At 39.3% G+C, this 56,790-nt stretch carries 61 protein-coding genes and 8 pseudogenes (1 of these 69 cut by a window edge); 50 read left to right on the forward strand and 19 right to left on the reverse strand.

Annotation, left to right across the window (positions count from 1 at the left end):
- Window positions 1-555 precede the first annotated feature (555 nt).
- From V7728_RS11885 to V7728_RS11935, 11 genes and pseudogenes are all read left to right on the forward strand, one after another.
- On the forward strand, window positions 556-1,080 hold the full coding sequence (locus tag V7728_RS11885; RefSeq protein WP_038457036.1) for an NAD(P)H-dependent oxidoreductase: 525 nt from the start codon (window positions 556-558) through the stop codon (window positions 1,078-1,080).
- Between the two features lie 445 nt (window positions 1,081-1,525).
- A pseudogene (locus tag V7728_RS11890) lies at window positions 1,526-1,681 on the forward strand (tetratricopeptide repeat protein); the annotation flags it as partial.
- A pseudogene (locus V7728_RS11895) lies at window positions 1,659-1,724 on the forward strand (phosphatase RapI inhibitor PhrI); the annotation flags it as partial. The pseudogenes V7728_RS11890 and V7728_RS11895, both read left to right, overlap by 23 nt.
- Window positions 1,721-1,861: pseudogene (locus V7728_RS11900) on the forward strand (IS1595 family transposase); the annotation flags it as partial. The pseudogenes V7728_RS11895 and V7728_RS11900, both read left to right, overlap by 4 nt.
- 115 nt (window positions 1,862-1,976) lie before the next feature.
- Window positions 1,977-2,780, forward strand: a complete 804-nt coding sequence (locus tag V7728_RS11905) for an alpha/beta fold hydrolase (protein ID WP_099566423.1) — start codon at window positions 1,977-1,979, stop codon at window positions 2,778-2,780.
- A 97-nt stretch (window positions 2,781-2,877) separates the two neighbouring features.
- Window positions 2,878-3,090 (forward strand): annotated as a pseudogene (locus tag V7728_RS11910) (cupin domain-containing protein); the annotation flags it as partial.
- 618 nt (window positions 3,091-3,708) lie between these two features.
- Window positions 3,709-4,075, forward strand: a pseudogene (locus V7728_RS11915) (BCCT family transporter); the annotation flags it as partial.
- A 38-nt stretch (window positions 4,076-4,113) separates the two neighbouring features.
- A complete protein-coding gene (locus V7728_RS11920) occupies window positions 4,114-5,517 on the forward strand; it encodes an MFS transporter (protein ID WP_059368300.1) in 1,404 nt (467 codons plus the stop codon).
- 338 nt (window positions 5,518-5,855) lie between these two features.
- Window positions 5,856-6,170, forward strand: coding sequence for a MarR family winged helix-turn-helix transcriptional regulator (locus tag V7728_RS11925; protein ID WP_025284285.1), 315 nt, complete (start codon window positions 5,856-5,858; stop codon window positions 6,168-6,170).
- 161 nt (window positions 6,171-6,331) lie between these two features.
- A pseudogene (locus V7728_RS11930) lies at window positions 6,332-6,685 on the forward strand (cystatin-like fold lipoprotein); the annotation flags it as partial.
- A 125-nt stretch (window positions 6,686-6,810) separates the two neighbouring features.
- Window positions 6,811-7,236, forward strand: a complete 426-nt coding sequence (locus tag V7728_RS11935) for a MaoC family dehydratase (protein WP_007609622.1) — start codon at window positions 6,811-6,813, stop codon at window positions 7,234-7,236.
- A gap of 263 nt (window positions 7,237-7,499) precedes the next feature.
- On the opposite strand, the gene V7728_RS11940 is transcribed toward V7728_RS11935, so the two are convergent.
- The 3 genes from V7728_RS11940 to V7728_RS11945 form a co-directional block, all read right to left on the reverse strand.
- Window positions 7,500-7,841, reverse strand: coding sequence for an MmcQ/YjbR family DNA-binding protein (locus V7728_RS11940; protein WP_015239219.1), 342 nt, complete (start codon window positions 7,839-7,841; stop codon window positions 7,500-7,502).
- A gap of 148 nt (window positions 7,842-7,989) precedes the next feature.
- Complete coding sequence (locus tag V7728_RS20510) at window positions 7,990-8,091, reverse strand: hypothetical protein (RefSeq protein ID WP_223252771.1); 102 nt, start codon at window positions 8,089-8,091, stop codon at window positions 7,990-7,992.
- A 93-nt stretch (window positions 8,092-8,184) separates the two neighbouring features.
- Window positions 8,185-8,628: an Rrf2 family transcriptional regulator gene (locus V7728_RS11945; protein WP_015239220.1), complete on the reverse strand. Its 444-nt coding sequence runs from the start codon at window positions 8,626-8,628 to the stop codon at window positions 8,185-8,187.
- Between the two features lie 197 nt (window positions 8,629-8,825).
- On the opposite strand from V7728_RS11945, the gene V7728_RS11950 reads away from it, so the two are divergent.
- The 4 genes from V7728_RS11950 to V7728_RS11965 all read left to right on the forward strand — a co-directional run bounded on the left by V7728_RS11950 (window position 8,826) and on the right by V7728_RS11965 (window position 12,909).
- Entirely contained in the window at window positions 8,826-9,464 is a 639-nt protein-coding gene (locus V7728_RS11950) for an NAD(P)-dependent oxidoreductase (RefSeq protein ID WP_099566424.1), read from the forward strand.
- 724 nt (window positions 9,465-10,188) lie between these two features.
- Entirely contained in the window at window positions 10,189-10,764 is a 576-nt protein-coding gene (locus V7728_RS11955; protein WP_012116884.1) for a TetR/AcrR family transcriptional regulator, read from the forward strand.
- Window positions 10,765-10,821: 57 nt separating this feature from the next.
- The gene (locus tag V7728_RS11960; protein WP_012116885.1) at window positions 10,822-11,571 is read left to right on the forward strand and encodes an SDR family NAD(P)-dependent oxidoreductase; all 750 of its coding nucleotides are present in this window, start codon (window positions 10,822-10,824) and stop codon (window positions 11,569-11,571) included.
- 324 nt (window positions 11,572-11,895) lie between these two features.
- Entirely contained in the window at window positions 11,896-12,909 is a 1,014-nt protein-coding gene (locus tag V7728_RS11965; RefSeq protein ID WP_099566425.1) for an NADP-dependent oxidoreductase, read from the forward strand.
- A gap of 867 nt (window positions 12,910-13,776) precedes the next feature.
- Here the strand turns inward: V7728_RS11965 and V7728_RS11970 are convergent.
- Window positions 13,777-14,751, reverse strand: a complete 975-nt coding sequence (locus tag V7728_RS11970) for an NAD(P)-dependent alcohol dehydrogenase (protein WP_099566426.1) — start codon at window positions 14,749-14,751, stop codon at window positions 13,777-13,779.
- 177 nt (window positions 14,752-14,928) lie between these two features.
- On the opposite strand from V7728_RS11970, the gene V7728_RS11975 reads away from it, so the two are divergent.
- On the forward strand, window positions 14,929-15,264 hold the full coding sequence (locus V7728_RS11975) for a winged helix-turn-helix transcriptional regulator (protein WP_099566427.1): 336 nt from the start codon (window positions 14,929-14,931) through the stop codon (window positions 15,262-15,264).
- Between the two features lie 541 nt (window positions 15,265-15,805).
- Here the strand turns inward: V7728_RS11975 and V7728_RS11980 are convergent.
- Window positions 15,806-16,834, reverse strand: coding sequence for a fatty acid desaturase (locus V7728_RS11980; protein WP_099566428.1), 1,029 nt, complete (start codon window positions 16,832-16,834; stop codon window positions 15,806-15,808).
- A gap of 146 nt (window positions 16,835-16,980) precedes the next feature.
- Between V7728_RS11980 and V7728_RS20515 the strand changes: the two genes are divergently transcribed.
- Window positions 16,981-17,109 (forward strand): molecular chaperone TorD family protein, encoded by a 129-nt coding sequence (locus V7728_RS20515; protein ID WP_223252796.1) that lies wholly within the window; start codon window positions 16,981-16,983, stop codon window positions 17,107-17,109.
- Between the two features lie 446 nt (window positions 17,110-17,555).
- Window positions 17,556-17,759 (forward strand): cold shock protein CspC, encoded by a 204-nt coding sequence (cspC, locus tag V7728_RS11985; RefSeq protein ID WP_003156143.1) that lies wholly within the window; start codon window positions 17,556-17,558, stop codon window positions 17,757-17,759.
- Between the two features lie 663 nt (window positions 17,760-18,422).
- Here the strand turns inward: cspC and V7728_RS11990 are convergent.
- A complete protein-coding gene (locus V7728_RS11990) occupies window positions 18,423-18,884 on the reverse strand; it encodes a CarD family transcriptional regulator (RefSeq protein WP_059368304.1) in 462 nt (153 codons plus the stop codon).
- Window positions 18,885-19,486: 602 nt separating this feature from the next.
- Between V7728_RS11990 and V7728_RS11995 the strand changes: the two genes are divergently transcribed.
- The 8 genes and pseudogenes from V7728_RS11995 to V7728_RS12030 all read left to right on the forward strand — a co-directional run bounded on the left by V7728_RS11995 (window position 19,487) and on the right by V7728_RS12030 (window position 25,026).
- The gene (locus V7728_RS11995; protein ID WP_003156141.1) at window positions 19,487-19,747 is read left to right on the forward strand and encodes a metal-sensitive transcriptional regulator; all 261 of its coding nucleotides are present in this window, start codon (window positions 19,487-19,489) and stop codon (window positions 19,745-19,747) included.
- A gap of 160 nt (window positions 19,748-19,907) precedes the next feature.
- The gene (locus V7728_RS12000; protein ID WP_012116892.1) at window positions 19,908-20,390 is read left to right on the forward strand and encodes a DsrE/DsrF/DrsH-like family protein; all 483 of its coding nucleotides are present in this window, start codon (window positions 19,908-19,910) and stop codon (window positions 20,388-20,390) included.
- A gap of 33 nt (window positions 20,391-20,423) precedes the next feature.
- Window positions 20,424-20,792 carry a rhodanese-like domain-containing protein gene (locus V7728_RS12005; RefSeq protein WP_012116893.1) on the forward strand — a complete coding sequence of 123 codons (369 nt, stop codon included), beginning with the start codon at window positions 20,424-20,426 and terminating at the stop codon, window positions 20,790-20,792.
- Window positions 20,793-20,848: 56 nt separating this feature from the next.
- The gene (locus tag V7728_RS12010; RefSeq protein WP_099566429.1) at window positions 20,849-21,418 is read left to right on the forward strand and encodes a sulfurtransferase TusA family protein; all 570 of its coding nucleotides are present in this window, start codon (window positions 20,849-20,851) and stop codon (window positions 21,416-21,418) included.
- Window positions 21,384-22,548 (forward strand): annotated as a pseudogene (locus V7728_RS12015) (MBL fold metallo-hydrolase). Before V7728_RS12010 ends, V7728_RS12015 begins: the two are co-directional and overlap by 35 nt.
- A 33-nt stretch (window positions 22,549-22,581) precedes the next feature.
- Window positions 22,582-22,809, forward strand: a complete 228-nt coding sequence (locus V7728_RS12020; protein ID WP_012116896.1) for a sulfurtransferase TusA family protein — start codon at window positions 22,582-22,584, stop codon at window positions 22,807-22,809.
- Window positions 22,810-22,868: 59 nt separating this feature from the next.
- Window positions 22,869-23,645 carry a sulfite exporter TauE/SafE family protein gene (locus V7728_RS12025; RefSeq protein WP_099566430.1) on the forward strand — a complete coding sequence of 259 codons (777 nt, stop codon included), beginning with the start codon at window positions 22,869-22,871 and terminating at the stop codon, window positions 23,643-23,645.
- 700 nt (window positions 23,646-24,345) lie between these two features.
- A complete protein-coding gene (locus V7728_RS12030) occupies window positions 24,346-25,026 on the forward strand; it encodes an aspartate/glutamate racemase family protein (RefSeq protein WP_099566431.1) in 681 nt (226 codons plus the stop codon).
- A 106-nt stretch (window positions 25,027-25,132) separates the two neighbouring features.
- On the opposite strand, the gene V7728_RS12035 is transcribed toward V7728_RS12030, so the two are convergent.
- The gene (locus V7728_RS12035) at window positions 25,133-25,702 is read right to left on the reverse strand and encodes a DUF2812 domain-containing protein (RefSeq protein WP_060563141.1); all 570 of its coding nucleotides are present in this window, start codon (window positions 25,700-25,702) and stop codon (window positions 25,133-25,135) included.
- Window positions 25,689-26,006, reverse strand: coding sequence for a PadR family transcriptional regulator (locus V7728_RS12040; protein ID WP_012116900.1), 318 nt, complete (start codon window positions 26,004-26,006; stop codon window positions 25,689-25,691). The genes V7728_RS12035 and V7728_RS12040 overlap by 14 nt, the downstream gene beginning before the upstream one ends.
- Before the next feature lie 354 nt (window positions 26,007-26,360).
- On the opposite strand from V7728_RS12040, the gene V7728_RS12045 reads away from it, so the two are divergent.
- The gene (locus V7728_RS12045; RefSeq protein WP_038455997.1) at window positions 26,361-27,266 is read left to right on the forward strand and encodes a bifunctional helix-turn-helix transcriptional regulator/GNAT family N-acetyltransferase; all 906 of its coding nucleotides are present in this window, start codon (window positions 26,361-26,363) and stop codon (window positions 27,264-27,266) included.
- Between the two features lie 21 nt (window positions 27,267-27,287).
- Window positions 27,288-28,580: an MFS transporter gene (locus tag V7728_RS12050; RefSeq protein WP_099566432.1), complete on the forward strand. Its 1,293-nt coding sequence runs from the start codon at window positions 27,288-27,290 to the stop codon at window positions 28,578-28,580.
- A gap of 94 nt (window positions 28,581-28,674) precedes the next feature.
- On the opposite strand, the gene V7728_RS12055 is transcribed toward V7728_RS12050, so the two are convergent.
- Window positions 28,675-29,640, reverse strand: coding sequence for a patatin-like phospholipase family protein (locus V7728_RS12055; RefSeq protein WP_025284299.1), 966 nt, complete (start codon window positions 29,638-29,640; stop codon window positions 28,675-28,677).
- Window positions 29,641-29,856: 216 nt separating this feature from the next.
- On the opposite strand from V7728_RS12055, the gene V7728_RS12060 reads away from it, so the two are divergent.
- From V7728_RS12060 to V7728_RS12080, 5 genes are all read left to right on the forward strand, one after another.
- Window positions 29,857-30,333 carry a DinB family protein gene (locus V7728_RS12060; RefSeq protein WP_099566433.1) on the forward strand — a complete coding sequence of 159 codons (477 nt, stop codon included), beginning with the start codon at window positions 29,857-29,859 and terminating at the stop codon, window positions 30,331-30,333.
- Window positions 30,334-30,368: 35 nt separating this feature from the next.
- Complete coding sequence (locus V7728_RS12065; protein ID WP_099566434.1) at window positions 30,369-30,734, forward strand: cupin domain-containing protein; 366 nt, start codon at window positions 30,369-30,371, stop codon at window positions 30,732-30,734.
- Between the two features lie 163 nt (window positions 30,735-30,897).
- Window positions 30,898-31,083, forward strand: coding sequence for a hypothetical protein (locus tag V7728_RS12070; RefSeq protein ID WP_099566435.1), 186 nt, complete (start codon window positions 30,898-30,900; stop codon window positions 31,081-31,083).
- A 285-nt stretch (window positions 31,084-31,368) separates the two neighbouring features.
- Window positions 31,369-31,689 carry a hypothetical protein gene (locus V7728_RS12075; protein ID WP_015239237.1) on the forward strand — a complete coding sequence of 107 codons (321 nt, stop codon included), beginning with the start codon at window positions 31,369-31,371 and terminating at the stop codon, window positions 31,687-31,689.
- Window positions 31,690-32,090: 401 nt separating this feature from the next.
- Window positions 32,091-33,437: an FAD-binding oxidoreductase gene (locus V7728_RS12080; RefSeq protein ID WP_007609656.1), complete on the forward strand. Its 1,347-nt coding sequence runs from the start codon at window positions 32,091-32,093 to the stop codon at window positions 33,435-33,437.
- Between the two features lie 73 nt (window positions 33,438-33,510).
- On the opposite strand, the pseudogene V7728_RS12085 reads toward V7728_RS12080, so the two are convergent.
- Window positions 33,511-33,933: pseudogene (locus V7728_RS12085) on the reverse strand (VOC family protein).
- 192 nt (window positions 33,934-34,125) lie between these two features.
- Between V7728_RS12085 and V7728_RS12090 the strand changes: the two are divergent.
- Both V7728_RS12090 and V7728_RS12095 read left to right on the forward strand, forming a co-directional pair.
- Entirely contained in the window at window positions 34,126-35,067 is a 942-nt protein-coding gene (locus V7728_RS12090) for a cation diffusion facilitator family transporter (RefSeq protein WP_032870376.1), read from the forward strand.
- Between the two features lie 63 nt (window positions 35,068-35,130).
- Window positions 35,131-36,168 carry a flavin-containing monooxygenase gene (locus V7728_RS12095; protein ID WP_099566436.1) on the forward strand — a complete coding sequence of 346 codons (1,038 nt, stop codon included), beginning with the start codon at window positions 35,131-35,133 and terminating at the stop codon, window positions 36,166-36,168.
- A 99-nt stretch (window positions 36,169-36,267) separates the two neighbouring features.
- Here the strand turns inward: V7728_RS12095 and V7728_RS12100 are convergent, their stop codons facing one another.
- Window positions 36,268-36,900, reverse strand: coding sequence for a hypothetical protein (locus V7728_RS12100; protein WP_007409552.1), 633 nt, complete (start codon window positions 36,898-36,900; stop codon window positions 36,268-36,270).
- A 271-nt stretch (window positions 36,901-37,171) separates the two neighbouring features.
- On the opposite strand from V7728_RS12100, the gene V7728_RS12105 reads away from it, so the two are divergent.
- Window positions 37,172-37,705, forward strand: a complete 534-nt coding sequence (locus V7728_RS12105; RefSeq protein WP_015239243.1) for a cupin domain-containing protein — start codon at window positions 37,172-37,174, stop codon at window positions 37,703-37,705.
- A gap of 269 nt (window positions 37,706-37,974) precedes the next feature.
- On the opposite strand, the gene V7728_RS12110 is transcribed toward V7728_RS12105, so the two are convergent.
- A complete protein-coding gene (locus V7728_RS12110; protein ID WP_025284306.1) occupies window positions 37,975-38,454 on the reverse strand; it encodes a DinB family protein in 480 nt (159 codons plus the stop codon).
- Between the two features lie 240 nt (window positions 38,455-38,694).
- On the opposite strand from V7728_RS12110, the gene V7728_RS12115 reads away from it, so the two are divergent.
- The 5 genes from V7728_RS12115 (at window position 38,695) to V7728_RS12135 (ending at window position 42,604) form a co-directional block, all read left to right on the forward strand.
- Complete coding sequence (locus V7728_RS12115; RefSeq protein WP_060563157.1) at window positions 38,695-39,489, forward strand: dihydrodipicolinate synthase family protein; 795 nt, start codon at window positions 38,695-38,697, stop codon at window positions 39,487-39,489.
- 143 nt (window positions 39,490-39,632) lie between these two features.
- The gene (locus tag V7728_RS12120; protein ID WP_007409550.1) at window positions 39,633-39,836 is read left to right on the forward strand and encodes a hypothetical protein; all 204 of its coding nucleotides are present in this window, start codon (window positions 39,633-39,635) and stop codon (window positions 39,834-39,836) included.
- 150 nt (window positions 39,837-39,986) lie between these two features.
- Window positions 39,987-41,036 carry a Cfr family 23S rRNA (adenine(2503)-C(8))-methyltransferase gene (locus tag V7728_RS12125; RefSeq protein WP_015239246.1) on the forward strand — a complete coding sequence of 350 codons (1,050 nt, stop codon included), beginning with the start codon at window positions 39,987-39,989 and terminating at the stop codon, window positions 41,034-41,036.
- A 108-nt stretch (window positions 41,037-41,144) separates the two neighbouring features.
- A complete protein-coding gene (locus V7728_RS12130; protein ID WP_099566437.1) occupies window positions 41,145-41,528 on the forward strand; it encodes a hypothetical protein in 384 nt (127 codons plus the stop codon).
- A 113-nt stretch (window positions 41,529-41,641) separates the two neighbouring features.
- Window positions 41,642-42,604 carry an arsenic resistance protein gene (locus tag V7728_RS12135; RefSeq protein ID WP_012116920.1) on the forward strand — a complete coding sequence of 321 codons (963 nt, stop codon included), beginning with the start codon at window positions 41,642-41,644 and terminating at the stop codon, window positions 42,602-42,604.
- 59 nt (window positions 42,605-42,663) lie between these two features.
- On the opposite strand, the gene V7728_RS12140 is transcribed toward V7728_RS12135, so the two are convergent.
- A complete protein-coding gene (locus V7728_RS12140; protein WP_025284311.1) occupies window positions 42,664-43,713 on the reverse strand; it encodes an NAD(P)-dependent alcohol dehydrogenase in 1,050 nt (349 codons plus the stop codon).
- Between the two features lie 159 nt (window positions 43,714-43,872).
- Between V7728_RS12140 and V7728_RS12145 the strand changes: the two genes are divergently transcribed.
- Both V7728_RS12145 and V7728_RS12150 read left to right on the forward strand, forming a co-directional pair.
- Entirely contained in the window at window positions 43,873-44,277 is a 405-nt protein-coding gene (locus V7728_RS12145) for a MerR family transcriptional regulator (protein WP_043021453.1), read from the forward strand.
- Window positions 44,278-44,500: 223 nt separating this feature from the next.
- Complete coding sequence (locus tag V7728_RS12150; protein ID WP_099566438.1) at window positions 44,501-45,790, forward strand: Na+/H+ antiporter NhaC family protein; 1,290 nt, start codon at window positions 44,501-44,503, stop codon at window positions 45,788-45,790.
- 30 nt (window positions 45,791-45,820) lie between these two features.
- Here the strand turns inward: V7728_RS12150 and pdxR (V7728_RS12155) are convergent, their stop codons facing one another.
- Window positions 45,821-47,203 (reverse strand): MocR-like pyridoxine biosynthesis transcription factor PdxR, encoded by a 1,383-nt coding sequence (pdxR, locus tag V7728_RS12155; RefSeq protein ID WP_099566439.1) that lies wholly within the window; start codon window positions 47,201-47,203, stop codon window positions 45,821-45,823.
- Window positions 47,204-47,320: 117 nt separating this feature from the next.
- On the opposite strand from pdxR (V7728_RS12155), the gene V7728_RS12160 reads away from it, so the two are divergent.
- The gene (locus V7728_RS12160; protein WP_095352367.1) at window positions 47,321-47,941 is read left to right on the forward strand and encodes an FMN-binding negative transcriptional regulator; all 621 of its coding nucleotides are present in this window, start codon (window positions 47,321-47,323) and stop codon (window positions 47,939-47,941) included.
- 47 nt (window positions 47,942-47,988) lie between these two features.
- Here the strand turns inward: V7728_RS12160 and V7728_RS12165 are convergent, their stop codons facing one another.
- Window positions 47,989-48,351 carry a hypothetical protein gene (locus tag V7728_RS12165; RefSeq protein ID WP_099566440.1) on the reverse strand — a complete coding sequence of 121 codons (363 nt, stop codon included), beginning with the start codon at window positions 48,349-48,351 and terminating at the stop codon, window positions 47,989-47,991.
- A gap of 245 nt (window positions 48,352-48,596) precedes the next feature.
- Between V7728_RS12165 and V7728_RS12170 the strand changes: the two genes are divergently transcribed.
- The 4 genes from V7728_RS12170 to V7728_RS12185 all read left to right on the forward strand — a co-directional run bounded on the left by V7728_RS12170 (window position 48,597) and on the right by V7728_RS12185 (window position 51,689).
- Window positions 48,597-49,205, forward strand: coding sequence for a class I SAM-dependent methyltransferase (locus tag V7728_RS12170; RefSeq protein WP_099566441.1), 609 nt, complete (start codon window positions 48,597-48,599; stop codon window positions 49,203-49,205).
- Window positions 49,177-49,863 carry a response regulator transcription factor gene (locus V7728_RS12175; protein WP_099566442.1) on the forward strand — a complete coding sequence of 229 codons (687 nt, stop codon included), beginning with the start codon at window positions 49,177-49,179 and terminating at the stop codon, window positions 49,861-49,863. The genes V7728_RS12170 and V7728_RS12175 overlap by 29 nt, the downstream gene beginning before the upstream one ends.
- Window positions 49,860-50,933, forward strand: a complete 1,074-nt coding sequence (locus V7728_RS12180) for a sensor histidine kinase (RefSeq protein ID WP_025284318.1) — start codon at window positions 49,860-49,862, stop codon at window positions 50,931-50,933. The genes V7728_RS12175 and V7728_RS12180 overlap by 4 nt, the downstream gene beginning before the upstream one ends.
- 126 nt (window positions 50,934-51,059) lie before the next feature.
- Window positions 51,060-51,689 carry a TVP38/TMEM64 family protein gene (locus V7728_RS12185; protein ID WP_025284319.1) on the forward strand — a complete coding sequence of 210 codons (630 nt, stop codon included), beginning with the start codon at window positions 51,060-51,062 and terminating at the stop codon, window positions 51,687-51,689.
- A gap of 91 nt (window positions 51,690-51,780) precedes the next feature.
- Here V7728_RS12185 and V7728_RS12190 read toward each other — a convergent pair whose 3' ends face one another.
- Window positions 51,781-52,971 carry an MFS transporter gene (locus tag V7728_RS12190; protein ID WP_099566443.1) on the reverse strand — a complete coding sequence of 397 codons (1,191 nt, stop codon included), beginning with the start codon at window positions 52,969-52,971 and terminating at the stop codon, window positions 51,781-51,783.
- A gap of 258 nt (window positions 52,972-53,229) precedes the next feature.
- Between V7728_RS12190 and V7728_RS12195 the strand changes: the two genes are divergently transcribed.
- A complete protein-coding gene (locus tag V7728_RS12195; protein WP_021495037.1) occupies window positions 53,230-53,808 on the forward strand; it encodes a TetR/AcrR family transcriptional regulator in 579 nt (192 codons plus the stop codon).
- Window positions 53,809-53,885: 77 nt separating this feature from the next.
- Here V7728_RS12195 and V7728_RS12200 read toward each other — a convergent pair whose 3' ends face one another.
- Window positions 53,886-54,770 carry a DMT family transporter gene (locus tag V7728_RS12200; protein WP_099566444.1) on the reverse strand — a complete coding sequence of 295 codons (885 nt, stop codon included), beginning with the start codon at window positions 54,768-54,770 and terminating at the stop codon, window positions 53,886-53,888.
- Between the two features lie 126 nt (window positions 54,771-54,896).
- On the opposite strand from V7728_RS12200, the gene pdxR (V7728_RS12205) reads away from it, so the two are divergent.
- Window positions 54,897-56,285, forward strand: a complete 1,389-nt coding sequence (gene pdxR, locus V7728_RS12205; RefSeq protein WP_099566445.1) for a MocR-like pyridoxine biosynthesis transcription factor PdxR — start codon at window positions 54,897-54,899, stop codon at window positions 56,283-56,285.
- A 65-nt stretch (window positions 56,286-56,350) separates the two neighbouring features.
- Here the strand turns inward: pdxR (V7728_RS12205) and V7728_RS12210 are convergent, their stop codons facing one another.
- Entirely contained in the window at window positions 56,351-56,650 is a 300-nt protein-coding gene (locus V7728_RS12210) for a spore coat protein (protein WP_099566446.1), read from the reverse strand.
- A 14-nt stretch (window positions 56,651-56,664) separates the two neighbouring features.
- Window positions 56,665-56,790 carry the 3' portion of a hypothetical protein gene (locus V7728_RS12215; RefSeq protein ID WP_099566447.1) on the reverse strand. The gene runs 72 nt beyond the window's last position, so 126 of the gene's 198 nt are visible here — the last part of the coding sequence; the start codon falls outside the window, past its right edge; it ends in the stop codon at window positions 56,665-56,667.

The following is a 56,790-nucleotide window of genomic DNA, read 5'->3' on the forward strand; positions in this document are numbered from 1 at the left end:
ATAAATAAAATAAACAGATGCTTTGAATAAAAGTTTGGCCCAGCGGGTGAATAATCCGTGGAGGTTCAAGTCCTCTCGGCCGCATCTCAATAATACCAAGGGTTTAACCACCTTTGGTATTTTTTTGTGCTTATTTTTAAATGATCTACTATCCACAAACTGCCCACTTACCTGGAGTAAGTCATCTGCAGTAGACGTCGCACAAATATTTTCATTATTTATAGATAGTTACTAATGCTTCAAACTCCAATTTGCAAAAGTAGAGAAAGTATTGCTAAGCATGGAGGAAAACAAAGATGCCTTGTTATATGATCAGCTATTAGAAATTAGACACGAGATAATAGGGTAGGGGCATAAGGGTACTGAAAAGGCTTAATCTTTTTTAAAAGGTTAAGCCTTTTTTTTGGCTATAAATGTAATCGGTGTCCAATTAGTTGCCCTGAATTCATGAAAAAGGATAAAATAGGTGTAAATAAGTTGTTATTTTAAAATTAGAATCAATTCTTTATCACAAAAGCAATAGTAACTAATCGGCGAAGAAAGGATAACAGTCAAATGAAAACATTAGTTATCGTTATACACCCTAATTTGGAAACGTCTGTTGTCAACAGAACCTGGATGAATCGTTTAAAGCAAGAGAATGACATTACGGTTCATGACCTGTACGGTGAATACCCTAATTTTATCATTGATGTAGAAAAAGAGCAGCAGCTCCTGTTAGATCATGAGCGTATCGTTTTTCAGTTCCCAATGTATTGGTACAGCAGTCCCGCGTTACTCAAACAATGGGAAGATGATGTGTTAACACATGGCTGGGCTTATGGAACTGGAGGTACTAAATTGCATGGAAAAGAACTGCTCTTAGCGATCTCCTTAGGCGCACAGGAATCTGATTATCAAGCAGGCGGAGAATATAATATCACGATCAGCGAGCTTATCAGACCGTTTCAAGTCACTGCTAACTATATAGGAATGCGTTTTCTTCCTGCCTTTACACAATATGGGACACTTCACCTTTCAAAAGAAGATGTTAAGAACAGTGCGGAGAAATTGGTTGACTATCTTAAAGCTGAGCATTGATCCGGTATTCGCGAGGGAAGCTGAAATAAATGATGTGAAACTAATTACAGCAGGGCGATGAGAGTGCATATTTCTTGATGAAATGCAGATTTCCTTGGTCTCTAATAGGTGCCCGGTTTGTGCTCAGAATTCATGAAAAATGATGAAAATAAGTATAAATAAAATAAACAGATGCTTTGAATAAAAGTTTTTTGTAACTCATGATAGGTTTTTACTAGGTTGAGGGCCCAGCGGGTGAATAACCAGTGGAGGTTCAAGTCCTCTCGGCCGTATCAATGATACCAAGGGTAATAGAGAGATCCTTGGTATTTTTTTGTGCTTATTTTTAAATGATCTACTGCCCACAATCTGCCCGCTTACCTAAAGTAAGTCATCTGCAGTAGACATCGCACAAATATTTTCATCATTATAGGAGTATTGCTAAGCAAGGAAGAAAACCAAGACTTCGAGGAGAATGTTTGCTGATGTTAAAAATTTTTCGATTGAAGTCGCTGATTATTTTCATGAACGAGGAAGCTTAATGCTCTCTAAGAAAATTAAAAAAGGAGAGATTATTGATGAAAATCAGCCGGTGTCTATTGGCTGCAGTGATTTTAGGTAGTGTGTTTTCAATAACTTATTTGCAAAGTGATCAAAATACTCAAACTATCTGGACAATACTTTGCTTGGTCTTATTTGTCGATAGTCGCCGTAACGAAAGCACTAAACAACACATTAAAGAGATTCTTTTGATATGACGGACACATATGACAGTTTGCGATTGTCAAAATTCAATTTTTAATCTTTGTTCAACTTACCAAGGTCAGTTAAAATTTTGTTAAAATTGTGATAAATGTATGAAAGGATTAAATGTTCATATCGAAACATTTGGATTACAGGGAAGGGGAAACAAATACATGTCGATTTACCATAAAGTAATTGGAGAGGGATACCCGATCGTTATGTTGCATGGTTGGACACTTGACCATCAGGTGATGTTAAATGCAATGGAACCGTTATTCGAGAAACGAAGCGGTTGGAAGAGAATATACATAGACTTACCGGGTATGGGACATTCTAAGCCGCAACCGTCTATTCAGAACTCTGATGATATTTTAGAAGCGATATTGCGTCTTTTGGACGAGATTATTCCTGGTCAACAGTTTATTGTGTGTGGTAATTCATATGGAGGGTACATTGCCAGAGGTATCGTTCGTTCACGTCAGGAAACAGTTCGTGGATTACTGCTGATGGCACCATTAACTATACCTGAATTCGATGAAAGGGTAGTACCGCAGAAGACTGTTCTAAAAAGAGACAGCGACTTGATATCACAATTGTCTTCAGAGGAGGCGGATGAATTTTGCTCTATGGGGATTGTGCAAGGTAAAACTGAATGGGAGAGGTTTCGAGATGAAATTTTACTTCCTTCTAAACAAACAAATTATGAATTCATAAACAACATTCGTCAAAATGGATATGGGTTTACCTTCGATATTTCATCTAAACTTGAGTATCCCACGCTAATTATCACAGGACGTCAGGACAATGTAGTCGGATACCACGATGCGTGGCGACTACTCGAAGATTACCCAAGGGCAACTTTTGCAGTACTTGATATGGCTGGTCACAACCTGCAAATCGAACAAACCGATGTATTTAATTCATTGGTTCATAACTGGTTAAACAGACTTAAGTTGGAAAATTTTCAGAAGGTATAACTTTTCATAAATATGAGTTTACTGTTACAATTACCAGTTAGTTAAACAAAATTGAGATAATGAATATTGGGATTTGCTAAAATTTTAGTTATTATTAGTCTTTATTGTCATTGGGGATAATTTAATCATTGAATTTCATGATGGAGAAGTAAAATTAAATGAAGGTGAAATGTTTGTCATTCCGAAAAATGTTGAACATAAACCTTATGCAGAATCAGAGTGTGAAATTTTGCTTGCAGAACCTAAAGGTGTTGTGAATACCGGGCAAGAAATAACTGATCAAACAGCTGAAAATGATATCTGGATTTAGCTGTAAGAAATAGCCGATCAAAAATAAATCCATTACCTAAGAAATGTTTCTTTATTTCCAGCTGGATTTAAAAAATAATTTTGTTAGGTGTCATGCAATAAATTCAATTGTCGGTGATTGGCCTGTTTAAATGCATCCATTATTTCATACCCGGTGCTACTTATTTCTGTTGTAGTCTGCATACTGATTAATAGGTAAAGAAAGTCGAAAAGGTATACGAAATTCTTCATACAAATTAAAGTTTTGAATGAAAGAGCAGGATTACTCCTGCTCTTTTTCTTTCTAATTGGGCTGGATTAAACACAGACGGTTATTCCTTGGGAAAAACAAAAAAATTTCTTCTATCCATTGACTAGCTGGGCTTTAGCCGGGTTTCTATCACCCTGTTGGGCTTGTCAGATTTTAAAAAGGTATGCTACGTTTATAGTGTTTTGTTTCACCTGATTGTGGGGTAATAAAGATAGAATCAGTAAATAATTCTTAGGAACGACCTCGATCTTATAATAAACATATTGGAAGCCGTAATGGAAGAACTAAAATAAACGTTTAGGATACTTTGGAGAAATAAAAGTTTGTTTTCGAATGTGATAATATTCACAATAGAGCTGTATTAAGGGGGGAATCATTTCTCCAAATAGTCTGCAGAGAATGCCAACCACAGCCCAAGGATATATCACTAACCGCTTTGGCTGGTATTATCTGTTGGATGTTTCTCTTTTTGTTGCTTTTTGTATTATTTTTAGTCCAATCGGCAAAAATAAGTTAAGGAAACCAGCGAAAAAACTGAATTTCATCCTTCTTTCCTGGTTTACAATGTTATTTGGCGCTGATATGGATATTAGTCTAGTCTTTTAAAGTACAGTTGAACCTATCATCCACTATGCCGTTAGCTCTCCATCAGGTGAAACAGAAACCCCCAGACTTTTAGAGAAGCATTACGCTATACATTCTGGGACTGCATGCTTGGACCGTTTATGCGCTTGTATAATGTGGATTTGATAATTAAGGAGTCGATATTATTAAATGAAGTTTAACAAGAAAAAAATTAACGTTGTAGACATTCAAAAAGCGAAGAAAAGCGTGTTTGCTACAGGGATAGGAAACGCGATGGAATGGTTTGATTTTGCTTTATATTCTTATTTGGCAGTTATTATTAGTAAAAACTTTTTCAGTCCAGTACAAAACGATGAATTAAAGTTAATATTTACTTTTGCTACATTTGCAATTGCCTTCTTACTTAGACCGGTAGGCGGAATTATTTTTGGTAAAATGGGTGATAAATTTGGTCGGAAAATAGTATTAACAATTACTATTTTAATGATGGCTTTATCTACTTTAATAATTGGTGTGCTTCCTACCTATGATCAGATTGGTGTATGGGCCCCTATATTATTACTATTAGCTCGTATTCTGCAAGGTTTTTCTGTGGGTGGAGAGTACGCTGGTGCAATGGTATATATCGCAGAATCTTCTCCAGATAATAAGCGTATAAGGTTAGGCAGCGGTTTAGAAATCGGCACATTATCTGGTTATATAGTAGCTTCTGTTTTAGTTACAGTACTTTTCTGGACTTTATCTGATGTTCAAATGAATAGTTGGGGATGGAGAATTCCTTTCTTCTTAAGTATTCCAATAGGATTATTTGGTTTATATTTGAGAAGTCATTTAGATGAATCACCAATTTTTGAAAATGACATCTCTGAAAGCCAAGAACAACAACCAGGTTTATTAGAAGTCATTAAAACATATAAAAAAGATATCTTTTTATGTATCGTATTTGTGGCATTTTTCAATATAACCAATTACCTATTGTTAGGTTATATGCCTTCTTATTTAGATGAGAACCTTGGTATAAGTGATAATATAAGTACACCGGTTACAGCAATTGTATTGATTATTATGGTACCGTTCGCTTTAACTTTCGGTAAACTAGGAGATAAATTAGGAAATAAAAAAGTTATATCAATTGGATTAGTATTAGGAATTGTATTTTCGATTATCTCTTTTCAATTTCTTAATATGGGGAATATAACATTCTTATTTATAGGACTTTTAATGTTAGGTATTGTATTATCTGTATACGAAGGCACTATGCCAGGATCTTTACCTACGTTGTTCCATACTGACATTAGATATCGTACATTATCCTGGACATTCAACTTATCAGTTTCTATTTTTGGTGGAACAACACCTTTAGTTGCTTCTTGGTTAACCCATGTGACAAGAAACAATTTGGCGCCGGGTTTCTATTTATTAGCAGTTAGTTTAATTGGCTTAATAGTTGTGTTAACCTTATTTAAAGATACTTCAGGTAAATCTTTAAAAGGTTCTTACCCAACAGTTGCTTCTAAAGCTGAGTTTCAAGAAGCTGTTGAAAATCCAAAAGATGCACTGTGGTGGAAAATGGAACAAACAGAGAAGGAATGAAAAAAACATCCATTTAATTGACCGACTACTCGAAATACAGACTCAGAATAAGCTGGGATTATCCGAGCAGCAATGACTGCAGCTCTTTTATATTCTGGAGGGCTTACTGCTTTGCAAAAGCAGCGTTGCTATTCTCGATCGTCATTATTTTATTGGTTGTGTCCTAATAATAAAACATTGACGCAAGAACGAAGAGAAATTAAAAGGTCCGAGCAATACAGCAAAATAAGAGCAAGAAGCTTTGTTATGCCAGTTCTTCTCCCGAAGGAGAGCTGGCTTTTTATTTTCTATATGGGGTCCAAAGCAGAAAACGAGAACTTGTACGCTAATCACAGTATTTGGTTCTTCTTGTTTTATGGGAGAAGGAAAAAATATCTGTTAAAGGTTTAGGCGAAGAATTATATCTAGACTCCGGAACATTAACTCCAGTTTTAAAACGACTTGAGGAGCGAGGTCTTATTATAAGAGAGCGTTCAAAAGAGGATGAACGAAGTGTAATTATTACGTTAACAACTGAAGGGAATGAGTTTAAAGAAAAAGTCACATTGATTCCTAATGCAGTATTTGATAAAACCGATTGTAATGAAGAAGAAATTAAAAGTTATAACAAGGAAATTCGTAATTTACTTAACATGCTGACAACTGAGCAATAGTTTTATGAATATAGATGGGCGGGCCCAGCGGGTGAATAACCCGTGGAGGTTCAAGTCCTCTCGGCCGCATCAATGATACCAAGGGTTTTGACACCCTTGGTATTTTTTGTTTATAAAAATTCACCTGTTACTGTCCACTTACTTATAGTAGGTCGTATGATTTGTCAGTCACCTTCATCCTTCTGCTGACTGCGTGCGGCGGCAGTAAATATGATAATGCAATTAATGAAGTGATGAAGCAGGAGAAGAAAGTCAGAAAAGAAATGCGAGCAGATTCAGATGAGCACAAAAGAGATAACGCCATAATTCGTGTATATGATGACGGGAAATATATTCAACTTGCGTTTTATCAGCCAGAAGAAAGTTCTCGTAGGCTGACTGCTTATTCTTATTATGAGAAGCTTGGAGATTCTTATGAGGAAATGGCACATATGCCGGGTGATGGTGATGGCGACCGCCTTGGTCTGTATAAGAAAACACCTGATTATAAAGAGGTTAAAGGCAAGGAAACAAAAACAATGTGCTTGTTCATTCCTGATAGGGGAACAATTGTTTTACCGTTAAGTTGTTGTGTGAGAGCCAGTATGTTAAAATGCTACGTAGATTTAATAATAAAGTTTAGATTCAAGGAGATTTATTTATGAAATTGGATGAATTCACCATCGGGCAGGTTTTTCAAACTAAATCTTTTGAATTAACAAAAGAGAATATAATGAATTTTGCAGAAGTGTATGACCCACAATACATGCATTTAAATGAAGAAAAAGCAAAAATGGGCAGATTTAATGGAATTATTGCTTCTGGAATACAAACGTTATCTATTACTTTTAAGCTTTGGATTGAAGAAGGGCGTCATGAAGACGATATTATTGCTGGGACAGGAATGAATAATATAAAATTCCTAGCACCCGTTTACCCTAATGATAAACTGCACACTATTGTTAAGGTTATTGATAAAAAACCAAATAAAAGCCAGACGGGGATACTTACTGTATTGTTATCTACCTATAATCAGAAAGAGGAAAAAGTGTTTGAAGGTGAGTTATCAGTATTAATTAAACGCTAAATGACCTTTGCGGCATATCATCGTCACCTTTCATTTTTTATAGATGTCTGGATGAAGTGAGCAATCATCTTAATTAATTGAGTGGACTTTGTGTTTGCTCTTTTTTTATTTGTTCAACCTATGTCAAGAAACAAAGGACTAACAATAACGAAAAAATCATCTCGTAAATACGAATTTAAAAATAGCTGCCTTGAGGTTTTTGCATATTCCTCTGTATCATTGCACCGGGTGAATATCTATAATGAGCGTTCTATCCTTCGATGTTATGTTTCCTTTTTACTTTTTGGTTTTGTCAGTTCAAAGCTGTACTTTACCATGTCATGGATTTGGTGCTCTGGGAGTCCCTCATCTAAGGTAAGAGTATTCCAATGCTCCTTGTTCATATGGTATCCGGGCTTGATTTCTTCAAAAAGACCACGTAGAAAATCAGCCCTTTCAGGTTCGCATTTAAGGTTGACACATAAGTGTTCGTCGCGAGTGAAGATAAGTGCAAATATTTTCTTATTCCCTTTGTGACGAATTGCAGTCCAACCATCTCCGAAAGGATGGTCTTCATAAGAGTTTGGAAAGGTTAGGCAGTAATCTTTAATTTCATCATAATTCATTATCAATTCACTCCATACCTCATTATTTTTATATACAGAACATATTCGTTCAAACTAAGATTTGCGGTTTCTTTTATACCAATCCGAGATTTCCTCAAATCTTTGTTTGAACTTAGCTTCTGAACCTTGAGTTGTTGGATAGTAATACTCAACGCCCTATTAAAGAATCTGGCATCGTCTGCATTGTCGTTAATTTTTCCTTTTTATCATGAGCATATTTATATCCCTTACCGTAATCTAAATCTTTCATCAAAAGGAGCAGACTTTATGTCTGCTCTTTTTTTGTTCATGAAAAAGCCATTTTTTTATCCCCAGTCTGATAAAAGATTTTCTGTGAAATCATTTAACAATTATTGGTCAACTTTTCTTTTTCAATAATATCCTTTACCACATCCTCAATTGTGATATGCCCAAGAGCTTTTTCCAAGGCAGATTGGGCGATTTCAAATATTGGACCAATTGTACTTTGAATGTTCCGGCCTACAGGACATTGAGGATTGGGATTTTCATGTATACTAAACAATTCTTTATCTTGAACAACATTAACTGCTCTATAAACATCAAGTAAGGTGATTTCAGTTAGATCCTTCGCTAATTCAGCTCCGGCAATACCTGGCCGAACATTTACTAAACCTGCTTTTTTCAGCATCCCCATAATTTTTCTTATGAAGGCGGGATTTGTATTTACACTTCCAGCTAAAAATTCAGAAGTGCTAATTCCGTCTTCATTTATTTCAATAAGAGCCAATATATGAATTCCTACAGCAAAACGGCTGCTAATAGACATGATTTCTTCACCATCCTCATTACTTTACACTCTTTATAGTACACTTGTAACTGAATGTATTACAAGTTCTTTTACTCTAATATGCTCAATTAACAAGATGATAAAAGTATTGACAAATAAATGAGGTGTAACTAAAATTATTACATGTAATCAATATGGTTACATTTAAAATTTTGAATTATTAGGAGGACTTTAAATTGAAAATTGGAATCATTGGTGCAACCGGAAAAGCTGGAAGTCTTATCTTGAAAGAAGCGGTAAGCAGGGGACATGAAGTAACTGCAATTGTAAGAGATGCTGCAAAACTTAAAGAGGAAAAGATTGCAGTCATTGAAAAAAATATAATTGATCTTACATCGGATGATCTAAAAAAGTTAGATGTAATAGTTAATGCCTTCGGTGCTCCATTAGGAGAAGAACAGGCACATGTAGATGCTGGCCGGGCATTAATTAGGGCATTAAAAGGAACGGGTGCAAGAGCTGTAATTGTAGGTGGAGCAGGGAGTCTTTATGTAGACGAAAATAAAACTGTCAGTGTAATGGATACACCTGATTTCCCGGAGATTTTTATTCCGACAGCTAAAGGGCAAGGTCGTAACTTGCAAGAACTAAAGGAAACTTCTGATATTAACTGGACATTTATCAGTCCTTCAGCGGTATTTGACCCAGACGGGAAAAGAACTGGGTTTTATCAGTCAGGAAAAGATCATCTTCTTGTGAATTCGAAAGGCGAAAGTTATATCAGCTATGCAGACTATGCAATTGCAGTATTGGATGAAATCGAAAATCCAAAATATATAAATGAACGCTTTACAGTTGTTGGAGAAGCTGAATAAGTGATTGAGTAGAAACAAAGGGGTACCATTAGTGTCATCGCTAATGGTATCTTCCTTCTAAGAATGTACGGAGACATTGAAAACTTTGCAAACAGAGCAGCTGATTATTTTTATGAAAAAGGGGATTTATCACGTTCCAATGAGTATTATCGAGCTGATGACAGAGTAGGTGCTTTGTGAGTTGGACCAAAAAAATATGTATAAAAAGCTCTGACTAGCAACCTTTTGGATTAGTTAGAGCTTTTTTATTTGACTGTGTTACCCAGTGTAATCCTCCGTATTGTTTAATACACTTTAGTTTGAAAATCCGGGAAACTCTTCTACAGTTCCTAGTTCGTGTCTAAAGTGTGAATATTCCAGCGGGGAACTTTACTGAAATGAGGGGTATTTTCGAAAACACACCAGTTTGCTCTATGACCTGCCGTCAATGACATTAAAGAAATGATTTGATGAAAAATAAAAAGGAGCGATATTCGTTAAAATTCAGGTAGTAGCCATACATAGCCATATAAAACACATAATTAATTCTAAATTCTTTACTGATCGTTCTTAAATTTGATATACTTGAAATACGTTAGATCTAACTGTTTTGCTACTCAAAAGAGAATGATCATTCTTTAATTATTTCAGAATGAGGGAGGGATGAATGAATGTATAAGATTGTGCTTCTAGTACATCATTGATTCTCAGTCCTTTCCCTGAATATGTTCGAAGGTGGGATTACATGGCTAGAAATAAAGAATTTGATGAAAAGAAGGCATTAAGAAAAGCAATGATTCTTTTTTGGGAACAGGGCTATGAAAAAACATCCATGCAAGACTTGGTGGATCATATGGGCGTTCACCGCAGAAGTATTTATGATACATTTGGCGACAAACATACTTTATTTATGCGAGTCTTAAATCATTATGTAGAAATAATGGAAGGCCGAATGAAGAATGAAGTGAAAACAGAATTAACAGTGAAGCAGTCGATACGAAAATTATTTGAAATGGTGATTGATTCGACACAACAGCAGCCAAAAGGTTGTTTAGCTGTTAATGCAGCTGTTGAGTTATCCCTAATTGATGAAGAAGTAGCGAAAAAAACGACAGAGATTTTTATAAATACAGAAGCCTTATTATTTGATCTGCTAAAACATGGTCAAGATCAAGGTGAAATTCCTAAACACAATGACATCAAAGGGCTTTCTCAATTTATTCATAATTCACTCGTAGGAATACGAGTATTAACAAAAACGACAAATGATAAAGAGAAATTAGAAAGTATTATTAATTTCACTTTGTCGACACTAGACTAAATCTATTTTGTGATATCGATTAGTTAATTAAAAATATGGTTTCGAGGAGAGAATGATATGAAATACACAGTTATTACAGGAGCAAGTTCAGGTATAGGATATGAAACTGCATTGGAATTTGCTGCTCGCGGCAAAAACTTAATTATTGTAGCTAGAAGATTAGAGAAATTAGAAGGGCTTAAATCAGTAATTCATAATATAAATCCTGATTTAGATGTTATTATTCATACAAGTGACCTATCGATAACAGATCAGGCATACACATTGTATAACAGTTTAAAGGAGTATCAAATTGAGACGTGGATTAATAATGCTGGTCTTGGTGAATCTTCTTCTGTGACGGACCAGAATTTAGAGAAAGTAGAATCCATGTTACGTCTTAATATAGAGACGTTGGCGATTCTTTCCACACTATTTGTGCGAGATTATTCTCATGTAGAGGGAACACAATTAATTAATGTATCCTCCGCACTTGGATATGCGACTTATATTGGTGGTATTACCTATTCTGCATCTAAATATTTTGTTAGTGCATTTACAGAAGGGCTTGCAAAAGAACTGGAGCTTAAAAGTGCAAAAATGAAGGCAAAAGTTTTAGCACCAGCAGTGACTGAAACAGAATTTGAGAAAACTGCACAGGATGTAGAAGAATTTGATTACAAAAACTTTATGCCAATGTATCACACAGCTAAGCAAATGGCTGGTTTTATGATGGAACTTTATGACAACGATAAAGTCGTAGGTATTGTAGATGAAAGCTACAATTTCAATTTAAGAGATCAAATCTATCCAATACTAGGCGTTTAATGTATTAACAAAAATAACGTGTTGGGGTGGCTGATAAACATAGGTTCTTTGCAGTAGCGATTCAAAAAGTTTAATTATTTGAGAATGAACGTTCTAAAAGACAACAGTCCCAATTGAATAAAAAGATAATTTTGTGAGTATTTAAGGTTTAGGTGGTGGGTTGATCTTAAAATAAGGTTCCCTCCACCTAAACGATTGGAATAATATAAGATCTTTATAAAAAGAATTATATTGAGGGTAGAAAAATGAAGTAGACAGTGAAAATAATAAAAATAAGGTAAAGAAACTTAATAAAAGCAACTCAACGGAAGGGTGCTAATAAAAATGGAAACACTCATGAGAGCAGCTCAGATCACCAAATATTCAAAAAATCCCCATGTCCAAATTAATGAAATTCCAATTCCAGAGATCGCTGACAATGAAGTCTTGGTAAAGGTCAAAGCTGCGGCGGTCAATCCACTCGAAATGTTAATTATTACAGGTAGCGTGAAACTGATTCAAGATTATGAATTCCCATTAACGCTTGGTAATGAATTGACAGGTGTTATCGAAAAAGTCGGAAAAAAAGTGACAGAATTTCACGTAGGAGATGCCATCTATACACGTCTCCCTCTCGAAAAAATTGGTGCTTTTGCGGAATATGCTGCAATTGACGCTGCCGCAATTGCACCCATGCCCAAAAATTTGTCTTACGTGGAAGCCGCTGCTGCACCACTGGCTGGACTCACAGCGTATCAAGGTCTACATGAAGAACTGGAGGCAGAGTCAGGTAAAGCTGTTTTCATTCCAGGTGGATCAGGCAGCTTTGGTCAAATGGCGGTACCAATCGCAAAGGCAATGGGCCTAAATGTCATTGTTAGTGGCAGCTCAGAAGCGCGCGAACGCACTTTGGAAATGGGTGCAGTCCAATATTTGGATTATACAATAGAAAACTATGTTGACTTGTTGTCGAATGTGAATTACGTAATTGATACATTGGGACCTAAAGAATTTGACAGTGAATTGAGTATCATCAAACCGGGCGGAAGATTGCTCTCTCTCCGTACAGGACCAAATAAACGTTTCGGAAAAGACCGAAATTTCCCATCGTGGAAACAAATGCTATTTTCCCTTGCTGGCGCAAAGTATGATCGCAAAGCCAAGAAACAAAACGTGGAATACCATTTTATCTTCGTTCGTTCTGACGGCGCACAACTTAAAGAGATTACCAAAATCATTGAAGAAAACAACATTGTTCCAGCAATTCATCCAACACAATTCAACATAGACAACGTAAATGAAGCGCTAGAACTAGTCGCAAATGGACGGCCAAAAGGGAAAGTGATTATTCAATTTTAAGGGGAATACGAAGAAAGCAGTCATTAAAGTTGAGATTGTTTATGCAAAGGATTTTGAAAGGCAATAATAAGGTGTTACAAACCGCGAGTTCTGCTGATTAAGAAATGGAAAGATAAAAACCTAGATCAAATCATAGAAAAACTTCATCAAGCCGGAGTTCATTATAAAACATGGAGAACTAGCTATTTCAATTGTTCTTATAAAAAATGTTGAAATGTAATTAAGTTAGGCGGTTACTCTAATAGACATGTCACCAGTAACAAGACATTAACTGTCTTGAAATGAAAACCTACTCCATTTTTACTCCCAAATAAAAATAAATCGAAGTGAACACTCATAATCAAAATAAACAAATGCTGATATTATAGGCTTTTGTAATTCATAATAAAGAATCACTTTATTGTGGGCCCAGCGGGTGAATAACCCGTGGGTTCAAGTCCTCTCGGCCGCATACCAATAATACCAAGGGTTTGACCACCTTTGGTATTATTTTTTTGTGCGGAAAATACAGCTATGGGAGAAGACTTGCTTACCAAAACTTTCTAGGTTGAGGGCTTAGTGAGGTTAAACCCGTGGAGGTTCGACTCCTCTCAACCGCATATATGAAGTAATCCAAAAGACCAAACTCACAAGAGTATTGGTCTTTTTTGTTAATTGAAATTACAGATTTTCCACTATACCTTTTTCGGTTATTCATACTATTCTTGGTACTGGTGAAAAGACGATCTATATTATAGCGGCTAAAGTACTGAATGCATCAGCAAATTGAGTTGATCTCAATCCATCTAAAGCCCCGCCTAATAACGCCGCAAATGGAGCAACGCCTTTTACAAGAAATGAGCGTCCATTTTATCCTGAAATGATGGTTTATTTTTTATCAAGTAAATTTATGATACGTTTTCCTCGTCCACCTCCAGCTTCTAAGGAATGATGAGCTTTGGCAACATCAGATAAAAAATAAATGCTATCAATAACTGGTCTGACCTTGTTGGAATCTACATAATATGCTAATTCTTTTAGAAGTTCATTTTTGGGATTTGCGCTGAATGTGCGAACTCTACGAGAACCGAAAGTAGTTGAAGCTAATATATATATGAAGGACGAAAAACTAGGAAATCCAATAGTAACCATTCTACCGTTCTTTGCAAGCAAGCGCCTATAATGTTTGAGGTCAGTTCCCACTGTGTCCATGACTACATCAAACTTTTTAAGATCAGTAGGAGATGTTTTTTTATAATCAAATACTTCGTCTGCACCTAGCTCTTGAAGAAAAGTAAGATGTTTTTCGTTTGCAAGAGCAGTTACATGAGCACCCAACATTTTGCCAATTTGAATCGCAATGCTTCCGACTCCTCCACTTGCACCACGTACAAGTAACTTTTCGCCTTTTCTAAGTTTCGTTTTATATTTTAAGGCAATAATTGCAGTAACACCTACACCAGGCAATGCCGCGGCTTGCAAGAGATCAACCTTTGTAGGAATTTTAGATATTTTCTCAGGTGATATAGCTACATATTCAGCGGCACTACCAATTTGGCTCCTTAAATTCATAGGAAGAACTCCCCACACTCTATCACCTAATTGATAATTTTTTACGTTCGATCCTACCTCAACAACCTCACCAGAAAAGTCTGCCCCTGTTCCTTTTGGGAATTGATTACCCGTTAATAGTTTCAGCTTGCCTGATCGAAATAGCGTATCCATAGAGTTTACACTCGACCCATGTACACGAATGAGTACTTCTCCAGTTTCTATAACAGGTTTTGATATAGAATCTTCAAAAAGAACATTCGGTGATCCATATTTAGTATATTGTGCAGCACGCATCTTTTCACTTTTCATTTACTCACTCCATCTCCTTGAAAAAGTATAAACTTGAAGGGTTTTATGATCAATTTAGCTCTCTAATACATGGGTGACAGGGTTTACATATTTGATTATAATAAATGGAAAAGATTTAACAAGTACTCAATATAAACTGACTAAGTAAGGAAAAACTGACTAAGGAGTGGATAAAATATGACTGAAAGTGAGCTAAATAAAGCGATAGCTCCAGCAAGTTATGCATTAAATATATTAGCGGGAAAATGGAATTTAAAAATCTTAGCTGTACTATGTAGTTACAATGATATTCGATATAATGAGTTAAAGCGTAAAGTGTATGGAATTACAGGAACAATGCTCAATCAATCATTAAAGGATCTGATTGAATTCGGAATTGTTCAACGAGTTCAGTATAATGAAGTTCCATCAAGAGTAGAATATTCATTGACTAGGGCAGGACTAGAGCTGAACCCTATATTTGAACAACTTCTTTTATGGGGCGAAAACCAATTAGAAAAATCAAAGTCATAATAAAATGAATATACAAAGAAAACGATGATCACGAGTAGAATAACAAAATAAAAATTAATTTTAAATAAATGTTTTTTATTTGTAGAAGAGATTGGCGAATTCATTTCAATTATAAACTGATAGAAGTATGAACAAGGTGATTCAAAAACGAACGTTTTGACAATATTAATATGATTGTTCGATATTATAATAATGATTATTCTTTGGAGGGTTTCCGAGTGGTGAAGTATTAGGGAATTTTAAGTCTTCAAGATGGCTGATAAAGTAATAAAAACGAGTAAATGTGTGCAATGGATATAAGTAAATGAAGGATATAACATGGATGCACCCAATTGAGAGCCCAGCGGGTGAATAACCCGTGGGTTCAAGTCCTCTCGGCCGCATCTCAATGATACAAAGGGTTTTGACACCTTTGGTATTTTTTTGTTGTAAGTGCATGTGGCATTAAAAAAGTGCTGACCTCTGCACAAAATCTTTGCGCGAGTCTGCACTTTTATTATGCAAGATACACTGCCCATTATCATCGATTATGGGCGTTTATTTAATCCGTTCTTAGCCGAGCTGATACCTGGCTTTTAGAAGTTTTTTTTAAGTGGGTAAAACCAACAAATTTTTTGCCTTCTTCATCCCATAGGCGGAACTTTAACGACTTAATACTTGTTGCCAGTGTGATGGTCGGAACGTTTTGCAATGGTTCGGTGTTGTTATGCACGATTTCAAGCTTATAGTTTGGGACTCTTGGGCTTAAATGATGAACATGATGGAAACCGATATTGCCTGTTAACCATTGCATGACTTTTGGAAGCTTATAAAAAGAGCTTCCTTCAACGGCTGCTTTTACATATTCCCAATGCTCATCTTCTTCGAAATATGAATCCTCAAACGTATGCTGAATATAAAACATCCAAATTCCGAGGGATCCCGAGATCATAAAAATTGGCGTCTGGACCAGCAGAAAGGTTTGCCAGCCGATAGCCCAACATAAAAGTGCTGCCAAAGCGACGATCCCCAGGTTGGTTACATATGTATTCATCCGTTCTTTGCGTTTTGCTCCTTTACGATTAAAACGATTGGTAATCCCGAAGACGTAAATCGGTCCGATAATAAACATAACAAACGGATTTCTGTACAAACGGTACATTATTTTTGTCTTAGTTGAGGCTTCTTTATATTCCTCAACAGTCAGTACCCAAATATCGCCCGTACCGCGTTTGTCCAGGTTGCTGCTTGTCGCATGATGGACAGAATGATCGTGTGCCCAATGATCAAACGGATGCAGAGTCAGAATTCCTGTTATTGTTCCAAGGATTCGATTCGCCTTTCGGTTCTTAAAAAAGGAATAGTGGCAGCAATCATGAAAGATGATGAAGGTTCTTACTAAAAAACCTGCTGCAACGACAGAAATGGCTAATGTAAGGAAATAAGAAATGGACAAGCTCTTATATGCCAAATACCATAGCAGGAACAATGGCACCAATGTGTTAACGATTTGACATATACTTTTTTGTAAATCGGACTTTTCATAGGGTGTAACCAGTTTTCTCAAAGTCCTTAGGTTTTGTTCATTCATTTTTTAAAAATTTCCCCTTCCCTGATGTTCTTCTATGTATCGAAAACGTTTGTCTTTGAAGTCACACCGTCATACACCATAGATGATAAGTATCTTTCCCATTCGTTTGTGAAATTATTGGAAATGAGATACTTTTTTCCAGGTCGATTAAATCTTTATTAGCAGAACCAGCCGGAATTCAAAAGGTGTATGAAGATTATACCCAGCTCTTTATCGGGCCAAACTCTCTCCATGCTCCCCAATGTGAATCGGTTTATTTAGACCGTAAACTTTGATTGTTTGAGGAACAAACATGACAAGTTAATACCGTTAAAATAGAGGTATACCTGAGTGATCGTTTGGAAACATCTGCAGAAACAAATCTGTACCAGTGAACAGCCAAGAATATCTTGTACTTGAACAAGAAACAGCTGAGCCTTTTAAAGAAATCTTTAACAATCAATATGAAGTACTGGGTTTGAAGACACTCGTGATTCATTTTCACGGTGTTTTCAAACCATAGCTATTAATAGGCATCTTATTTTGCACTGGTATCGACAGGTTTAACAAATAAAACATGAATGAACACATTATTAATTTGCAGTTATTTCCGTTTCGTGCTATGATAAAGGAGAATTATTTTTGTTCGTGTAAAGGATAGTATGAATATCGACTTTTCGTCTTGATGATACTTTGGGCAAGGATAGTAATACAATGTGTAACACACTAGGAGGCAACAAAAATGGAACAAGGTACAGTTAAATGGTTTAATGCAGAAAAAGGTTTTGGATTTATCGAACGTGAAAATGGAGACGATGTATTCGTACACTTTTCTGCAATCCAAAGTGACGGATTCAAATCTTTAGACGAAGGTCAAAAAGTAACGTTTGACGTTGAGCAAGGTGCTCGTGGAGCTCAAGCTGCTAACGTTCAAAAAACTGCTTAATCTTCAATCGTTTATACAAACAGGCTCTTTATATAGGGCCTGTTTTTTTATGTTCTCTGTATCATACTGAATAAAAAAACCCTACTCAACGTTCGAGTAGGGACAGTTGCTACAAGGTAAGAAAAAGGTTTAAAACCTCAAAGGATTGTTTACAGTATAACATACCGGATTGACGATATGTGGAATATATATAAATGATTTGTTTTTATGTTCTCAAGATAACTGTATGTTATTCTTTGTTACAATTCGCATATCTCTTTTACGAAAAGAAGATAACCAACTGCTATTCACTGTGGAAGCAGATGTAAGAAATTCTTAAAGATAAAGAGGGGAGTGGTTGTTTTTTCTTCTGGAAATAATCACTTAGACCTAAAACAATGAAAGCCCTGCCTCTCTTCCATCCTTACGGCTCCTTGTCCGTGCCAGTGTGAATCAGGATTACAAAAATCAAGTGACTATTTCATCGAGTTTTTTGATAAAACATCAAATGTTCGTTGAAGAAATTTTTAATAATAAAAACAGATTAGATTGTAGGAATAATAAAAGAGGTTAATGTTCTAAAAGTAAGTTGAAGAAGTTAAGCGTCTTCGAAATATTTTAATCGTAATATTCCGAAAACTCGTGGGTGCTTTTTGGAATGCAAAACATTATTTAAAATTAACCTTAGCAGAAACTTTTCATTTGTTTTTCAGTGATTCCTTTAATGACTTCCAGTTCACTAATCAAAAATTCATATGCATGATCCAACATTTTTTTTTCGCTTGAATTAAGTGCTTTTTCTTTCTTCATTCGCATTAAATCACGTACAACTTCAGCGCCTTCTTGTATTTCACCCGTTTTTATTTTGTTCGTGTTTACTATATACCTTTGCTTCCACGGCAGTAACTTATCTGATTCTCCATGCTGAAAAATGTGTATAATGTGTTTTAATGCACGTATATCAGTAACTGGCCGTATATTTGAACTCAATATTTTACGCGTTGGAATCATAACTGTCATATTACTGATTGACATTCTTATGACATAATACTGTTGTTTTTCCTCTAAGAATTGTTTTTCTTCTATGGCTTCAATTGTACCTGCTCCGTGCATTGGATAAACAATGTTATCGCCAATTTGAAACATATAATCCACCTCCATATATGGGAACTTAACTTAAGGTTATCATATATGGAGTGAGATATCAAATTTTTAATGATAACATGGTCATTTATTTGTGTCAATAATTTTTTTTAAAAAAACAACATCAAAACAAGAGGGAACCTGTGGGATTCCCAAAAAAGGAAAGATCAATTGGTCCGTGTATATCTTGGAATCTCGACTAATTAACAGAGATCAGTTTTTCGTTGAAAATGAGTTATTAAATCTCCTTTAGGAGTTCATGACTTGACATCAATGACAGCAATTGAATCCTAGGTTTGTTTACTTTTTTACTTTTTCGATGTCTTCTTCTCCTCAAGGATACCAATCATACAATTAAGAGCATGTTAAGTAAATATGGAGACTTCTTGTGATTAATCTTTTGGGTTTAACGTAAAACAGGTGGGTACTAATATTAACTCTTTATAATCATTCTCATGCCGTCTTGAAAATTGACAGTATACCTGTAAGGGTATAATATTGATTCACAAACATTATCTAGTTAATAATGTAGTGTGATAAAGCATAGTATGAAGTGATAGTTGATAACATGCAAATATATAAATTTCAAAGAAGGAGTTCAACGCATGGAATATGATCAAAAGATTAAAAATCGCTTACGCCGGATAGAAGGACAGATAAAAGGTGTATTGACCATGATGGAACAAGGAAAAGATTGCAGAGAGGTTGTGACCCAACTAGCTGCTTCACGTAATGCGATCGATCGAGCAATGGGTTTGATTGTGAGCACAAACCTTGAACATTGTGTTCGTGAAAGTTTAGAAAAGGGAGAAGACACACAACACTTAGTAAAAGAAGCGGTCGACTTATTGGTAAAGAGCCGATAAAAAAATTCATCAACCTATCATCTTTAAGGTTGACGGATTTTTATATTTATTATAATATACCCCTACCGGTATTTTGGATTGAATAATAGGAGATCTTTCGAAAAAAATTTTAATTCTAATATACCCATAGGGGTAATAGTGGTTAGTCAGGAGAATAAACATGACAAAACAAACAAAACGCACAACAATTGTTTTATTTAGCGGCGAATATGACAAAGCAATGGCAGCCTATATTATTGCAAATGGTGCAGCTGCCTACGATCATGAAGTGACGATCTTCCATACGTTTTGGGGATTAAACGCTTTACGTAAAGAAGAGCTGATTCCAGTGAAAAAAGAATTTCTTGAAAAAATGTTTGGAAAGATGATGCCTCGCGGTGCTGATAAGATGGGTTTATCTAAAATGAACTTTGCAGGTATGGGCCCTAAAATGATTAAAAATGTGATGAAAAAGCATAATGCACTTACGTTGCCTCAGTTGATTGAGATGGCTCAAGAACAAGGTGTAAAGCTCGTAGCTTGTACGATGACAATGGATCTTCTTGGTTTACAGGAAAAAGAACTATTAGATGATATCGACTATGCTGGTGTAGCTGCTTATTTGGCAGATGCTGAAGAAGGCAATGTCAACTTATTTATCTAATGTTGTTCATTGCAAGGGAGGCTATGAATCACGATGGGCAGCGGTGTAATCATCAATACCTTACTCATTTTATTTTTACTGTGGATCGTATTTCGACGTTTTTTCCCATTGCATGGTGTTAAACAAATAACAACTGCTGATTTAAAGTCAGAGCTGAAAAATAAAGATAAACAGTTTATCGATGTACGAACACCCCATGAGTTCCGTACAAGGCATATTAAAGGGTTCAACAATATTCCCTTATCTGACTTGCCTCGTCAAACTCATCAGCTTTCGAAAGACAAAGACGTCTTTGTGATCTGCCAAAGCGGAATGAGAAGTGTAAAGGCAAGTAAAATATTGAAGAAACAAGGGTTTAAACATATCACAAATATAAAAGGGGGTATGAATACATGGCATTAACACCGATTTTTATTTATTTGTATACCCCCGCCCCTATATAAGAAAAGGAGGAAAAAATCGTGAAAGCAAATATTGTATTAGACGCTAAAGGCTTGTCATGCCCAATGCCAATCGTAAAAACAAAGAAGAAAATAAAAGAATTAAAAGCTGGTGACATATTAGAAATTCAAGCAACAGATAAAGGATCGGCGGCAGATCTGCAAGCATGGGCAAAAAGCTCAGGCCATGAATATCTAGGTACTGAAACAGAGGGAGAAGTCCTTCGTCACTTTCTTCGAAAAGGAGGAGAGCATTCATCAGAAAATGCATCTTCAATTCCTGAGATTTCATTAGAAGCTTTCACACAGAAAGTGGATCGTGATGAGTCTCTTCACATTTTAGATGTACGAGAGATAGAGGAGTATGAAGAAGCCCATATCCCCGGAGCGGTGCATATCCCTCTTGGCGAAGTGGAAAAGCGCTCTAACGAATTAAACAAAAATGATGAAATTTATATTATTTGCCATTCAGGAAGAAGAAGTGAAATGACAGCTCACACCATGAAAAAACAAGGTTTTAAAAAGGTTATTAATGTTATTCCCGGTATGCGGGATTGGACAGGTAAAACAGAAAAAGGAGGTATGTAAACATGACCGTGCAAGCACTTACCGCAAAAGAAGTCACACAAAAAATCTTTCACAAAGAATCTTTATTTATTTTGGATGTACGTAATGAAAATGATTTTAGCGATTGGAAGATTGAAGGACATTATTTTGACCATTTAAATGTACCGTATTTCGATCTTTTAGATGGCGTAGAAGATATCTTGGAGAAAATTCCTTCTGATAAAGAAGTGCTGGTCGTTTGTGCAAAAGAAGGTTCATCTGTCATGGTATCCGAAATGCTTTCTGAAGCAGGTCATTCTGTATCCTATCTTAAGGGCGGAATGAAAGCATGGAGCGAACATTTAGAGCCGGTAAAAGTCGGGGATTTAAAAGATGGCGGTGAGATGTATCAGTTTGTTCGTATCGGTAAAGGCTGCCTGTCATACATGGTCATCTCCAATGGTGAAGCAGCGATTATTGATGCGACACGTATGGCAGATATTTTTATAGACTTTGCGAAAGAGAAGGGCGCGGAGATTACTCACGTATTTGATACACATCTTCACGCAGACCATATTTCAGGCGGCAGAGTCATAGCTGAAAAAACAAAAGCAACCTACTGGTTACCACCGAAGGATGCAGAAGAAGCGGTATTTGATTATCAGCCGCTGGAAGAAGGCAACGATATTGTCATTGGAAACACAAAGATTGGCATTCAACCGATTTATTCACCGGGGCACACGATTGGTTCCACTTCTTTCATTGTCGATGATCAGTATCTTCTTTCAGGTGATATCTTGTTTATTGATTCAATTGGCAGGCCAGACTTAGCCGGTATGGCAGAAGATTGGGCAGGAGATTTAAGAACAACGCTTTATAGCCGTTACAACGCGTTATCACAGGATTTAATTGTATTACCGGCACACTTTATGATCATTGACGAGCTAAATGAGAATGGAAGTGTTGGTAAAAAACTACGCACATTATTTAGCGAGAACCATGGTTTGAACATTGCGGATGAAACACAATTTAGACACTTAGTAACAGATCATTTGCCTCCGCAGCCAAATGCATACCAAGAGATTCGAGAAACAAACATGGGGAAAATCAGCCCGGATGAAGAAAAACAGCGTGAAATGGAGATTGGTCCAAACCGCTGTGCAATACGGTAACACAAGTTTCTATTAAAAAGAGGAGAGACGAACATGAAATCAGATAAAGTATTAGACGCAAAAGGCCTGGCATGCCCAATGCCAATCGTCAGAACAAAGAAAGCGATGAATGAACTGGAATCAGGTCAAATATTAGAAGTGCATGCAACAGATAAGGGAGCTAAAAGTGATCTTGCAGCTTGGTCTAAATCAGGCGGGCATGACCTTTTAGAGCAAACTGATGAAGGCGATGTATTGAAATTCTGGATTAAAAAAGGCTAATGAATGTGAAAGGGTATCGAATACAAAGATGCCCTTTTTCTTTGAAAGGAGGAACCAAAATGGATATTGCCTTTATCACAACTCTTTTCATTATAGGGTTTATTGGTGCCTTTATTTCCGGAATGATAGGTATTGGCGGATCAGTTATTAATTATCCAATGTTATTATACATTCCTTCTTTAGTGGGAGTGATGTCATTAACTGCCCATGAAGTTTCAGGGATAGGGGCTATTCAAGTTTTCTTTGCGACACTTGGCGGTGTTTGGGCTTATCGTAAAAGTGGTTTTTTAAATAAAGCATTAATTATGTACATGGGAAGCAGCATCCTTTTAGGGAGTGTATTGGGGAGTTACTTTTCTCATCACATATCTGAAAAAGGAATTAACTTTATATACGGAATTCTGGCTATACTAGCAGTTATTTTAATGTTTATACCTAAAAAAGGACAAGAACATAGCGAAGACGAAGAAGTGATATTTAATAAATGGTTGGCTTCGTCCCTAGCGTTTATCATTGGTGGCGTATCAGGTATTTTAGGAGCTGGCGGCGCTTTTATCCTAGTCCCCATTATGTTATCGATTTTAAATATCCCTGTTAGAATCACAGTCGCTTCATCTCTTGCGATTACATTTCTTTCATCTATTGGCGCAACAGTTGGAAAAGTAATCACGGGCCAGGTTCTTTTTGCACCGGCTCTGGTTCTTATGATTGCCAGTTTAATTGCTTCTCCTATTGGCGCATCTGTTGGGCAAAAAGTAAATACAAAATTCCTGCAATGGATTTTAGCGTTATTAATAAGTGCGACAGCTATTAAAATTTGGTTAGAGCTCCTTTGATATGACTCAGCGGGTAAAATGAAAGATTAAAAGATTCATCACTCCTTGGTTTCTTATTCATGTTATAACACTTGCTCACGTTCAATAAATGTTTCAAGTGCTTGATGAAATTCTTTTTGATAATGGTGACTTGGGCAAGTCTTGACTATAGTGCGGTGAAAAACATTTGATTTAGTTGCGTCCAGTGTTTTATTTAGGACAGCGTTATGGGACATAAACCTGTACGTTTTAAAACGAAGATGGTGATTTTAACAAACATGGAACCCGAGACATGTCATGTAACTTTCTGGTGATGAAAAAAACGACTCCATTTTTACTCCACAATATGAATAAATCTTGGTAAATAACATGATCAATATAAACAAACACTAATATATAAAGGTTTTGTAATAGAAAACACAGTTTCGCTTTATTGAGGGCCCAGCGGGTGAATAACCCATGGAGGTTCAAGTCCTCTCAGCCGCATCACAATGATACCAAGGGTTCTGACACTTTTGGTATTTTTTGTTTGAAGCTACCCCGTTACTTATAGCAAGTCGTCTGGTTTGCCAGCTATCTTTTTTAAAGACCCTTTTTCGATTAATGAAATGATAATCTAGGAGAAGACAGCCAAAAAGAAATGAGAGCAGATTCAGATGAGAAACACAAGAATAACTCATCGTGATCGTATTCGTACACATTTTTACAGAGGAGGACAGTTATGATTGGAATACTGGCAGGAATGGGGCCGAAATCTACTGGGCCATTTGTAGAAAAGGTAGTAGACGAGTGCCAAAAAATATATGGAGCAATACATGACATGGATTTCCCTCATATGATGATTTATTCTTGTCCGACTCCTTTCTATATGAATAAACCTCTCAATCATACGGACATGGAAAAGGCAATTATTGAGGGGGCTGTAAAGCTTGAAAAAACGGGTGTTGATTTTATTGCAATCCCATGTAATACCGCACATATCTATTTTAATCAAATAAAAAAATCGCTTTCAGTCCCTTTACTAAACATGATTGATGAAACCATAAAAAAAATACCTAAAGGCTCCAAAAAAGCAGCTCTTTTAGCCACTGTTCCTACGGTTCAATCTGGAATATTTCAAGAAGCGTTAAACAGAGAAGGTTATGATTTTTTACATCAAGATAGTTGGCAAATCTATGTCGATCACATAATAGAAAAGATTAAACAAGGTAAAATCAATGAGGCTCGTACATTATATGATGAATTACACCGTGAATTAGCAGAAAAGGTTGATACGGTTATCATTGCATGTACGGATTTAAATATGGTCACGGATCAAAAAAGCAGCGAACTTACCTTTGTTGATTCATCAGCCTGTCTTGCTCAAGCCATTGTAAATAAGTATGTATTATTAACAAAATAAGCCGTCTTATTTATCAGCAAATTCAGGGCGCTTTTTTTCCGTTAAAGCGCCCGGCTTCGGCAAATACATGATCCTCGATTACTTCTTTGAATGTAACTTCCCCGCGTTATTGTTCTTTTAACATTGAATACTTTCGATACGCTTTATAGAAACTGCAGCCAAATAGAACAGCCATAAGGGCGGGAAGCGACCTCAAAAGGGCAAATGGAGTTTCAAATAAAAATGCTTTCCAAAACATTGCGCCTTCCATACTCCACAGACCTTCAGCTAAATACAAACCTGAATTCGTGTAAAGCATATTACAATAAAACAAGCACAGTAACCCAAAACAAGATGAAAAACTCATTAGTCTTTTATAATAATTACTCTTTGATTGGCGATCCGAGAAGATTTCATTTTGATCATCATCTTCTTTTTGCCAATATCGAGTTCCAAGCCCCCAAGGGCCATTTATATAAACCCAGCCGAAGTCTTCATAGATCTCTTTGTAGTCTTTGAACTTTTTCTTTGATAAATAATCTTGATAATCCAGTCGCATCACATATTTTTTGTCGGTTTTTTCGAAAGTGTATATTCCTAATCCGCTGATATTTGTACAGCGATAGCCTTTTTGTAATTGCTCGTTCAGCCATTGCTCCTCTTTTTCAATATCAAAAAACATCTTAAATGTCTTCATTCGATTCACTTCCTTCGTACAGGGATAAAATATGCAGTAACCTGTTTTGTTCCATTTTCAAAATGGCGCTTCCTTCCGCAGTTATCATATAAACTTTTCTCCGGCCCGACTCTCCGACAGGTTCAATCCAGCCATGCTTATTCAAGTTTTCAATCGCACCGTATAATGTGCCGGCTGCTAAAATAACAGTTCCGTTACTCATCTTTTCGATCTTCTGCATGGCGGCATAGCCATGAAGCGGCTCCCGCAGAGCTAATAAAATATAATGCATGGTTTCAGACAGCGGTAATAATTTATGTTTCATATCCTCATCCTCTATTCAGTTTGACTATATAGTTAAACTTAATACAGTTCAACTGAATAGTCAATGGTCTTTTCAAAAATTTGTCAAAGGAACTTGAAAATCAAATCTAAAAAGTCGCTTTTCTTACGTAATGGGAAGCGACTTTTTGTATGTCCATATTGACGCCAAAAAGAATTTATCGCGGTACGCAGCTGTTTTCCGATGTAGCAGTGTCGTTTATTTTCAATGTGTTTTTTACGGTAAGAAAATCATCAAATTGAAAGGGGATGAAAATTAATAGTTGACTTAAGCAACTGTTTCGATTACGATGGAAAAAAGTTGCTTAAGTCAATCTTTTGGAGGAGGTTCATCAATTTGGAAACAAAACGTGTTTTGGCATTCAGACAATTTAATAGATTTTATACAGATATTTTAGGCTTTCTAAATGAACATATTTATGACAGTCCATTCTCTTTAACAGAAACAAGGATTTTATACGAAATTTATAATACGGCCGATTGTACAGCAAAAATCATTCAAGAAAGGTTAGACTTGGACAGAGGATATGTAAGCAGAATCGTCAGAAAATTCGAAGAAGAAGGCTTCATATACAAGCAAAAATGCAGAGAAGACGGACGCAACCATTTCCTTTATGTCACCGAGTCAGGGGAAAGTATTTATAAAAGTCTGGAGAAAAAAGCCAATCAGCAGGTTGAATATATCCTTGAACGCATAGACAAAGAGGAACAAGAAAAACTTGTACATTCAATGGAAACCATTCAAAACATTTTGCAGCATTCTTTTTATGATAAAGAATCTCCGATTTCAATAAGAGACTATTATACTTCAGAGGATGTCAAAAACATAATTGAGAAACAGCGATTATTTTATGCCGAATCCCATGGCTGGGATGATACATTTTTATCCTATCTTCACGATACGTTTAAAGCTGATATTAAAAAAATATGGGTGGCAGAAAGCGGGAATCAATTTGCGGGTTGTATCGGCTTAGTGAATGACGATGAAAAAACAGGACAGTTAAGGTGGTTCTTAGTCGATCCGTCTTTTCAAAGAAAAGGTGTCGGCAGCCGTCTGATTAAGGCACTTGTTCAATATTGTAAAGAAAATGGATACGAGCGTATATTTCTTTGGACGGTAAGAGACATGTCAACAGCCCGGCCATTGTATAAAAAAAACGGATTCGAAATTACAGAAATTCATGAAGAAAAACCTTTATGGGGATCAAATTTAATAGAAGAGCGCTGGGATTTGGAATTATAAAGTGAGGGGGGATAGGATGCGATGCGAATAAAATATCACTATGCATGGATCATTGTGTTTGTCACTTTTTTCACCTTTTTAGCGGTTCAAGGCGCGCGTCTTTCATTTGGAGCTTTTGTTGAACCATGGGAAAAAGATTTTTCTATGAATAGAGGAACAATCTCGCTTATTTCCACTCTGAGTTTTATCATATATGGCATATCTCAGCCCATAATAGGGAGGCTGGTTGATAAATTAGGTCCCCGAATGATTTTGTCATTCAGCACTTTCGTAGTCGGGGTCAGCTTTGTATTGACTTCTTTTGTGAATCATCCATGGCAATTATTTATCCTTTACGGAATTGTTATCTCAGTCGGTGTTGGAGGGGCATCCAATGTAGCCGCAACAGTGGTTGTTACAAATTGGTTTAATGAAAAACGCGGACTTGCTTTTGGAATTATGGAGGCAGGGTTTGGCGCGGGTCAGATGCTTCTTGTTCCCGGCTCTCTCATTTTGATTCAATGGTTTAACTGGAAGTTAACTGTAGTGATTTTGGGTCTGCTTTTAATGGTTATTGTGTTTCCTGTCATACTGTTATTTTTACGGAATCATCCCGTCGAGATGGGGCTATCTCCTATGGGCGGTTTTATGAAAGCAGAAGCTGAAAGTGAACAGCATACGGCCCGCTTTTCTGTTTGGACAGTGTTTTGCAAGAAACAATTCTGGTTTTTAATATTACCTTTTGCGATATGCGGTTTTACAACTACAGGGCTGATGGATACTCACCTTATCCCTTTTTCTCATGACCATGGATTTTCAACAAGTGTAACCAGTGCCGCAGTTAGTGTATTGGCGGGATTTAATATATTGGGGATAATCATCTCAGGAATTGCGGCAGACCGTTGGAGCAGTAAAAAGATGCTTATTCTTTTATATGTCATACGCGCATTATCAATTTGTATCCTGTTATATAGTCATCATCCGGTCATATTGCTTATTTTTGCCACCCTGTTTGGACTAGTTGATTTTGCAACTGTAGCTCCTACTCAAATGTTAGCCACGCAATATTTTAAACAATATTCAGTTGGTTTTATTTTAGGCTGGTTATTCCTGAGTCATCAGATAGGATCAGCGCTGGGAGCTTATGTACCAGGTTTTCTCTATAATGAAATGGGTAACTATGATCTTTCTTTTTATTTCTCAATTATTATTTTGTTGGGAGCGGCAATATTTACTTTCTTACTGCCTGAAACGGTGAAAATAAAAAAAGAACAAAAACCGAAGACCGATTCAGCTTCAAATGAAACAGTATCCAAGCGTGTGAATACCCCGTAAAGGTCCAAATCCTCTAAGCCGCATTAATAATACCAAGGGTTTTGAGTCCCTTGGTATTTTTTGTTCATTGAATTATTATAAACTTCTAACTTAGTTAATGGTTGTTGTTCCAGTTTTTCTCTATAAATGTATTCACAGGCTGTAAGTTGGTTTTGTTCGCAATTTCAATGACAGCGGGAACCACGGAAGGGTCTGTTTTGGAGAAGTTAGGAATCCGCGGATCTAACCGGAAAAAGCGATCTCCCAGCAGATTCGCGCTGACCATGGATTCATAGTAGCCATTTCCGCCGGAGATCATCTGAAGAAATGGCAGTAATGGTTCATTAGGCGACCTGTCCAAAAGGACTCCCCAATTTGGAGGAAGGTTCTTCAGATTTTCGGGACGTATGTTATCCGCACTCACCATTCCCCATCCCCTCGTATCTCTTCTTAACCGAGTCGGGGCTTCACCTGTACCGATGGATAGTGCCGCAATTTGATCCAGTGGCACGTTGGCTTTACCAACCGCAAACGCGATACTGGCCGTACTGGGGTTCGTTGCCACTACATATCCGTCCACGTAGTTTTGATAGGCTCGCTGCGTCGCGGGAGCACCGCTGCTCCGCAGTATGACATCACTCACTTTCTCATTTAAATAGGGAGAGCCGGGAAAGTTGTGAAATAATACGGGCGTCCAACGATCCAGTGCTGGGGAGTATAATTTGAATGAAGGGACAACAATTCGTTTTCTTACATCTTTAAGACGAAGGCCTGGCGGGAAAAAGTTTCGTACCGCTTTAATAAAACCGGAATATGGTAATTGTTGATTGAAAACAGGTCCTCCCGGCCGCGAAGTGCTGAATGCGGGCAGGATTTCATCCTCAAAATACTGAAGTGTTTCCTTCGGAGATCTTCCGCTTGCTAATGCAAGGGCAGTAAATGAACCGATTGAATTTCCCGCAAATACATGGGTTCGGCTTATTAATGCTGGATTTTCTTCAGCCAGTCTGTTCAATAGCTGTAAACTTAAAGCACCTAAGGTACCGCCCCCGTCAAAGGTCATGATCCGATACTTTGCCAAAGCTGATTTCTCCTTTCTGATGAAAACTATCATTCAGTATATGTTCAACCAGAGTCTATTGTATGGATGAATGAATATCTCATACCATAAAAATTGCTCAATTTATCAATCTAACGGGGTGGGAAAGAAAATATTTTTAAGTTTAAGAGGCGGATCATGAAGGTATTCCATGGGAAGAAGGAGAATAGGTTATAAAAATAAAAGGGGGAAAAATATTTGAATACGATTGACCTTATCGTTTTACATTTTGAAGAGGTGAGACGGCGAAGCATCAAGTTATGGACAGCTATACCTGAGGGAAAAATGGACTGGCGCCCGGATTCCGAAGCCATGTCGTGTAAAGAAATGATAAGACACGTATTAGAAGCGGAATTTCTTTATCATCAAATTTTAATGAAAAATATGAGTGAGTTTTCAGAGGAAACTATTAATCCTTATGAATCAAAAATGTTTACCACAGTAACCGAAGAATTAGAATTTGCAAAACCGTATCGGGCCGAGTTTTTGACATTCATCAAATCGTTAAACGAAACGGATTTAACAAATATAAAGATTGACAGGTCTGATGTTGGATATATTCGCGAACTAGGAGACATGTTATTAAGAATCGCTTATCATGAGTCCGTACATACTGGTCAGCTTTTAGATTATCTCAGAACTGCTAAGGTTGACAGGCCTTTAATTTGGGACTAGTTAAATGATAGAGTTTTACAAGGAAAGCGGAAAGAATGGAATATAAACCGATTAATTTTCAAGAGAAATTAGCTGCGTTCCAAGATCAATGGTCTCCAAAAGTAATCGCTGAAATGAATGACTATCAATTTAAACTTGTTAAGGTACAAGGGGATTTTGTTTGGCATAAGCATGACGAAACAGATGAAGTCTTCATTGTCATTGAGGGTAATTTAATCATTGAATTTCGTGATGGAGAAGTAACATTAAATGAAGGTGAAATGTTTGTCATTCCGAAAAATGTTGAACATAAACCTTATGCAGAATCAGAGTGTAACATTTTGCTTGCAGAACCTAAAGGTGTTGTGAATACAGGACAGGAAATAACTGATCAAACAGCTGAAAATGATGTCTGGGTCTAGCCTGTAACAAAAAAACGATCAAAACTCCGAAAGACCGAATGACGATTAGAGAAAATGATCAGGAAAACCAATTAAGAATGATTTAAGGTTAAATATTGAAAAATTTTGTTAATATTATAATACATTGTTTGGAAATGTAATCATTTTATAAGGAGTTTTCTAATTGCGTTGGAGTAAATGGTTCAATATTTTTTGCATAACAGCATTGGGGTCAATATATGGCTATAAATTGTTTACTAACCAAGAAGTCAGTACGACTCGTTTAATCATAGCTGCTGCAATTATCTTGTGGAACATTGTCGGACTTTTTAGCAAAGAACCAGTAAAACAAACACAGCAAGCAAACTAAAAGTCAAAAACACAAAAAGTTGGTACAGAAGGATGCTGCAGCGCGCAGCATCCTTTTTATCATTTTCACAAAAAAACCAAGGGTTTAACCCCTTGGTTTTTTCGCAGTCTCCCTTTTTACGCTGCTTATCATAAACATTTAAGTTTCATCAAGCATCCAGAATCTGTTGTATCGATAAATGAAAATTATCCTAAAATGTGCCGGTTCATCAAAATACCAGTCCAAGCTGCAGTTATTTCTTTACATAGTATGTAAAGATTAAAAAATGAGAGAAGGAGTGGCGTAATGTATTATAACGAAGGTGAAGATCAACAGTACGTTCAGAAGAAAAAGCCATACAACGAAGCCTGTGACCTAGGCCATGATTTTGATATGGCGGACGACGCAGCAAGAGCGGAAGCAGCAAGAGAAGCAGAAGCGAGAGCCAGAGCGGAAGAGGCAATAGCAAGAGCGGAAGAAGCAAGAGCCAGAGCAGCAGAAGCGGCAAAATTAGCAGCAGAAGCAAAGGTAAAAGCGGCAAAATTAGCAGCAAAAGCGAAATGTAAAAAACGTCATAAGAAAGAGAAAAAACAGGATTGCAAACGTAAGCACAAGAAGAAAAAATAAGAGCTTTTCATCATGTAAAAGATAAGATTCAATGTGTATTGATTTTAACCGTACAGGGGTGCAAAAACGATAAAGAATAAGATTCTTTGTCGGGGGATCAAGCAGAAAGATTGCTCAGCCGGTGTCTCAGCAGAACCACGCATGGCAGGGCAAACATAATTTTCTATGGACTTCCATAGTTTGGTCGGGATATAACGCCAATAAATGTAAGTGCCTATCATGATAAAAAAGGCAGGAGAGACAAGAGTTTCGGCAGCTTGCCGCTCTTGTCTTTTTTTTGTTTTTATATCATCTTCGCGTATATGTGTCTATTTTTAAGTTTGCAGAACATCTGTCTAAGAATTTGTCCAATTCCTACATATACTGGTATCGGAATCAAATGCTTATTGGGAGTGAAATAGATGGGATCAGCACAGTTAACGGGACGCGTCATCTTCAAAGGGGACCCCGGCTATACAGAGGCGGTTAAGAATTGGAACCCTTATGTTGATGTCTGTCCGCTTGTCTTTGTTTTTGCACAAAATTCATACGATGTAAGTAATGCTATTAAATGGGCTCGTGAGAAGAATGTGCCTATGCGTGTCAGAAGCGGCCGCCATGCTCTGGATAAAAATCTTTCCACGGTAAGTGATGGGATTGTTATTGATGTGAGTGACATGAATAAAGTTTTCTTAGATGAAAAAAACGCGGTAGCAACCGTTCAAACCGGCATTCACGTCGGCCCGCTTGTAAAAGGTTTAGCTCGGGAAGGTTTTATGGCCCCGTTCGGAGACAGTCCAACCGTCGGAATCGGAGGAATCACAATGGGAGGCGGATTTGGAGTGCTTTCCCGATCGATCGGCCTGATAAGCGATAACCTTCTCGCACTGAAAATGGTAGATGCCAAAGGCAGGATTATTCAAGCAAATCAATCCCGCAATGAAGATTTACTGTGGGCTTCCAGAGGCGGCGGGGGAGGCAATTTCGGATATAACACCCAATATACATTCAAAGTTCACCGTGCCCCTAAAACCGCAACCGTCTTTAATATCATTTGGCCGTGGGAACAGTTAGAAACGGTATTTAAAGCGTGGCAAAAATGGGCGCCGTTTACAGACGAACGATTAGGATGCTATCTTGAGATTTACAGCAAAGTAAATGGCTTGTGCCATGTGGAAGGATTGTTCCTCGGTTCAAAACCAGAGCTGGTTCAATTATTAAAACCTTTATTAAATGCCGGAACGCCGGCACAAACAGTAATCAAAACACTATACTACCCGGATTGTATAGATTTCTTAGATCCTGACGAACCGATTCCCGGCAGATCTGATCAGAGTGTTAAATTCTCCTCGGCGTGGGCGCTCAATCTTTGGCCGGAAGAACCTATTGCAGTAATGAGACAATTTTTGGAAAAAGCGACTGGGACAGAAACCAATTTCTTTTTTATCAATTGGGGCGGCGCGATAAGCAGAGTACCAAGCAGTGAAACAGCCTTCTATTGGCGCCGTCCGTTGTTTTATACGGAATGGACGGCCAGTTGGAAAAATAAATCACAAGAAGCTTCGAATCTTGCATCAGTTGAAAGAGTGCGTCAGCTGATGAAACCATATGTAACAGGTTCATATGTGAATGTTCCGGATCAAAATATCGAGAACTTCGGAAAAGCATATTATGGCTCAAACTTTGCAAGGCTTCAAAGAATAAAGGCGAAATACGATCCCGAAAATGTATTCCGTTTTCCGCAAAGCATCCCGCCATCGTATAAATAGTTTGATCGTTTTTGGAAACAAATAAAAAACACACCAGAACATTCAGGTGTGTTTTTATTGTTGCTAAATTGGGTTATTCAATTGCATCCCAGTGCGGATTCCAAACGATTTCCCATAAGTGTCCATCGGGGTCTTGGGAGTGACCGGAGTATCCGCCCCAAAAAGTATCATGAGCGGGATCAGTTATCGTTGCTCCTGCCTGTTTTGCCTGTTCCATGACTTTATCGGCTTCAGCTTTACTGCCAACATTATGTCCTCATGTAAATTCTGCAGGGCTTGGCGCAGTTAACGTAACGTTTGTTTCATGTGCGATGTCTTTGCGGTTCCAAATGGCAAGTTTCAGTCCTGTTTGTAAGTCAAAAAAGGCAACTGCACCATGTTCAAATTCTGTACCGGCTATTCCCTCTGTAGGCAGACCCAAGCCATCTCGATAGAAGTGAAGCGATTTTTCTAAATTGTCTGCGCCTAAAGTAATTACTGTAATCCGCGGCTTCATAGCAATCATTGATCAAGAGCAATATAAAGTATTGGACATTTTCATTGAAAAGATTTTGACATTTCAGTAAAGAACCTATATATTCATATATGAGCACATAATCATATAATGTTATTTTTTTGTCCATGTTAGAATGCTTCATAACAGAAAAGAAATAATAAATGCAGTGTATGAGATAAGGAGGAGATTTTTATGGGTCACAATCACAATCACGCTGGCGGATCCAATAAGAAGGTTTTATTGATCTCTTTTATCATGATTACAGGTTATATGATAATAGAAGCGATAGGCGGATTTTTAACCAATAGTTTAGCGCTTTTGTCAGATGCAGGCCATATGCTGAGTGACTCAATCTCATTAATGGTTGCTCTGATTGCTTTTAAATTGGCCGAAAAAAAGGCAAGTCATCATAAGACATTCGGCTACAAACGATTTGAGATTCTCGCAGCTGTGATAAACGGTGTTGCATTAATATTGATTTCCCTTTATATCATTTATGAAGCAATCAAACGTTTCTCTCATCCGCCGGAGGTAGCAACAACCGGTATGCTGACGATTAGTATCATCGGGTTAGCTGTAAATATATTGGTCGCTTGGATTATGCTGAACGGCGGAGATACAAAGAATAACCTGAACATAAGAGGGGCTTACTTACATGTGATAAGTGACATGCTCGGATCTGTAGGTGCCATACTGGCTGCGATCCTTATCATCTTCTTCGGGTGGAGCTGGGCAGATCCAGTGGCCAGTGTCATTGTGGCTATTCTTGTTCTGAGAAGCGGTTACCATGTGACGAAAGACTCCATTCACGTATTAATGGAAGGAACTCCGGGAAATATCGATGTCACTGACATCATTCATACAATTGAAGAGACAGAAGGAATTCAAAGCATTCATGATTTGCACATATGGTCTATCACAAGCGGATTGAATGCTCTTTCCTGCCACGCAGTTGGTAACGATCAACTGACCATTTCTGAAAGTGAAAGTATTTTACGCAAAATTGAACATGAACTTGGAGATAAAGGCATTACACATGTAACCATTCAAATGGAAACAGCAGCGCATAATCACGACAATACGATTCTTTGTCAGGCCCAAACTGAGAATCCGCGTGACCATCATCATCATTAAAGAAGGAAATAGGGACTCACTTTGTCTGCTGACAATTAAGATAAAACCGGAGGGGGGATTCATATGTACGACACGATAGTAATCGGAGCCGGTCAGGCAGGAATCTCAGTAGGATATTATCTAAAGAAGTCGAAACAAAAGTTTATCATTTTGGATAAAAGTCATGAAGTGGGAGAAAGCTGGAAAAACCGGTATGACTCATTGGTTTTATTTACTTCTCGAATGTACAGCTCTTTGCCTGGAATGCAGCTTGAAGGAGACAAGCATGGACTCCCTTCAAAAAATGAAATTGCTGCTTATCTGAAAAAATATGTTGAAAGATTTGAAATCCCGATCCAATTACGGACAGAAGTAATAAGTGTCCAAAAATTAAACAACTATTTCTTAATAAAAACAAACCGGGAAGAATATCAAACGAAGAATCTTGTGATGGCCGCAGGTCCTTTTCATACCCCTAATATTCCATCAATATCAAGGGATGTAGCCGATCATATTCATCAATTACATTCTTCACAATATAAACATTCAAAACAACTGGCGCCTGGGAATGTACTGGTAGTCGGCGGCGGGAATAGCGGGGCTCAGATAGCTGTTGAATTATCCAAAGAAAGAGTTACATATTTGGCTTGCAGTAATAAACCGGTTTATTTCCCTTTATGGATTGGAAAAAGAAGCATCTTTTGGTGGTTTGATAAATTAGGAGTTTTACATGCAAGTCATACATCAATATTAGGCAAGTTCATTCAGAAGAAAGGCGACCCCATATTTGGGTATGAATTAAAACATGCAATAAGACAGAAGAAGATCATCTTAAAACAAAGAGTCATAGCCGGAAAGCAAAATGAAATGATTTTTAAAGATTCATCTTCATTAGAAGTAAACAATATTATTTGGGCAACTGGTTTTAAGAATCCGCTTTGTTGGATGAAAATAGAAGGTGTTTTGGATAAGGAAGGCCGAATTATACATCACCGGGGTGTTTCAGCTGTGGAAGGATTGTATTTTATTGGTTTGCCTTGGCAGCATAGGCGAGGTTCAGCGCTGCTTCAAGGTGTAGGAAATGATGCTGAATACATTGTAAAACAAATGAACGGCGGATAGACAGAGGAGAGCAGTAACTTACGTGTTTACTGCTCTTTTTTTGTGTTGAATAAGTCCGGTTATGTGACTGTGTAAAGCCGAAAAAATCTTTTGGCTTAATTAATAAGAAGATCCCTGACTCATTGATTGTGCAACATTCTGACGTACTTCCCGAGCTAACTGCGCGGCACGTAAGGAAGCCTGCCAAATAGCCGGACTCACTGCAGATTGACTGATGGATAATGCCTGTTGTGTGGCTGGAACCATTGGTCTTAGGAGATTTTCCGCCTCGTCTACAGATGACGCGTATTGGTGACCGGCTGCTCTTCTCAGGTCTGCTATCGCTGCGGGGAAGTTTGACCATAGACGAAGTATTGAATTCATGCAGCCAACCATAAGAGGAAAATGAGGAGCCCGGCCTTGTCCGGCGGCGAGAAGCTCTGCTGCGCCTAAAGCGGAATAAACGTGATAGCTCAACGGAGTAAGATATTTCGCGTGTACAGTATGAAGTTCTCGTAATCCCCAAGTGTCTGGAAGAAATCTGAATTCTGAACTCATACCGCATCCCAGAGCGAGTGCTCTGCTGACAGCCTGCAAGTGTTTCACTACCGCAGCCATTGATTGTTGAAAGGAGGATGAGTGTATTGGAATTTGTTGAATCGCAGATAAATGGCTTCGCATTTTATGATTTGCCTGGCTTAAATCAGGCTGCTGTCTGTAATCATATACATAATACGGATAATAATAATACATATCTAAACTCCCTTTATGAATGACTTTTAGGAGCAGGATATGCACCCAGATTGTTTTTGATAAGGGCATGTGCCTAAATTATCCATCAGTGCAACGATTTTAGTCCGCGCATATTCAGTTGGTATTTTTTATGCAAACGGATTTAGTGGCCAAAACGTTTCTGCTAACTTAAGTCTTTTAGGCTGAACAAGGGAATTTCTTAGTACGGCACACTCTCATTACCAAAAGCATAGGATAATATCACAAAAATTTAAAATTGCGGGGATGAAAAATGTATTATATACCTTTTTCGCATCAATATTATTATTGTGTGAATGTACCGATGTATAGCGATGGAAGATCTGTTTATTGGACTTTTCCAAATAACTATGATCCTTCATACGAAGATAGAAACCTTCTCTTGAAAGATTATGGACCAAAACCATTCGTTGTGAATATCAATAAAGCCGCAAAACAAAACAATACATTCCGTACGGCCCTATGGACGGGAAAACATTTTCAAATTACTTTAATGAGTATCGGCATTGGAGAAGATATCGGTTTGGAAATCCACCCCCACGTAGATCAATTCTTACGGATTGAGCAAGGCCGGGGGATCGTTAAAATGGGTAAGAGCAAGGAACATTTAACTTTCCAAAGAAATGTCTATGATGACTTTGCCATTGTTGTCCCTGCCGGCACTTGGCACAATGTTGTGAATACAGGTAATACGCCGTTAAAACTGTATTCAATTTATGCTCCTCCTAACCATCCGTTTGGTACAGTTCATGTGACAAAGGCCGATGCAGCGGCTGCGGAAGATTAGTATAGGATTCCAGAGGACTTTACTGCTGCAAAGACTATAGGAAAAAATCGTATTTGGACAGCATCATTAAATAAAGCGATTGAATGGCTGAAAAAATATTAACGTTTCAGCTTGTCATAGTGCAGTTGATGCGATGCTTTATTCCACAACTTTTCAACAGCAAATGTGGTTTTTTGTCTGTACATTTTAATTGATTGGCAGTCAGTGAAAATAGGCAATCCGCAGGGAATTTGTAATAAATTTATCCTTGCTCCTCCTAATAAGCGGCTTTAACTGCCAAGTTTCTGTTTCTCTTCAAACCATTTGCGAAGCTGATGAATATGAGCTTGATGATATCTATTATGGTCTGCCATATGCCATATTCCCCATTGAATGGTTGCTTGTTTTTCTGCTTCATAATCTACTGTATGATTCAGCTGATCGTCAGTTAACTCATAACAAACAGACTTAAACATGCTGAATACTTCTTCATAATCAGTGAGAATTTGTTCTAATGAAACACCGGAAATGAAAGGGAGCTTATTGTTCAGATCTAACATTGGTCCATACTTCTCTTCAAGCTGCTTTGGTATCGGTTCACCCTTTATTCTGAATATCCAGTTGAGATCAACATATGCTAAGTGTCTTATTAGCTGAGCTGTACTATTGTATGTTTGATTTGGTCCTTTATAATCAATCTCCTGCTGTGACATGTCTGACACAATGGATATTAAGCGGCTGTAATTTTCATTAACGGCAGAATACAGCATCACCTCATTAGCACAATTTTTATATTCAGTTTGTCTTATTACTCATATTTGTCAAGCCATCCAGGGAATGAATCGCTAGAGGATGAAGCAATGAAGCAGGCTCTCTTTGCCTGCTTTTTTTGTGTGTCGGCCTATACATCTGACATGTTTGTTTATCTGAAACTGTACCTTTTTAAATGTCAGACAGTGTTATATGATACTCTGCAGATATTCAAGAATATGTACTTGGAGGACATTCTCATGCGAAATTTTAATGTTGCTATCCCTACGCCTTTTCATGAAGATGAAAGTTTATATTTAGAAGGATTTGATGCTATTGTCGAACATTTGAAAAACAGCGGTATCCATTCGTTACTCATATGCGGCACGACTGGTGAACAGCATTCACTCAGCATAGATGAGCGTCTTCAGATCATTGAGTATGTTCATCAGCGAAAATTTGAAGATGTTGAACTGATGTTCGGTGTTTCAGCCGTAAGAACCAGTGATGCCGTCAAACTGATGAAACACATCGAGAAAACCAATATTGATTCTGTACTGATTGGTTTTCCTCCTTATATAAGACCGACACAGCAGCAAGCCGTTTATTACGTTGACGAACTTCTCAGTCATACCTCTAAAGAGGCTGTGCTTTATAATAACCCCGGCCGGACCGGTTTTAATCTGAGTGAGAAAGCGCTTAAAGACTTAATAAGCCGGCATCCCGGGATAAGGGGGCTGAAAGAAGGAGGAGACGTTCTGCGTCATAAACAAACAGAGTTCCCTGATCACTTTATTTTGTTTGCGGCAGGAGACGTTGAATTTCCGAAGATGATGAGTAACGGGTGTAACGGCCTGTCAAGCATGGCCGGAAATGTCTATCCTGAAGAAATCAGAGAAAGCTTCAGCAGCTTATCAGAAAATAAACCGATTAATCTGGACCGAATAAACGATCTGATTGCTGAAGTGACAAATCATCATACTGTCATGAATATAAAAAATCACTATAAGAAGATTGGGATTCAAGCAGGCAGCTGCCGGTCACCCATTATATAAGAAATGTTCCGTCGCGGATAAGTGAAAAATGTGATCAGCGCGCTTTCTGTACTTGGATTAGGCTTAATAAGCAAGTTATATAATACTGTCATTAGCGGGGGCGTAAGCATTTGTTTAGCTTTACATAAGGGAAACCTTATGATATGGTGATTATTGCTAATATTGACAAGAAAGAGGTGAAAGCGATGATAACGATTTATGGAATTTTGTATGGTAAGAATGCAAAAATTGGAAACATCTTGGCGGACAAAGGGAGCAGTCTGTCCTTTTTTAAGCCAAATCACCATACAAAAACAGTTATCGGTGCTTTTTCTCTATGTCAAATAAACGATAATCCAATGACATAATGTCCTTGTTTATTTGTGCATGATGTTATTTAAGCGTAACACCGATAATTGTGTCGGTGTTTATTTGTGCCTGATTTTAAAAAAAGGTTAGATGATCACTCCCTTCTATTTACTCAAACAAACAAGAGTATTATGGAAGGATGAGAAAACATGCAACAAAAAAACAAGTATATAAGAATTCAAGAGTTCCTGAAGCAAAATAAATTTCCTGATTTTAGAATGAATCAAATCAAAAATGCTGTATTCCAAGGGAGAATAAATCATTTCAATGAAATAACGGTTCTTCCTAAATCCTTGAGAAAATTGTTAATAGAGGAGTTCGGAGAGTCAATTTTAAATATTGCTCCTTTAAAAGTGCAGCATTCTGAGCAAGTTACAAAAGTCTTATTTGAAATTTCTGGAGACGAAAAAATAGAGACGGTTAATATGAAATATAAAGCCGGTTGGGAGTCATTTTGTATATCCTCGCAGTGCGGCTGTCATTTCGGCTGTACATTTTGTGCAACAGGAGATATTGGTTTAAAACGCAATTTAACGTCAGATGAAATGACTGACCAAATTTTGTACTTTCACTTAAAAGGACATTCAATTGACAGTATTTCTTTTATGGGAATGGGAGAAGCATTAGCGAATGTACAAGTTTTTGATGCTTTACATGTGCTTACAAATCCGGAGTTGTTTGCTTTAAGCCCTCGCAGGTTATCTATTTCGACCATAGGTATTATTCCGGGCATTAAAAAAATCACTCAGGATTATCCGCAGGTCAACCTGACGTTTTCATTACATTCTCCTTTTAATGAACAGCGAAGCAAGTTAATGCCGATTAATGAACGCTACCCGTTATTGGAGGTAATGGACACATTAGATGAGCATATACGTGTGACCTCAAGAAAAGTTTATATTGCTTATATTATGCTGCCGGGAGTTAATGATTCTATTGATCATGCGAATGAAGTAGTAAATCTTTTAAGAAGCAGATATAAGAGAGGGAACTTGTTCCATGTAAACATCATTAGATATAACCCGACTGTTAGTTCACCTATGAGATTTGAAGAAGTAAATGAGAAACAAGTTGTAAATTTCTATAAAAAATTAAAGTCAGCAGGAATTAACGTGACCGTCAGAAGTCAATTTGGCATTGATATAGATGCTGCTTGCGGACAATTATATGGAAATTATCAAAAAAATAAGAACCAATAAATCAGGTGCAGAACTCGGTTTGACTTCATATTATTTCATTTGATAACATAAAATGGTTATCGTGATTGAAAAAAAGTACCCGTTTTTATAAAAAAAGGAGTCATAACGTTGCTGAAAAGGTTTTTTCTTGTTTTTCTTACGCTGATGATGTCTATATTTGCTGTATTCGCGGCTGCTGAAGAGTCTCCCGGCGATCGTGTCATTTCTTTTGACGAGCCTATGATTTTATTGATCTCACTCGGAATCATCTTATGTTTGTTCATTCCTCCATTCGTCATGTCCTTTTTTGGCAGTTTGGTTGTGAGAATCATATCCGGAGTCTATCAATGTTTTATCGTTCTCACGTTTGCGGGGCTCATTCCGATTGGATTTCTGATCCCCAATGGCTTTTTGACAATTCTTGCTGCCGTACTGGGGACTTTGGTCAGTTCAGCGAGTGTTGCCGTGACCTTATTCGTTGGCAGGACAGAGAACACAAATAAGCTTTCGTAAGCGGTTTTGACAACAATAACACGCGTCCTGAAAACACCAAGTGTACAGACCCTTGGTGTTTTTTAATTCCGGCAGAAAAGAAGGTATAATGGGCGGAGAAGAGGTGTCAGCCAATGAAAATAACCAGAGAGACATTAGAAAAACAGCAAATTTGGATATATGGTGTGACTCTTGTAATCGGCGGAATAGCGGGGATCGCCGGGAAAGATTCAGGACTTCGCTGGGGATGGACGATATCACCGCTTATCGCTGTTCTCATGTATGCCATGTTTGCCCAAATCCCATTCTTGAAGCTGAAGGAAGCCATGTCAAACCTCAAGTTTATGGCGGCTTTATTGATCGGTAATTTCTTAGCTGTACCTGTCGTTGTATGGGTGTTAACCGCCATTTTTCCTCAATCTCCTCCTATATTATTAGGGGTTTGTTTGGTATTGCTTACACCTTGTATTGATTACGTCATCGTCTTTACTCAGCTCGGCAAAGGAAATGAGAGATTAATACTGGCTTCCACGCCGGTTTTGTTCGCCGTTCAGATGGTATTGCTTCCGTTATACTTGTGGCTGTTTATCGGGAAAGAAGTGATAGGGGCTGTTCATGCGGGGCCGTTTCTGGAAGCATTCTTATGTTTAATAGCGGGACCGCTGCTGGCGGCAGTGATGACACAATTGTGGGCTGATAAGAAGCCGGCGGGAGAAAAGGTGTTGGAGTGGACGGCGTGGCTGCCTGTTCCTTTTATGGCTCTGGTCTTACTGGCGGTCGTCGCCACACAAATCGGAAAGGTCATCAGTGATGCTGGCATCATTATACGTGTGATTCCGATCTATCTGTTATTCCTGCTCATTATGCCGTTTGTCTCCCGGTTTATCGCATATGCGTTCCGTCTGGATACAGGTGAAGGAAGAGCATTGATCTTCAGCACGGGCACAAGAAATTCTCTCGCAGTCCTTCCGTTAGCGCTGGCTCTGCCGGATGCTTGGGCCTCATTAGCCGCCGCTGTTATCGTCACACAGACGATTGTTGAATTGATAGGCGAATTGGTTTATATAAAAGCGGTGCCCGGATGGCTGCTGAAATAAAAAATAATTTGAACTGAAAAAAACATACCAACAAATATTGGTATGTTTTTTTATGTCGATTATAAAGTTGAAATATCAATGACGAAACGGTAGCGGACATCGCTTTGGAGAACCCGTTCGTACGCTTCGTCAACTTGATTGGCCGGTATCACTTCAATTTTAGGAGCAATGCCGTGCTCGGCGGCGAAATCAAGCATCTCCTGAGTCTGCGGAATACCGCCGACGAGTGAACCCGCAATGCTGCGGCGGCCCGTGATTAAGGAGAACACACTGTATGAGTCCGGCTTAGCGGGCGCTCCCACATTTACCAATGTACCGTCAATGCGAAGCAGGGATAAGTAGGCATCTACGTCAAGGTTCGCGGATACTGTATTTAAAATAAGATCAAATCGTCCGGCCAGCTCAGTAAATGTATCCGGATCGCTTGTTGCAAAGTAATGATCGGCTCCAAATTCAAGCGCTTCGTCTTTTTTGTTCATTGAGCGGCTGAGGACGGTGACCTCTGCGCCTAAAGCGTGCGCGAATTGAACGGCTAAATGTCCGAGCCCGCCCATTCCGACAATCGCCACTTTTTTGCCGGGGCCGGCATTCCAGTGTTTCAGCGGAGAATAGGTGGTAATGCCCGCGCACAATAGCGGGCTGGCGGCATCTAATTCCAATTGATCGGGAATCCGGACAACGAATCTGTCAGTGACAACTATTTTCTGGCTGTAGCCGCCGTACGTAGGGTTTCCGTCGTAGTCCAGGTTATTATAAGTCTGAACAACGCCTTTTGTGCAATATTGTTCGTCTCCGTTCAGACAGTATTCACATTCCCCGCAGGAGTCTACAAAACAGCCGACACCCACACGGTCGCCGACGGCAAATGTGGTGACTTCTTCACCCACGGCTTCCACAACTCCGGCAATTTCGTGTCCGGGAACCATCGGAAAGATTCCGCCGCCCCATTCATCGAATGCACTGTGGATGTCTGAGTGACAAATCCCGCTGTACTTAATATCAATCAGGATATCGTGCGGCCGTAATGCTCTTCTCTCAATCGTTGTCCGCTCAAATTTAGCTTTTGCATGCGGAGCGCTTAATACACGAGTCGGATGATTATTGCACATGGTTATCTTCCTTTCCAAGATAAAGTGATGAATCCTCTGTTCAATTTTACTTTAAATGTTAAAGCGGACTTTAAGTCAAGGAGTTTGGTTTATTTTTTTATGAAATGATATTCTATAATGGCACGCTTATGAAAGGTTTGAAGGACGGGTGATAAGAATATGAAGATTGCGCAGGCTGCAAAGCAGGTTGAGTTATCAGCCGCAACGCTTAGGTATTATGAAAGTATAGGACTGATTCCTCCGGTAAAACGCGATGAAAGCGGCATCCGCGATTATGACGAAGATGATGTGAATTGGATTGAATTTATTAAATGCATGAGAAGTGCCGGGCTGTCGATTGAGGCGCTGATTGAATATACCGCTTTATTTATTGAAGGAGCCGATCATACGATCGAACCCCGAAAAAACATCCTGATAAATGAAAGGAAAAGGCTGACGGAGAAACAGAGGGAAATTGATGAAACCATAAAACGATTAAACAGGAAGATTGAGGATTATGAAGATATCCTTGAAAATGAAGCGAAACTTAAAAACAGATTGAAGGCTGAATGTATTTCTGAATGAAGAGAAGGTGTCCCGGACGCCGGGCCGCATGAAATGTACCAAGGGAAACGAGCCTTGGTTTTTTTATTTTCTAAAGAGTGGAAACAAAACAGCTTTTTCTATCTTATCAATCATTACTTATCCTTTTTTCAGCTTGACTTTTTTACTGCAGACTTTTAAAGTGTGAAATGTTGCTTAGACTGTGATTAGCGACTTTAATGCTGAAAAGAGGTGGTTTACCCAGATGAACAATAAAAAGAACCCTTGGGCGTTAGTGCCTTTAGTCTTATTCGTAGGGCTTTTTGTCGGCTCTGGTCTGGTGACCGGAGATTTTTATAAATTGCCGATCTTGATTGCCGCGATCATTGCGTCAGCTTTTGCGCTGTTATTTAACCGGAAGAAATCGCTCAATCAAAAAATAGAATGGTTCGCTTCCGGTGCGGGACATCCTGATATTATCATTATGGTTATGATTTTTATATTGGCAGGTGCCTTTGCTTCGGCGGCTGAAGCGATGGGAGCGGTGCATTCAACTGTCAATCTTGCTTTGAGCGTTATTCCGCAGCAGTTTTTGCTGCCGGGGCTGTTTATCATTGCTTGTTTTATTTCTATATCGATGGGAACATCAATGGGCACGATTGCGGCGGTTGCGCCGATCAGCGCGGGTCTGAGCGGAGAGCTTGGAATCTCCGGCGCGATTACGATGGCGGCTGTGGTCGGCGGAGCTATGTTCGGAGATAATCTTTCTTTTATTTCTGATACGACCATCGCGTCAGTCCGGACGCAAAAAACACAAATGATGGATAAATTCAAAACGAACTTTCTGATTGTTTTGCCTGCTGCCATTGTGACTGTTATTATCTTATTTTTTATTCCGGCAGGCCACGCCGGCCATACGGGTGCTGAATCTTACAGCTGGATTAAGGTGCTTCCTTATGTCGCCGTGTTGGTTTTTGCGTTAATCGGTATTAATGTGATGGCTGTCATATTCGGCGGATTGGTTTTGACGGGAATCATCGGATTAGCGGGCGGCAGCCTGACGCTTGACTCTTATTTTAAGGCGATTACGGATGGAATTGCCGGAATGAGCGATCTGATCATCCTGTCCATGCTGATCGGCGGGATGGTCGGCGTGATGAAACAAAACGGCGGGATCGACTTTTTACTGGAGTTCATCACGAAACGAATCCGTTCGAAAAAAGGCGCCGAAGCCGGCATTGCCGGACTGGTCAGCGTGACGAATCTGGCTGCGGCCAATAATACGATCTCGATTATCGCAGCCGGGCCGATTGCAAAGAATATCGCTGATAAATTCAACATCGACAACAGAAAATCGGCAAGTATTCTGGATATCTTTTCGTGTATGATACAAGGATTGATTCCTTACGGCGCGCAGCTGTTATCAGCCGGGAAATTCGGGAATATTTCACCCGTCAGCATCCTGCCATACTCTTTCTATCCCGTTTTAATCGGAATCTGCGGCATCGCCGCCATCATATTTGGACTGCCGAAATTCACAAGAAATACGAAATAAAAAAAGGCGCCGTTCGGCGCCTTTTTTCTTTCATGACAGCCAAGCATTTCTCAAAAGCTGTACGCCATGTGTGATCTGATCCGTATCGAGATGGGCGAAACCCAGCTTTATGATCGGCGGTTCGGGTTTTTCGGCAACGAAATAAACGGCGGTAGGATATACCTTCACTCCGTACTGAAAAGCGCGTTCGATTAATGTTTCTTCTGTATAGTTCAGGTGAACTCTCACCAATATATACAATCCCGACTGCTCGCCGATGATCGTCACATGACCGCCGAACTGCTGCTTTACATGTGAAATCAAGTGCTGCATTTTTCGCCTGTAAACAATGCGCATGCGCTTAATATGGCGGGTCCATTCACCGGCCTTCATCAATTCAGCCATGGTCAGCTGGTTAAGCGAAGAAGCGGTGCTTTCGAAATGAATAAACCGTTCTTTATACCGGTGCAAAAGGCGCTGCGGCAAAACCATATAGCTTATGCGGATGCCCGGAAGAAAGGATTTTGAGAAATTCCCTAAATAAATCACCCGGTCTGATTGAATGGAAGCAAGAGCGGGAAACGGCTGCTGTGTATAACGGAATTCACTGTCATAATCATCCTCAAGAATATAACCCTCTCTATGATTCACCCAATTGATCAGAGTTTGGCGCTGCTGAATGGACATGCTTACGCCGTAAGGGCTGTGATGGGATGGGGTCACATAGATTAATTTTTCTTTCATTGCATGTAATTGAGAAAAATCAGCTCCGTTTTCATAGACAGGCATCGTTTCCAGAGGTAGCCCGTGAAATTGAAAAGCCGCTCTGGCACCGTCAAATCCCGGGTCTTCAACGATCATTCCCGAAAAATCCTCTTTCAGAATCCGGCTGAGATATATCAGCATCTGCTGCGTGCTGCTGCCGATGATAATGGAATCCGCATCTGTTTTCACTCCGCGGGATTCCAAGAGATAAGCGGCAATTTGTTCACGCAGGTCTCTCTCGCCGAACGGTTCACCGTACAGGAAGCTTTTCTCTGATGTCAAAACTTGATTGTATAATTTTCTCCATGTTTTCAGAGGAAAATGCTTTTGATCGACGGCTCCGGCGCGAAAATCAATCAGGACCGGCTGAGTTGATTCGGTTTTTTCAGCGTAAACAACATCGTTTTCTTTTTGAAATATAGAAGGTTCTACTTCATTTGCAAAATAACCTTTGCGTGTTTCTCCGCGAATGTATCCCTCCGCTAAAAGAAGATCATAAGCCATCAGCGTTGTATTACGGCTTACCCGCAGGGAATCTGCCAGCTCCCGAATCGAAGGCAGCCGCTCATCTGCCTGAATATTTCCCTGCTCAATCAATGTTTTAAATTGCTCGTAAATTTGTTTGTATTTCGGGGTGTCGCTTTCGAAAGCGAAAATCATATTTTTCATCAGATGTTCTCCTCTGACATGTGTATTTATTCCTAACTGTACCTTTTTAAATGTCAGGTGATATCTTATTATAGCGGAAAGCGCTTTATCAATCCATGTTCGAGAGGAGAGTTTTGTATGTATATTCCGGCTCCATTTCAGCTGAGTGAAGCTGAAGCGTGCGATGTCATCAAAGAGTATGGTTTCGCAGCATTGTTTTCAACGGCGGGAGGCATGCCGTATGCAACCCACCTGCCATTGATGATGAGTAAGAATAACGAATGCTTATACGGTCATTTTGCATTGCCGAACCCCCAATGGAAAGAGATTGATGGCCAAAACGTGTTAGCCGTTTTTCAAGGGCCGCATTGTTATATCTCGCCTAAATGGTATGAGACGAATCAGGCTGTTCCCACATGGAATTATGTGGCGGTTCATGTTTACGGAGAGGCGGAGCTTTTGGATGAGGAAGAAACCGTGCAGTCGATGAGTGATCTCGTATTGAAATACGAAAGCCCCGACAGCCCGTACAAATTAGAGGATGTCGATGCGAAATTGCTGGCAGGCATGAACAAAGGGGTAAAAGGCTTTAAAATCAATATCAGCAAAATAGAGGGGAAAGCAAAGCTGAGTCAAAATCATTCAGCTGCAAGACAAGGGCTGGTCGTACAACAGCTCAAACAGATTCCTCATACAAACGAACAGCTCATTTCCGGCTTGATGGAAGAAAACATCAAACAGATCACTGCGAACAACTGACAAGCATGTTAAAAACATACCGGCAGCATGCGGTATGTTTTTTCAGGTTATGAAGCTTTTCTCAGGATGAATAACGACTCAAACAGCACATAAATCAACGGCGCCATTAAAATGAAGAAAGAATGAAAAATAGCATACGGTATGAGTAAGTAAACGATAAGTTTCAATAGAATGGTAGACGGTTTATTGAATGTCCAGCGGTTCTTCAAGATATCAGTCATACAAGCTAAAACAAGGCCGACCGTCAAATATCCGGCTGCTATGTAAAGATAAATAAAAAGGTAAAACGGGTAAGAAGACAACGGCGGTGTGTCTTCCTGTGTCATTTTTAAACTCATGTAAAAGACCAATAAAAAGCAAACGGACGAAATCAGAGCCAGCAAAAGGTGTTTATATAAATACTTCTTCATGTGTTTCACCTGCCTATGGCGCAATTATTTCTTAACATATTATGACATGGTTTTACCGCTGCTGAAAGAATCGGCAGCTGAAAAAGACGGCAAATCCCGCCGTCTTTTTTTATATCTTAAGATTTCTTAAGAACTTTTACCGCTTTTTCTTCAGGTTTTGAATGTAAAATTTGATTTATAAATTCGAGACAAATGGAAAAATTAAATTATACCCGTAAATTTAAGGGTGGATGGAGAGATTAAAGATGAAACGCCTGTTATTCTTATTTCAATATATCATCAAACCAAGAACTGTCGGCGCCGTTCTGCCCAGCTCACATTTTCTTGCTGAGAAAATGACCGGAAAAATTGATTTTCATAAAGCTGAATACATTGTTGAATACGGGCCGGGCACGGGAGTATTTACAAAAAAGCTGCTTGAAAAACGTCAGCCTGGGGCGATGATCTTATTGATAGAACAAAATGAGGAATTTTATGCTTTACTGAAAGAAAAATATAAAGAGGAACAAAACCTATTTATTGTACATGGATCGGCTGAACATATTGAGAGTCATATGAAGGAGCATGGAATTCCTTATGCCGACTATGTCGTCTCCGGACTTCCTTTTGCAAGCCTTCCAAAAAAAGTGTCTGCTGATATTTTGACGAATACGGCTAAAATCTTAAAAGATAACGGAGAATTCATTACGTTTCAATATACTCAATATAAGAAGGCATTGATTGAGCAATTCTTTCCGCAAATAGTAGTAAGGAGAGAAATCAGGAATATACCGCCGGCTTATGTTTTCAGCTGTTCATTGCCGAAAAAAAAGAGGGAGGATTCATATGGGGACAACCATTCTAATCGTAGATGATGACAAAGATATCCGAAACCTGATCTCTGTCTATTTAGAAAATGAAGGAATAGACACACAGAAGGCGAAAGATGCTGCTGAAGCATTAAAATTATTGGAGCAAAAGGAGTTTGACCTGATCATTTTAGATATTATGATGCCCAATATGGATGGGATTGAAGCATGCATGAAGATCAGACAGGAACGAAATCTGCCCATCATCATGCTTTCCGCCAAATCGGAGGATATGGATAAAATTCAAGGACTGGCTTCCGGTGCCGATGATTATTTAACGAAACCGTTTAATCCGTTGGAATTGATCGCCAGAGTGAAATCGCAGCTGAGAAGGTATAAAAAATACAATACAGATACAATTAGCACGAAGAACGTCATTGAAATCGGTGATTTGACCGTGAATACAGATACAAGGCAAGTGTGGGTGCGGGGGAAAGAAGTCAGGCTGACTCCGAAAGAGTTTGATATTCTGGAGTTGCTTTCGAGAAACAAAGGAATTGTCATGAGTGTTGAAAAAATATATGAGGCGGTATGGAAGGAAGACTTTTTTAAGTCGGACAATACGGTGATGGTCCACATCACAAAGATCAGAGACAAGATAGAAGAGGATTCTAAACATCCGATTTATATCAAAACGGTATGGGGAACAGGATACAAAATATGAAGAAGTTTGGAAATAAGCTGATTGTCAGGCTTCTGATCGCGATCGCAATTAGTTATCTTGTTGCATTTGGTGTGTTGATTCTTGTTATTTTATCTATCTCATATCTGTACAAAATAAATTATTTAACAGATGTGAGCCAGGGAAACGCTAATTTTAGGATACTGATTCAATTTACTGCAGCTATTTTGACCTTTATTGCGGTTTTTTTGTTATTGGTGCGGAAAAAAATATTATATTTGAAACACATTACGGAGAGTGTTCACCATATTGCCAATGGAAATTTAGGCTTGACCATCAGGACTGAAAGCAGGGATGAATTGACACAGCTTGCACAACATATCAATTATATGTCCGAAGAATTAGAGAGTAAATTTGAACATGAAAGACAATTAGAACGAGCGAAAAGTGAGCTGATCTCAAGTGTATCCCACGATTTAAGGACCCCGTTAACATCAATTATCGGATATTTGGATCTGCTTAAAAAAGAACAATACAACAGTAAAGCCCAATTTCAGGAGTACCTTGAAACGATTTATTCAAAATCGCAAAGGCTGAAATATTTAATAGATGAACTGTTTGAATATACACATTTATCGAGTCCGGACGTTACTTTGAACCGCAGCAAAACAGACTTGTCTGCCCTATTGGAACAAATCACCGGAGAGTACATTCCCATTTTTGAAAAGGAACAATTAACTGTCCGAAAATCAATTACGGAAGAACATGTTCCCGTCTGTATTGATATAGAAAAGATGGTTCGCGTTTATGATAATCTTTTTATGAATGCGCTGAAGTACAGCATCAAACCATCTGAATTGTTCATAAACCTAGAAATAAAAGATGAAAAAGCAATTTTGCAAGTGTCAAACAAGGCCGAAAATCTCCCTGCTGACGATATCAATCAATTGTTTGAACGGTTTTTCAGAGGGGATAAGGCTAGGACGGGTCATCAAGGTACCGGGCTCGGACTTGCCATTTCAAAGAGAATTGTTGAGCTTCACAGCGGCCGTATTCATGCGGATTACAGCGGCGGATGGCTTCGTTTTTCTGTTGAACACCCGATTGACTAGAGCTTGTGGGACAAACGTTCCGTAAGCTTTTTTCTTAGAATAACTTAAGAATACTTAAGAATTTTACCGGCTGTTTCTTCATTTTTTTTTCTTATGATGTGATAGAAAGCGAGGAGAGCGGAGAAATTGAAAAATAAAATGATTTTATTATGTATATGGTTTTTAGGCGTTTATTGTTTGAAGGAACTGGACGTGCTGTCATTTGATATGAATGATGTAACGGACTTTATATCAGGGCATGTGCAATACGCGATGCTGCTGTTTTTGGCTTTGTGGGTCGTCAGGCTTCTCTTTTTTATTCCCGGCATGACGCTGATGTTTTTGGGCGGAATCTGCTTTGATCCGATGGTCAGCATTTTATTATCAATGGCCGGCCTGTTTATAAGCGAAACGTTGGTTTATCTTTTTTCAAAGAAATTCGCCAGCGAAAAAACGACTCAATTGCTGGAAGATAAATATCCTGACTTGAAAGTGTTATTGGAGGCGTATAATTATAAGTTTTTGGCAGTGGGGATGCTTTGTCCGGCAGCTCCTACGGATGTGATTTGTTTTTTATCCGCTGCAGTCGGGTTAAAGTATTCTGCCTACATGTTAACTGTATTGATTTCAAATATTCCTATGGTGCTATTGTCCAGCTTTGTCGTTATCAATTTCAGTGAATCAATGACAGGTATTGTGTTAGTGATCGTTTCGTTTCTATTGATTACGATCTTAACGGTGAGAATGTGGAACCGCATGAAGCAAAATTACTCATGAAACAGGGGTTTTTTGTTCCGAAGGATGTAAAGAAGAATACATCAAAAAAAGCTGTCAGCTTGGTCCTGACGGCTTATTTTTAGTGAATGGCTTATTTCTCCGTGGTGAAATAAAGCAATGCGATGACCGGAAAAGCGATTCCAATCCATAATGTGATACTCCACCCGCCTGAGGCGTATGCCCATCCTCCGATTGATGATCCTATAGCACCGCCCAGAAAGAAGATGGCCATAAATAATCCGTTTAATCGGCTGCGAAATTCAGGTGCCAACGAAAAAATGGCACGCTGACTGAGTACGAGATTGGCAGATACACCCATATCCAACAGGATAGCTGCGGCCACCAGAACTGCTATTCCGACGGGGGAGCTGCTCTGAATCATGAGCGGGAGTAATAAAGAAACGATGACAGCACCGAGAGCGATTCCGGTGGCAAGCCGGGTCAGGCCGCGATCAGCCAGACGGCCGCCTATCGGTGCAGCCGCTGCACCTGCAATGCCCGCTAATGCATACAGCGCGATTGCCTTTTGAGAAAAATGAAAAGCAGGACCGGACAATAATAAAGGTACAGTCGTCCAGAACAAGCTGAAAGCTCCAAATACAAACGCATGATAAATGGCACGGCGGCGTAAGACCGGAGTCGTGCGCAGCAGCTTCCACATTGAACCGAGTAAGACGGTGTAGCTTGTGTTTGCTGTTGGTTTTCTGGCAGGAAGCACTTTTGATAAGACGATTGCCAGGACAACACTTAACGCGGCGGATAAAGCAAATATGGCATTCCACCCCCATATATCAGCGACCAGACTGGATATCGGACGGGAAAGCATAATACCGAGCAGCAGGCCGCTCATCACATTGCCGACAACCCGGCCGCGTGCGGCGTCCGGTGCAAGGTATGATGCGAACGGAACTAGCACTTGGGCTGCAATTGATCCCAGTCCGATGAAAAACGCAGCGGCTAAAAACAGTGTTCCATGCTTCGCAAATGCTGTCAGTGTCAAAGCGGCTGCGCTTAGAAGGAGCGATACAACGACAAGTTTTTTGTTTTCGATAATGTCTCCCAAAGGGACGAGAAACAGTAAGCCGGCAACGTATCCGATTTGAGTCAGTGTGACAATCAATCCTGCGCTGCTTGGAGAAAGCCCGATTGCCGCACTAATGAATCCTGCCAAGGGCTGTGCATAATAAAGATTAGCGACAATGATACCGCATGCCGTTGCGAGAAGAAGGGTTAAACCAGGTGAAATTCCCTGATCTGCTGTTTGTTTGTTTTCTTTAGCCATATGAATGAACTCCTTTTTAAGTGTTTTTTATGATGCTTGATAAATGATTTGCTGATTCATCTCCTTTACGCAGAGGCTTTTGGAGTCTGCATTTCATCAAGACTTCCCTCAAGTTATTTTATAAACTAAACGTTTAGTTTTATTATAAACAAATAATATACTAAACGTTCAGTTTTGTAAATAGGTTTCTGTTTTCTTTTTTTATACAGGTTAAGTATACTGAACGTATCGTTTATAATTCGGGAAGGAATGATTCATGTGCAGAGTAAACGAGGACGGCCGCGCGATGAAGGAACACATAAGGCGATTCTTTCTGCAGCGTATGACCTATTGTTGGAAAATGGCTTTGACGCGGTGACAGTCGATAAAATTGCTGAGCGTGCCAAAGTGAGTAAGGCAACGATTTATAAATGGTGGTCAAACAAGGCTGCCGTTATCATGGACAGCTTTCTTTCGACCGCTACGGACAGACTGCCTGTGCCCGATACAGGATCAACAGTGCAAGATATATTGACCCACGCCACGAATTTAGCAAGGTTTTTGACGAGCCGGGAAGGAACCGTTATTAAGGAATTAATCGGTGCGGGGCAGCTGGATGCAAAATTGGCGGAAGAATATCGCACGCGATTTTTCCAGCCCCGCCGCCTCCAAGCGAAAGGCCTTCTGGAAAAGGGAATTCAAAAAGGTGAATTAAGAGAGAATCTTGATATTGACGTAAGCATCGATCTCATTTACGGACCGATTTTCTATCGTCTGCTTATTACAGGTGATGAGGTGAATGATTCCTATGTGCATGATCTGGTGATGAGTGCGTTTAAGGGAGTTCAGCCTGCCTGAAAAATAGCCGGGTCATGTGAAAGAGATACAGACTTCTGCTGCCTATGGGCGGAATATAATGAAAAGGCCGAACAAGTTCATTGTTCGGCCTTTTCTGATTGATTTGCGAACTGCCGGGCGGCCGCCACGCAAGCGATAACGCCGACATTCACCGCCGCAAGTTCCCATCCTGCTTTTTCATGGAGAATCATGGCGGCCAGTAACAGTCCGAAGAAAGGCTGCAGAAGCTGCAGCTGCCCGATCGCGGCGATGCCTCCCTGGGCGAGTCCGCGATACCAGAATACGAAGCCGATCAGCATGCTGAATATTGAGACATATGCAAGACTGAGCAGTGCGGGCGCGCCGATGTTTGACCATGAGTCCGGCATGAAGCAGAAAGACAGGATGAACATAAGGGGAAGCGATAAAACGAGTGCCCAAGAGATCACCTGCCAGTTGCCAAGCCGCCGGGAGAGGCGGGCGCCTTCGGCATAACCGAGACCGCACACGATAATCGAAGCGATCATGTACGTATCACCGAGCGGAGAGGATTCTCCTCCTTGCAGCAGAGCATATCCGGCTACGAGGATGCTGCCGGCAGCCGAGAAAATCCAAAAGACCGGCCTGGGCCGTTCGCCTCCTCGCAGTACGCCGAAGATCGCCGTCGCAAGCGGGAGAAGCCCGATGTAGACAATGGCATGAGCGGATGTGACATGCTGAAGCGCTAAGGCCGTAAGCAGCGGGAAACCGATCACGACGCCGAGCGCTACTGTTATTAGTGAAATGATGTCGCTTTTGGCAGGGCGTTTCTCCTGAAAAATGAGGAGCAGAGCGCCTGCCAATATACCGGCTATCGCGGCGCGGCATACGGTGAGAAATACCGGGTCAAAGTCCGCTACAGCCAAGCGGGTCGCCGGAAGCGAGCCGCTGAAAATGAGTACGCCGATAAATCCGTTAATCCAGCCGTTTGCGGCTTTCTTCATTCCAATCACTCCAATATATATTTCTAAACCCATTTTCAAAGTTTATAATGACTATAAACTGAAATTGGCCTTATACAAATGGCCAGTTTTTATAAAAAGAAGAATGCCAGTTTGGAGGGAGCAAAAATGGATATCACGCCATTTTTAAATAGAGATCTGGATATTCCGCTTTATCAGCAGCTTTATCGGCATTTTAAGGAAAATATGCATCAGGGCCGTCTTCCTAAAGGACTGAAGCTTCCTTCAAAAAGGCTTTTGTCAAGTCAGCTTTCCGTCAGTCAGACGACTGTAGAGCGGGCCTATGAACAGCTTGCCGCCGAAGGTTATATTGTCAGTAAGCCGAGAAGCGGATGGTTTGCCGATTATGACTCGGACGCCGTCTATGTGAAAAAGCCGGGCGCTTCGCCCGTTCAAACAAAGGCGAAGGAAGACCGTCAATGGATTGATTTTCACTACGGCACTGTGGATGCCGCTCATTTTCCGTTTTCGGCATGGCGCAAAAGCATGGTTGCAAGCTTAGATCAATACGGGCATGAGCTGTATCGGCCCGGGGATGATTTGGGCGAGCTTGAACTGAGAACGCTAATTTCGGAGTACTTATATCAGTCGCGCGGGGTGAATTGCCGTCCTGAACAAGTGATAGTCGGCGCCGGGAACCCTGCTCTTTTGCAAATGCTGTGCAAAATATTTGAAGCAAATCTATCCATCGGATATGAAGATCCGGGTTATCCGAGAGCGAGGGAGATTTTTAAAGCCAATCACATGAAGATCATTCCGATACCCGTCGATGATGAAGGAGTCTGTATCCGGAAGCTGAATGAAGAGCGGCCGCGTCTTGTATATGTCACGCCTTCTCATCAATTTACGTTAGGAACGATTATGCCGGTAAACAGAAGGATTCAGCTGCTGAAATGGGCGGAGGAACATCAATCGTTCATTATAGAAGATGATTATGACGGTGAATTCCGATACACCGGCCAGCCGATCCCATCATTGCAGGGGCTTGATCAGCATCACCGTGTCATTTATATGGGGACGTTTTCCCAATCTCTGCTTCCTTCGCTGCGCATCAGCTATATGATTCTTCCTTTGCCGCTTATTGAAAAAGGCAGGGAAATCGCTTCTTTATATAAACAGACCGTCTCCTGCCACAGTCAGCTGACGCTGGCTCAATTTATCAAAAGCGGAGAGTGGCAGAAACATATTAACAGAATGAGAAAGCTGTACCGGAAAAAAAGAGCGGTATTATTAGAGGCCGTGCGGCGCGAGCTGGGACAATACGTCAGGATTCGCGGGGAAAATTCCGGGCTGCGGATTTTACTTGACGTTCAGCTGCCTTTCAGCGAAAAAGAGCTGATTGAAAAGGCGGAGGAACAAGGCGTCAAAATCTATCCCGTGTCTCTTACCTATCAAAAACAGGTCCCTGAAAAAACAGTTTCCCTCGGTTTCGCGGGGGTTTCTGAAACCGATATACAAGAAGGCATAAAAAAACTGAGAGCCGCCTGGGCGCTGTAAAAGGCAGCTCACAGTTTGAAATACTGAAGCTTGAGTCAGGGGTGATGTCTCAGCAGCAAAACGATTTATAGGACGGGCAGGCGGAGCGCCGTATCAATATTTTGCAAATTGAGCCGGACTTGTTCATTTGTGTTCCACGGGTGATACCAGCCTTTTTCCATCATATAGCGTGAGATTTGCTCATGCATGTCGATGGCTTCTTCTAAGTGACGGGTGAGGATCGCTTTCACTTCAGGCGTTTCGGCTTCCGTCGCCGCCATCGCATAGTTTCTGACACCGCTTTTTGCCGAATTCAATAAATCCATAGCGACAATTTGGTCTGTCAGTGCATTCATTCCCGTCAAGTATTCAATAATCGGATTCATTCGTTATTCATCTCCTATTCATGCTTTGCATCAGATAAAATCGAGGCAAACTCCTGCAATTGCCTTGTTGATGTATCCGCATCCTGCTGCATGATTTCTTTCAGCTGCGGATCGGATACGAGCGCTTTCATGGTTTTGGA

The organism is Bacillus sp. JHAA, from assembly GCF_036961585.1.
Taxonomy (GTDB): Bacteria; Bacillota; Bacilli; order Bacillales; family Bacillaceae; genus Bacillus; species Bacillus velezensis.

Bases quoted from the DNA above. Each gene is read 5' to 3' on its own strand.
- V7728_RS11970 (WP_099566426.1), bottom strand. From the start codon at position 14,751: ATGAAAAGTGAAAAGATGCGTGCTGCACAATATACTAAATATGGATCA.
- pdxR (WP_099566439.1), bottom strand. From the start codon at position 47,203: ATGAAAAATATGATTTTCGCTTTCGAAAGCGACACCCCGAAATACAAA.
- V7728_RS12200 (WP_099566444.1), bottom strand. From the start codon at position 54,770: ATGAAGAAAGCCGCAAACGGCTGGATTAACGGATTTATCGGCGTACTC.
- V7728_RS12135 (WP_012116920.1), top strand. From the start codon at position 41,642: ATGAAAATAACCAGAGAGACATTAGAAAAACAGCAAATTTGGATATAT.
- V7728_RS12180 (WP_025284318.1), top strand. From the start codon at position 49,860: ATGAAGAAGTTTGGAAATAAGCTGATTGTCAGGCTTCTGATCGCGATC.
- V7728_RS12110 (WP_025284306.1), bottom strand. From the start codon at position 38,454: ATGCTGTATTCTGCCGTTAATGAAAATTACAGCCGCTTAATATCCATT.
- V7728_RS12165 (WP_099566440.1), bottom strand. From the start codon at position 48,351: ATGAAGAAGTATTTATATAAACACCTTTTGCTGGCTCTGATTTCGTCC.
- V7728_RS11935 (WP_007609622.1), top strand. From the start codon at position 6,811: ATGAAATTGGATGAATTCACCATCGGGCAGGTTTTTCAAACTAAATCT.
- V7728_RS11955 (WP_012116884.1), top strand. From the start codon at position 10,189: ATGGCTAGAAATAAAGAATTTGATGAAAAGAAGGCATTAAGAAAAGCA.
- V7728_RS12190 (WP_099566443.1), bottom strand. From the start codon at position 52,971: ATGGCTAAAGAAAACAAACAAACAGCAGATCAGGGAATTTCACCTGGT.
- V7728_RS12105 (WP_015239243.1), top strand. From the start codon at position 37,172: ATGTATTATATACCTTTTTCGCATCAATATTATTATTGTGTGAATGTA.
- V7728_RS11960 (WP_012116885.1), top strand. From the start codon at position 10,822: ATGAAATACACAGTTATTACAGGAGCAAGTTCAGGTATAGGATATGAA.
- V7728_RS11975 (WP_099566427.1), top strand. From the start codon at position 14,929: ATGACTGAAAGTGAGCTAAATAAAGCGATAGCTCCAGCAAGTTATGCA.
- V7728_RS12145 (WP_043021453.1), top strand. From the start codon at position 43,873: ATGAAGATTGCGCAGGCTGCAAAGCAGGTTGAGTTATCAGCCGCAACG.
- V7728_RS12100 (WP_007409552.1), bottom strand. From the start codon at position 36,900: ATGTATTATTATTATCCGTATTATGTATATGATTACAGACAGCAGCCT.
- V7728_RS12095 (WP_099566436.1), top strand. From the start codon at position 35,131: ATGTACGACACGATAGTAATCGGAGCCGGTCAGGCAGGAATCTCAGTA.
- V7728_RS11905 (WP_099566423.1), top strand. From the start codon at position 1,977: ATGTCGATTTACCATAAAGTAATTGGAGAGGGATACCCGATCGTTATG.
- V7728_RS11940 (WP_015239219.1), bottom strand. From the start codon at position 7,841: ATGAATTATGATGAAATTAAAGATTACTGCCTAACCTTTCCAAACTCT.
- V7728_RS12020 (WP_012116896.1), top strand. From the start codon at position 22,582: ATGAAATCAGATAAAGTATTAGACGCAAAAGGCCTGGCATGCCCAATG.
- V7728_RS12150 (WP_099566438.1), top strand. From the start codon at position 44,501: ATGAACAATAAAAAGAACCCTTGGGCGTTAGTGCCTTTAGTCTTATTC.
- V7728_RS11965 (WP_099566425.1), top strand. From the start codon at position 11,896: ATGGAAACACTCATGAGAGCAGCTCAGATCACCAAATATTCAAAAAAT.
- V7728_RS12035 (WP_060563141.1), bottom strand. From the start codon at position 25,702: ATGAAGACATTTAAGATGTTTTTTGATATTGAAAAAGAGGAGCAATGG.
- V7728_RS12120 (WP_007409550.1), top strand. From the start codon at position 39,633: ATGGTGATTATTGCTAATATTGACAAGAAAGAGGTGAAAGCGATGATA.
- V7728_RS11990 (WP_059368304.1), bottom strand. From the start codon at position 18,884: ATGTTTCAAATTGGCGATAACATTGTTTATCCAATGCACGGAGCAGGT.
- V7728_RS12040 (WP_012116900.1), bottom strand. From the start codon at position 26,006: ATGAAACATAAATTATTACCGCTGTCTGAAACCATGCATTATATTTTA.
- V7728_RS12080 (WP_007609656.1), top strand. From the start codon at position 32,091: ATGGGATCAGCACAGTTAACGGGACGCGTCATCTTCAAAGGGGACCCC.
- pdxR (WP_099566445.1), top strand. From the start codon at position 54,897: ATGGATATCACGCCATTTTTAAATAGAGATCTGGATATTCCGCTTTAT.
- V7728_RS12115 (WP_060563157.1), top strand. From the start codon at position 38,695: ATGCGAAATTTTAATGTTGCTATCCCTACGCCTTTTCATGAAGATGAA.
- V7728_RS11995 (WP_003156141.1), top strand. From the start codon at position 19,487: ATGGAATATGATCAAAAGATTAAAAATCGCTTACGCCGGATAGAAGGA.
- V7728_RS11885 (WP_038457036.1), top strand. From the start codon at position 556: ATGAAAACATTAGTTATCGTTATACACCCTAATTTGGAAACGTCTGTT.
- V7728_RS12005 (WP_012116893.1), top strand. From the start codon at position 20,424: ATGGGCAGCGGTGTAATCATCAATACCTTACTCATTTTATTTTTACTG.
- V7728_RS12050 (WP_099566432.1), top strand. From the start codon at position 27,288: ATGCGAATAAAATATCACTATGCATGGATCATTGTGTTTGTCACTTTT.
- V7728_RS12075 (WP_015239237.1), top strand. From the start codon at position 31,369: ATGTATTATAACGAAGGTGAAGATCAACAGTACGTTCAGAAGAAAAAG.
- V7728_RS12125 (WP_015239246.1), top strand. From the start codon at position 39,987: ATGCAACAAAAAAACAAGTATATAAGAATTCAAGAGTTCCTGAAGCAA.
- V7728_RS12025 (WP_099566430.1), top strand. From the start codon at position 22,869: ATGGATATTGCCTTTATCACAACTCTTTTCATTATAGGGTTTATTGGT.
- V7728_RS12140 (WP_025284311.1), bottom strand. From the start codon at position 43,713: ATGTGCAATAATCATCCGACTCGTGTATTAAGCGCTCCGCATGCAAAA.
- V7728_RS20510 (WP_223252771.1), bottom strand. From the start codon at position 8,091: ATGAAAGATTTAGATTACGGTAAGGGATATAAATATGCTCATGATAAA.
- V7728_RS12175 (WP_099566442.1), top strand. From the start codon at position 49,177: ATGGGGACAACCATTCTAATCGTAGATGATGACAAAGATATCCGAAAC.
- V7728_RS11980 (WP_099566428.1), bottom strand. From the start codon at position 16,834: ATGAATGAACAAAACCTAAGGACTTTGAGAAAACTGGTTACACCCTAT.
- V7728_RS12210 (WP_099566446.1), bottom strand. From the start codon at position 56,650: ATGAATCCGATTATTGAATACTTGACGGGAATGAATGCACTGACAGAC.
- V7728_RS12160 (WP_095352367.1), top strand. From the start codon at position 47,321: ATGTATATTCCGGCTCCATTTCAGCTGAGTGAAGCTGAAGCGTGCGAT.
- V7728_RS12030 (WP_099566431.1), top strand. From the start codon at position 24,346: ATGATTGGAATACTGGCAGGAATGGGGCCGAAATCTACTGGGCCATTT.
- cspC (WP_003156143.1), top strand. From the start codon at position 17,556: ATGGAACAAGGTACAGTTAAATGGTTTAATGCAGAAAAAGGTTTTGGA.
- V7728_RS12000 (WP_012116892.1), top strand. From the start codon at position 19,908: ATGACAAAACAAACAAAACGCACAACAATTGTTTTATTTAGCGGCGAA.
- V7728_RS11920 (WP_059368300.1), top strand. From the start codon at position 4,114: ATGAAGTTTAACAAGAAAAAAATTAACGTTGTAGACATTCAAAAAGCG.
- V7728_RS11945 (WP_015239220.1), bottom strand. From the start codon at position 8,628: ATGTCTATTAGCAGCCGTTTTGCTGTAGGAATTCATATATTGGCTCTT.
- V7728_RS12065 (WP_099566434.1), top strand. From the start codon at position 30,369: ATGGAATATAAACCGATTAATTTTCAAGAGAAATTAGCTGCGTTCCAA.
- V7728_RS12170 (WP_099566441.1), top strand. From the start codon at position 48,597: ATGAAACGCCTGTTATTCTTATTTCAATATATCATCAAACCAAGAACT.
- V7728_RS12090 (WP_032870376.1), top strand. From the start codon at position 34,126: ATGGGTCACAATCACAATCACGCTGGCGGATCCAATAAGAAGGTTTTA.